Genomic DNA, 54,917 nt, shown 5'->3' with positions numbered 1-54,917 from the left:
CCTTGTCGCGATAAATTCAAAAACGGGTCGAGCTATAAAAATTTTGCCGAGCACGATGAAATTGATATTCATCAGTCACTTATCGTGCATCCTTAAGCCGAATTCCAGATTCTGCGCCTGAGTGTGATCGACACTTTACTGGGGGCCCATCTGGGCGAGCTGTTTTCCACGTAAAAATAATGGCTTATGCGCATTACTTCCAGTTGAATGGGAACTCTTTCTGATTTGCTGTTTTGCCTGATTCTCTTTTTTCTTCAAAGGCTTGCATGCCGATTTTCAACCTGAATGTCAGGCGCCCTGCCCGGCCGTCGCCAGCTGCCAGTGATCGAGGTAAATCTGCAATTCCTTGCGGTTCTGCCATTCGTTGGCGACGACCTGGTACACCGCCTCGATCTCGTCCGGCAGCCAATCGACCTGGTTGAAACGCATCGCGTCGAACTCCTGCCCGTCCTTGAGCAGCCGCAGCTTGAGGTGCTTGTCGCCGACGATACGCTGGCTCAGCACGCGGAAACGGTCGCAGAAGGTCGGCGGTGGGAAGCCCTGCCCCCATACCTGCGCGGCCAGTTCCTCGGCAAAGCCCAGGTGCAGTTCACGAGGGCTGAGGCTGCCGTCGGTCTCCAGCGTGCGTGTGAGCTGTTGCGCGCTCATCCACTCGCGCGCCACGGTTTCGAAGGCCTGGCAGAACGCGGCGAAATCGGCTTCCGCGATGGTCAGGCCGGCCGCCATGGCGTGGCCGCCGAACTTGCGTAGCAAGCCGGGATGTCGCTTGGACACCAGGTCGAGCGCGTCGCGCAGGTGGAAGCCGGGAATCGAGCGGCCGGAGCCCTTGATCTCGCCCTCGTCACCCGGCGCGAACACGATGGATGGCCGGTGGAAGCGTTCCTTCAGGCGCGAGGCGACGATGCCGACCACGCCCTGGTGCCAATCGTCACGGTACAGGGACAATGTGTAGCGCTCGGCCGGATCGATGCTGGAGAGCACCGCCAGCGCCTCGTCCTGCATGCCGTGCTCGATCTGGCGCCGTTCGCGGTTCAGCGCGTCGAGCTCCTGCGCCAGCTTCAGCGCCTGGCTCTCGGTGGTGGCCAGCAGACAGGCGATGCCGAGGCTCATGTCGTCGAGCCGGCCGGCGGCGTTCAGGCGCGGGCCGAGCGTGAAGCCGAGGTCGAAGGTGTTGGCCTTGTAGGCCATCCGTCCGGCAACGCGGAACAGTGCGGCGATGCCCGGCGCCATGCGCCCGGCACGCATGCGGCGCAGGCCGTTCTCGACCAGGATGCGGTTGTTCTGGTCGAGCCGTACCACATCGGCCACGGTGCCGAGCGCGACGTAATCGAGCAACTCGCCGAGGTTGGGCTCCGGCTTGTCGCTAAATACCCCGCGTGCACGCATCTCGGCACGCAGCGCCATCAGCACGTAGAACATCACGCCGACGCCGGCCAGGTTCTTGGACGGGAACGGGCAGCCGGGCTGGTTGGGGTTGACGATCAGCGCGTCCGGCAGCGTGTCGCCCGGCAGGTGGTGGTCGGTCACCAGAACCTCGATGCCGCGCGCTTTGGCGGCTTCCACCCCAGCCACGCTGGCGATGCCGTTGTCGACGGTGACGATGATGTCGGGTCGGTGTTGCGCCGCCAGTTCGACGATCTCCGGCGTCAGGCCGTAGCCGTACTCGAAGCGGTTGGGCACGATGAAGTCGACGATGGCGCCGTGCGCCGCCAGTCCCTTCATCGCCACGCTGCAGGCGGTGGCGCCGTCGGCGTCGTAGTCGGCCACGATCAGCAGGCGCTCGCTCCGGGCGATGGCATCGGCCAGCCGGCTCGCCATGGCGTCGATGTTCTTGAGCTGCTGGAACGGCAGCAGCGCCTTCAGGCTGCAGTCGAGTTCGGCGTGAGTGGTGATGCCGCGGGCGGCGAACAAGCGAGCCATCAGCGGGCTGATGCCTTGCGCCTGCAGCGCGGCGTGGTGGTCGGGCGGGACGGGGCGGGTCTGGATGCGAGTCATTCGGCGGGATAGAGCGAAGTGAGCGGACGCGCGCGGCGCCAGAATTTCCATAGGTCGGAGCGGGTCACGTTGGCCGAGAAACCAGCCGGGCCGTGCGTCAGCAAGGTCAGTTCGCTGATGCGGCCGGACTTGAGCGCGGCCAGTAGCGGCGAGAACCAGTCGGCTTCCAACTGGGTAATGGCGTCACGCCAGCCCCAGGCGTCGCGGTACTGTGCTGGCGCCAGCAGCCGGTCGAGGTGCACCAGCGTGGTACCGCCCCCTTCCAGCGCCTCGCTCAGCCCGGAGAAGGCAAACGGCACGTCGCTGGTCTCCTGCCCTGCCTGTCGCGCCAGCCCCTGCCAGGTGGCATCGTCGCTGAACAGCCGGTCGGCGCGCATGCGCGGCGTCACTGCGGTGTCGTCCTCGCCCCACAGCCAGACGCTGTTGACGCTGACCTCACCCTGCGCCTCGCGCTGGTCGTTGACCGGGTGGGTGTAGAGCAGCATCTGCATCTCGTTGAGCCAGCGGCTCCAGGTCAGCCCATTGGCGCCACCGGGCAGGTGCTCGTTGATGTTCTCACCGACCGCGTCCATCAGCGGGGTAAAGCTGGCGCCGCTGGCGTCACGCAGCCTGACGTACCAGCGCCCCGGCTGTGGCGCGAAGAAGGTCATGCCGTCCTCGGCAAAATGCCGGTTCAGGCTCTCGACCAGGGCGTCGGCCTCGTGCTGGGCCAGGTTCATCACACCGACGTCGGCCAGCAGCGCGCGGTCACGGTCGACGCGCACGTGCACCGGGTCGGCGATCAGCCAATGGCCGGCGGCGGCGTCGAGGCCATCGGCGAGCGCATCCTGGCGCGCCGGAGCGAGACGTGTGAGGCCAAAGCTCTGGGCGGTCAGTTCTGACAGCGTGGGAGGCGCGGTGCCGATGCAGGCGCGGCCGAGCAAGGTCGCCAGTGCCGGCAGCGACAGGCCCTTGAGCACCTCGGCGCCGTCGTGGGCGTCCAGCCAGCTCAGGCCGGGAACGATCAGGGTCAGTTTCATCGAGTGGAATCCGGGTGGGAACGACGACGCCGCGCGGAGGCGCGGCGTCGATGGTGGCGGGTTGGTCGAAACCTTCGTCCAGCCCGTTTACGTCACGCGGCTCAGGCCAGCGTCACGCGGGCAAACTTCCTCTTCCCCACCTGCAGCACCACGGTCACGCCGCGGTCCAGCTGCAGGGCCTTGTCTTCCACCTTTTCGCCGTCGATCTTGACCCCGCCTTGCTGGATCATGCGCAGCGCTTCCGAGGTGGAGGCCACCAGCTGGGCTTCCTTCAGCACGTTGCCGATCGCCATCGCCGTGCCGTCGATGGTCACAGTGATTTCCGGCAGGTCGTCCGGGATGGCGTTCTTCTGGAAGCGCGCCTCGAAATCGGCCAGCGCATCGATCGCCGCCTGCTCGCTATGGAAACGGGCTACCAGTTCCTGCGCCAGCAACACCTTGATGTCGCGCGGGTTGCGGCCCTCGGCCACTTCCTGCTTGAACTGGGCGATCTCGGCCAGCGGGCGGAACGAGACCAGCTCGTAGTAGCGCCACATCAGCGTGTCGGAAATCGACATCACCTTGCCGAAGATCTCGTTGGCCGGCTCGGCGATGCCGATGTAGTTGCCGAGCGACTTAGACATCTTGTTGACGCCGTCCAGGCCCTCCAGCAGCGGCATCATGATCACGCACTGCGGTTTCTGGCCGTGCTGTTGCTGCAGGGTGCGGCCCATCAGCAGGTTGAATTTCTGGTCGGTGCCGCCCAGCTCGATGTCGGCCTGCATCGCCACCGAGTCGTAGCCCTGCATCAGCGGGTACATGAACTCGTGGATGGCGATCGGCTGGTTGCCGTGGAAGCGCTTGTGGAAGTCGTCGCGCTCCAGCATGCGCGCCACGGTCGAGCCGGCCGCCAGGCGCAGCATGCCGGCGGCACCCAGCTCGGAGAGCCACTTGGAGTTGAAGCAGATCTCGGTCTTGGCCGGATCGAGGATCTTGTATACCTGCTCGGCGTAGGTCTTGGCGTTGATCTGTATCTGTTCCGGCGTCAGCGGAGGGCGGGTGGTGTTCTTTCCGGACGGGTCACCGATCATGCCGGTGAAGTCGCCGATCAGGAACATGATCTGGTGGCCCAGGTCCTGCAGCTGGCGCATCTTGGTCAGCACCACGGTGTGGCCCAGGTGCAGGTCGGGAGCGGTCGGATCGAAACCGGCCTTGACGCGAAGCGGGCGGTTCTCCTTCAGTTTCTCGATCAGTTCCGCTTCGATCAGCATCTCTTCAGCGCCGCGCTTGATGACGGCGAGTGCGTCTTCGATGGAAATGTCCGGACGTGCAACGGTGGTCATTCGGTGGTCCTTGTTACCTGTAAATTCCGTCGGTTTCTCCGTCGGGGAAGTGCGATATGTCCCTGTTTTATCTGGAGAATAGGGTTCACCCGACGGGTGGCATCTGTTAGTATGCGCGCTTTGCCCCGGAACTCATTGTGCTCGCCGGGGGACCAAGGCGAGGTCGGCCTGCACGGCCCTTCTCATTGGCATACCGATTTACGCAAGGCAGGAAGCGCTTCCTGCCCAGACTCTTAGAGAACAATGGATTATCGCAAACTGCTCAAATTACCGCAAAGCTGCGTGCGCCGCCTGATGAATCACCACCTGAGCTGGCTCGGCCTCGCCGCCTCGCTGCCCTTGTTCGGCGTGGTGACGGCGTTTGCCGTGGCGGGCAATGGCGATCAGCCCGAACCGCCGCGCATTGACGTCGAGACCGTCACCCAGCGGTTGGCCCTACCGGTCTACACCTCCAGCATTAGCACCACGCCGTACTGGCGCGACGAACAGGTCCAGCGCGGCGACACGCTGGGACGCCTGCTCAACCGCCTCGGCATCGGCGACGGGGAGGCGCAGCGCTTCCTCAACTCCAGTCCGCTGTCGAAGAACCTGCTCAAGCTCCAGGCTGGTCAGACTCTGTCGGTGCAAACCAACGATGCCGGGGAACTGTTCGGCCTGCGCTTCCTGAATGACGACGAGAACGGCGAGATGGTGATGGTGGCCATAGAGAAGGCCAATGGCGAATGGCGCGCCAGTGCCGACCCGCTGGAAACCCAGGCCATTCAGACCATGCGCTCGGTCAGCATCGACTCCGGCAGCGTCACGGCGGCGTTGTCGCGTGCCGGGGTGCCATCGGAGATACGCGCCCAGCTGAACGAGATCTTCGCCGACCGTTTCGAGCTCTCCAGCCTGAAACCGGGCGATCGCATCAACCTGGTGTTCGAAAGCCTGCTGTTCAACGGTTCGCCGATCGCCAACGGCAACCTGCTGGCGGCGGAGATCGAGCACGCCGGCCAGAACTATCGCGCCTACTACTTCGCTCACGATAGCGAATCCGGCGCCTACTACGACGAAAACGGCAACCCGATCAAGAAAGGCTTCAGCCAGCAGCCCGTCGCCGGCGCGCGCATCAGCTCCGGCTACGGCATGCGCTACCACCCGGTGCTGCACTCGCTGCGCATGCACAAGGGGGTGGACTACGCCGCCGTCACCGGCACGCCGATCATCGCCCCGGCCGATGGCGTGATCGCCACCGCCGAGATGCAGAGCGGCTACGGCAACGTCGTGGTTATCCGCCACAACGCGAAAATGTCCACGCTGTACGGCCACATGAGCCGCTTCGCGCCGGGCATGCGCGCCGGCAAGAGCGTCAAGGCCGGTGAACTGATCGGCTACGTCGGCAGCACCGGCCGCTCCACCGGCCCGCACCTGCATTTCGAGGTGCGCATCAACGACGAGGCCGTCGACCCCTCCACCGCGGCGCTGCCGACCCCTGGCCTGTCCGCCCAGCAGCGCTTGGCGTTCCGCCAAACCAGCGTTAAGCTTGCGGGCAACCTCAAGCTTCTGCGAGAGCTGCCGGTAACGGTGGCCCAACTGGACTGATGACTGAACGCTATATTGGCCTGATGTCGGGCACCAGCCTCGACGGCGTCGACGCGGTGCTCGCCACCTTCGACGATGACGGCCACTGCAACGTGACCGTCGATTTCTTCGTTCCCTACCCCGCTGTGGTGCGCGATGCGGTGCTGGCCTTGCAGCCGGCCGACGGCAACGAGCTGGATCGCGCGGCTCGGTTGGGCAATACCCTGACCGGGCTATACACCGAGGCGGTGCGTGGCGTGCTGGATACGGCCGGCCTGAGCCCCGCCGACATCACCGCCATCGGCTGCCACGGTCAGACCATTCGCCACGCCCCGCAAGCCGGTTACACGCTGCAGATCGGCAATCTGGCCGGTCTGGCCGAAGCCACCGGCATCGACGTCTGCGGTGATTTCCGCAGCCGCGACATTGCCGCTGGCGGGCACGGCGCTCCGCTGGTGCCGGCCTTCCACGAGGCCCTGTTCGCTCACCCGGAACAGGCGCACGCCATCGTCAATATCGGCGGCATCAGCAACCTGACCCGGCTCGACCCGGAACAACCCGTCATCGGTTTCGACTGCGGCCCCGGCAACATGCTGATGGATGCCTGGTGCCATCGCCATACCGGTGCCCGCTTCGATCAGAGCGGCAGCTGGGCCGCCTCCGGCAAGGTTGACCCTGCCTTGCTGGAGATTCTGCTGGCTGAGCCGTTCTTTGCCGAGGAGCCACCGAAGAGCACGGGCCGCGACCTGTTCGACCTTGCCTGGCTGGATGTCCGGCTGGCCAGCTTCACGCTGCCGCCGGCCGACGTCCAGGCCACTTTGCTCGAACTGACCGTCGCCAGCATTGCCGACGCCATCGAACGGTGGGCCACGTCAGCGCGCACGGTCTACGTCTGCGGCGGCGGGGCCATGAACGATCGCCTGATGGCACGGCTGGCCGAAGCCCTGCCTGATCGTCAGCTTGCCACCACCGACGTGCTCGGTCTGCCGGCGCACCAAGTCGAAGCCGCCGCCTTTGCCTGGCTGGCGCGTCAGCTGATCCATCGCGAACCGGGCAACCTCCCGGCCGTGACCGGTGCGCGCGGCCCGCGCGTACTGGGGGCGATCTATCCGCGTTGATGCCCGGCAAGCCCTGGTGAGCAGTGCGCCTCACCGGGGCCCGCCCTCTCCGCTCCTCTTCCTGGCTGTTCACCACAATACGAATCCGTGCCGGCTCGGGCTATAATCTTCGACTGTCATCGCCTTATCAGAGAAAAAATGCGACTTTTCAAACGAAAGGCCGTCGTCAAGAACAATCCGACCCCGCTTCCTCCCCGTCTCGTCAGCTTGCTGCGAGAGGCTTGGTGGCTGTTGATGGCGGTGGCTGCGGTCTACCTCGTTCTCATCCTCGCCAGCTACTCGCCCCTGGACCCTTCCTGGTCGCACAGTTCGCCTGACCCCTCGGTGCGCAACTACGGCGGGGCCTTTGGCGCCTGGGTTTCCGACCTGATGCTCTACCTGTTCGGCCTGTCTGCCTGGTGGGTGGTGGCCTTCTGCCTGGTAGCCATCAGCTGGGGTTACAAACGAATCGAAACGCTGGGGCTGCGCCTCAACCCGATGACGGTCGCCGCCATTGCCGGCTTCTTCCTGTTGCTGCTGGCCAGTGCCGGCCTGGAAGGCTTGTTTCTGGCCGATAAGGCGCTCAAGCTGCCACTGGCTGCCGGCGGCATGCTGGGCCATTTCCTCTCCAAGACCACGGCTCACGCCTTTGGTACCTCTGGCGCCACGCTGTTGCTGTCGGTGAGCGGAGCCATCGGCCTGTCCTTGTTTACCGGCCTCTCCTGGCTCGACCTGATGGAGCGGGTCGGCGGGGCCGTCGAAGATACCGCGCTCAAGGCTTGGCACGCCTGGCAGGCACGGCGAGATCGCGAAATCGGCCGAGAGGTGGCGCAACAGCGCGAAACCAAGGTCAACAGCGAAAAGAAAAAAGCCGAAGACAAACCGCCGGTGCGCATCGAGCCGCCGGTGCTGGAAGTGCCGGTCTCCCCCAAGGCGCAGAAACCGGTGCAGCAATCACTGTTCTCGGCTCCAGGCGACGACGAGTTGCCGGGGCTGGCCTTGTTGGAGCCGCCCAAGGAGCAGGCTGAGTCGGTGTCACAGGAAACCGTCGAGTACACCTCGCGCCTGATCGAGCGCAAGCTGGCCGACTTTGGCGTGGAGGTGAAGGTCATCGCCGCCTACCCCGGTCCGGTGATCACGCGCTACGAAATCGAGCCCGCCGTGGGGGTCAAGGGCGCGCAGATCGTCAACTTGATGAAGGACTTGGCGCGCGCCCTGTCGCTGGTGTCGATCCGCGTGGTGGAAACCATCCCCGGCAAGACCTATATGGGCTTGGAACTGCCCAATCCGAAACGCCAGATCGTGCGCCTGTCCGAGATCATCGGTTCGGAAACCTACCAGAACCTCACCTCGCGCCTGACCATGGCGCTGGGTAAGGATATCGCCGGTCAGCCGGTGTCGGCCGATCTCGCCAAGATGCCGCACGTACTGGTGGCCGGCACCACCGGCTCGGGCAAGTCGGTCGCCATCAACGCCATGATCCTGTCGCTGTTGTACAAGGCCACGCCGCGCGAGGTGCGCCTGATCATGGTCGACCCGAAGATGCTCGAACTGTCGATCTACGAGGGCATCCCCCATCTGTTGGCGCCGGTGGTGACCGACATGAAACAGGCGGCCAACGCGCTCAACTGGTGCGTGGCCGAAATGGAAAAGCGCTACAAGCTGATGTCCAAGCTCGGCGTGCGCAATCTCGCCGGCTACAACCAGAAGATCAAGGATGCCGACAAGGCCGGGCAGAAGATCCCGAACCCGTTCTCGCTGACGCCGGAAACCCCCGAGCCACTGGAGACGCTGCCGCTGATCGTCGTCGTCATCGACGAGTTGGCCGACCTGATGATGGTGGCCGGCAAGAAGATCGAAGAATTGATCGCTCGTCTCGCGCAGAAGGCGCGTGCCGCCGGCATCCACCTGATCCTGGCCACCCAGCGCCCGTCGGTGGACGTGATCACCGGCCTGATCAAGGCCAATATCCCGACTCGCATCGCCTTCCAGGTTTCGAGCAAGATCGACTCGCGCACCATCCTCGACCAAATGGGGGCCGAGGCGCTGCTGGGTCAGGGCGATATGCTGTACCTGCCGCCGGGCACCGGTTATCCGCTGCGGGTGCACGGCGCTTTCGTTGCCGACGACGAAGTGCATCAGGTGGTGGAATACCTCAAGACCACCGGTGAGCCCGATTACATCGAGGGCATCCTCAGCGGCCAGGCCGAAGGCGACGATGGTGGCGGGTTCGATGCGACCGGCGGCGGCGAAGGCGGCGAAGCCGATGCCCTCTACGACGAGGCCGTGGCCATCGTCCTGAAAACCCGCAAGGCGTCGATTTCCTCGGTGCAGCGCCACCTGCGTATCGGCTACAACCGTGCCGCGCGCCTCATCGAGCAGATGGAAAGCGCCGGGCTGGTCTCGCCGATGGAAACCAACGGCAACCGCTCCGTGCTGGCCCCTGCCCGAGACGATTGATCCGTCCCCTGCCCGATGGCAGCCGGTGAGGCCGACTGCCGTTTCCCGATCCAAGCGTTTTGCGGCCTCCCCCGCACCCCATTAAGGACGCCCCATGTCCCGTTACCTCAAAGAACCGGCCTTCCAGCACGACTACACCCCCAAGACGGGGGTCTTGCTGATCAATTTGGGCACACCCGACGCCCCCACCGGCAAAGCGTTGCGGCCGTATCTCAAGCAATTCTTGTCCGACCCGCGCGTGGTCGAAATACCCCGTGCCCTGTGGTGGCTGATCCTCAACGGCATCATCTTGAACACCCGCCCGCGCAAATCGGCGGAAAAATACGCCTCGATCTGGGGCAAGGACGGCTCCCCCCTCCTCACCCACACCCAGAAACAGGCCAAGCTGCTGCGCGGCTACCTGGGGGAGCGCGGACATCAGCATCTCGTTGTCGACTTTGCCATGCGTTACGGCTCGCCATCGGTGGAACAGGTGATCACCAACATGCGCAGTCAGGGTGTGGAGCGCCTGCTGGTCGTGCCGCTCTACCCCCAGTACGCGGCCTCGTCCAGCGCCACCGCCTTGGACGACGTGTTCCGTACCCTGATGAGGCTACGCAACATGCCCGAGCTGCGTACGGTGCGGCATTTTCACGACGATCCCGGCTATATCCTGGCGTTGGCCGAACAAGTCCGGACGCACTGGCAACAGCATGGCCGCGCCGACAAGCTGGTCATGAGCTTTCATGGTGTGCCCCGCTTCACCCTGGACAAGGGCGACCCTTACCACTGCGAATGCCAGAAAACCGGCCGCTTGCTGGCCGAAGCGCTGGACCTCTCCAAGGATCAGTACGTCGTGAGTTTTCAGAGCCGCTTCGGCCGGGCCGAATGGCTGAAGCCCTACACCGCCGAGGTGTTGGCCCAGTTGGGGAAAAGCCGTACCTCTCGAGTCGACGTGATCTGCCCCGGGTTCGTCGCCGACTGTCTGGAAACGCTGGAGGAAATGGCGATGGAGGGCAAGGAGACCTTCCTTACCCACGGCGGAGGCGAATATCGCTACATCGCCTGCCTTAACGACAGTCCGCTGTGGATCGCGGCGCTGGCCGATCTCGTCGAGAAAAACCTCGCCGGCTGGGCGCCACTTACCTCCGAATTGCCCGAACAACGGCTGCAGCGCGCCAGGAGTATTGGTGCAACAAGGTAACAGCCCGGAAGTCCTCTTTGAAAATTTGTGAATTTTGTGGCGGTCAGTTCGTTGACACGGTCAAGGGGCCTGCGCATAATCGTTCGCAACTGGGGGCTATTCCAAAAGAATAGCTACGCCAGTAGACATTAGATCGCTAAATCTACATAGATAAGATCAGGGGAAATCAAACATGAACAATTATGCTCGTCTGAGCCTCATCGCTGCTGCTGCCCTCACGCTGGTTGCCTGCGGCAAGCAAGAACAAGCAGCCGAAGGCGGCGCTTCCGCACCGCAAGCCGAAGCTGGCGGCGAAGCCGTCGTGAAAATCGGCCAGGTTTCTCCGATGACCGGCCCGATCTCGCATCTGGGCAAAGACAACGAATTTGGTGCGCTGCTGGCTGTCGAGGACCTCAACGCCGAAGGCGTCGAAATCGGTGGCAAGAAGGTCAAGTTCGAACTGGTTTCCGAGGATGACCAGGGCGATCCGAAAATCGGTACCCAGGTTGCTCAGCGCCTGGTTGACGCCGGTGTCGTCGGCGTCGTGGGCCACCTGAACTCCGGCACCACCATCCCGGCTTCCAAGATCTACTCCGATGCCGGCATCCCGCAGATTTCCCCGTCCGCCACCAACCCGGACTACACCAAGCAAGGCTTCAAGACCACCTTCCGCGTGATCGCCAACGACGTGCAGCAGGGTACCGCCCTGGGTCAATTCGCGGTTGAAGGCCTGAAAGCCAAGAAAGTTGCCATCATCGACGACCGTACCGCCTACGGCCAGGGTCTGGCCGACGAGTTCGAGAAAGCCGTCAAGGGCAAGGGCGCCAGCGTGGTGAAGCGCGAGTTCACCACCAACACCGCCACCGACTTCAACGCCATTCTGACCTCCATCAAGGCTACCCAGCCGGACGTGGTGTTCTACGGCGGCATGGACGCCCAAGCTGGCCCGCTGGCCAAGCAGATGAAGCGCCTGGGCATCAAGGCCAAGCTGATGGGCGGTGACGGCTGGCAGACTCCGGAATTCGTCAAGCTGGCTGGTGACGCCTCCGAAGGCCAGTATGCTTCCAGCTGCGGCGTGCCGCGCGACAAGATGCCGGGCTTCGCCGAGTTCGATAAGAAGTTCAAGGCCAAGTTCAACACCGAAGTGCAGATCTACGCTCCGTACGAGTACGATGCCGTTCGCGTGCTGGTCGACTCCATGAAGCGTGCCGGTTCGACCGATCCGAAGAAATACCTGGCTGAAGTCGGCAAGACCGACTACACCGGCGTGACCGGCAAGATCGCCTTCGACGACAAGGGCGACATCAAGAACGGTGCCGTGACCGTTTACCAGGTCAAGAACGGCAAGTGGGAAGTGGTTTCCACCGTTGGTGGCGAACCGGTTGCCGCCGCTGCTGCTCCGGCTGCCAGCGCTGCCCAGTAAGTCATCCCCTGCAAGCTAAAACGGCGCCTTTCGGCGCCGTTTTTCTTTTGAATACCCTCGAGTGGGAAATTCCGGTTGTGTCAGGGTTCCTGCCGCAGAAACTCCATGAAAAGGGGCCTTGCGGCCCCCTGTCGTGAGCTTGCCATGACATCACTTCGGCTGTGCCACGGTCCGTAAATAGGGTTTCAGCGTCTTGAAGCCCTGAGGGTATTTCTGCCGTGCTTCTTCGTCGGAGACCGATGTCGGGATGATGACGTCGTCGCCCGGCCGCCAGTTCACCGGTGTCGCGACGGTATGCTTGGCGTTCAGTTGCAGCGAATCGAGCAGGCGCAGCACTTCGTCGAAATTGCGGCCGGCGCTCATCGGATAGACCAGCATCGCCTTTACCTTCTTGTCCGGACCGATCATGAACACCGAACGCACCGTGGCATTGTCGACGGCGGTACGCGGACCAGGGCTGGCATTCGGGTGGATCATGTCATACAGCTTGGCGACGTGCAGGTCGGCGTCACCGATCAAGGGATAATTGACCGCGTGGCCCTGGGTTTCTGCGATGTCGCCGACCCAGGCCTTGTGGTCGCTGACCGGGTCGATGCTGAGGCCGATGATCTTGGTGTTGCGCTTGTCGAATTCCGGCTTGAGCTTGGCCATGTAGCCGAGTTCGGTGGTGCAGACCGGGGTGAAGTCCTTCGGATGCGAGAACAGGATGGCCCAACTGTCGCCTATCCACTCGTGAAAGCGGATGGTCCCTTCGGTCGTTTCGGCGGTGAAATCGGGTGCTTCATCGCCAATGCGGATTGCCATGTTCAACCTCCTTGCCTGTGTGGGCTGTTGCCAGCGTGATGGTGGTGGGTATGCGCAGCCCTGTCTTTCTCCGGAAGAGAGTGCAGTGGCTGTCCCAAGTGGAAGTACAGTATAGATAGTGCAGCGCGGCCTGCCGGGTCCTCTTTGCCCTCTGCGGGCTGTCTGGGCTCGACGCCAAGGAGTTGCCGTAAACCCGCGCCGTTACCAGGTTTGAGCAGGAGAACCCAAACCTGGCAACGACGGGGCTTACGAAGGATGTGGCCAGAATGGCCCTGGTTTAGGTGAGGACGGCTTGCATGCCGCCTTGGACGCTCAGTTGTCGAAGACGGGTGGCTGGCCGTTCATGCCGGCGATGGCGGCGCGCTGAATGTCGTCAGAGAGCAGCATGGCCGCGTTCCAGGTGGCGACATAGTTCAAGCCGTCGGCCACCGAGTGGTCGCGGCTGAAGTTCATCACTTCCTTGGTGCCGCGGATGGCCAATGGGGATTTCTCTGCGATCTGTCGAGCCAGGGCAAACGCTTCGTTCAGCAGAGCGGCCTGATCCGGCAAGACCCGATTGACCAGCCGGATATCCCGGGCCTCCTGGGCCTTCAGTTCCCGCCCCGTCATGGCCATTTCTCTTGCCATGCCCTCGCCCACTACGGTGGGCAGACGCTGCAGGGTGCCGACGTCCGCCACGATGCCGATGTCGACTTCCTTGACGCCGAACACGGCGTCGGCGGAGGCTAGGCGGATGTCGGCCGCCAAGGCAATATCCAGCCCGCCACCCAGGCAGGCGCCGTGAATCGCGGCGATGACCGGTTTGCGGCAGCGCTCGAGGCTCGTCACGGACGCTTGCAGGCGCAGGATCAACGTTCTGAGCTTCTCCCGTTTGCGGGCTTCGCAGCGGTCCTGTATCGCCTGCTGCACGCCCAGTAGCATGGTCAGATCGATGCCGGAGCAGAAATGCCGCCCTTCCCCGGAAAGGATGACGGCCCTGACGGCGGGCTCGGCATCGCACCATTCCATGGCGTCGGCGAGCTCCCGCCACATGGCTTCGTTCAGGGCATTGGCTTTGTCCGGGCGGTTGAAGCGGACGTGCGCGACGTGTCCGTCGACGGACACGGCCAAGGTGTCAAAATCCATGTCGCCTCTCCTCAGTCCCGTTTCTTGGGCACCCAGGCCCAGATCATTTCGCAGCGGATGGGGGATTCGCCGGATTCGTCCGTCACCACCACCTCGACCGCGACATCACCCTTGTCTTCCTCGTGCATGCGGCTGATCTGGTGCGGCGTGAGCGTGGCGGTGGCCTTCATGCTGCCCTGGGCGCGCTTGAGGTAGTCGACATGCATCGACTTGAGCAGCATCAGCTTGCTGTCCGGCACGTTCATGCCGACCACGAAACCGCTGGCCGTTTCGGCCAGCAGCGCCATTGCCGCCGCGTGCACTCCCTTGATGTGGTTCTGCACCTTGCGGCGATTCTGCAGCGAGACGGTCAGCCGTTCGTGACCGACCGCCTCGAAACACAGGCCGGCGGTTCCCAGGAACGGAACCAGCCGGCCGAACAGGCGGGTCAAGACGAAGCTGCGTAGCCCCTCGGGAAGCCGGGCCGCCTTGTCGGCGATCCGGCTCATGCTGTTTTTCTTGTAGTCCATCGTTTTCCTCGTGTTGGCGGCAGGGGTCTGCCGTTATGGTTTTTCGACCTTCAGGAGGTCGCGTATTTGTTGTTTGATGACGTCGAGTATGCCGGCGTCGATTCGAGCCAGCTGCAGTCCGCCTTGCAGCGCGGCGAACATGAGCTCGCCCATGGCGTCGGGAGAGCCCTGGTAGGCCATGACCCCCTCTTCCCGGCCGCGCCGGGCGATGGTTTTCGCCCAGTCACGCATCTCCGTGATGAAGGCGCTGGCCTCCTGCTGGATTTCCTCCGGCAGGGTGTGGAATTCGGTGGTGAGGATGCCGCTCGGGCAGATTTGCTCGTCCTGGTGGAAATAGGCGTCGGTCAGCTCGAAATAGCGCTCGAGTTGCTGCAACGGGTCGAGGGCGGAATGGGCTTCCATGAAGCGGCCGAAGCGGCGCCGGTAGCGCTGCACCAGAGCGACACCGAGGTCGGTCTTGCGCGGGAAGTGGTAATGGATGGCCGCGTTGCGTACGCCCAGGGCGCTGCTGATGTGCTGATAGCTAAAGGCGTTGAATCCGCGCGTCAGCAGCAGCTGTTCGGCGATGTCCAGGATACGTTTTTGGGTGTCTTTGGAGGTGTTGGATACAGGCTTCATGAAACCACTCTACTTACTGGTTAGTAAGGTGTCAATGCCGCATCCCGACAAGCCCGGGGATGCGGTATGATGCTTTTATTTCGGCAACCCGGACCACCGGACCTGTAACAATGAAACTGAAATTCAGCAAGATGCACGGCTTGGGCAATGACTTCATGGTGATCGATGGCGTGCGGCAACATGTCGACCTGACGCCGGAAAAAATCAGGGAGTTGGGGCATCGCCAGTTCGGCATCGGGTTCGATCAGCTGTTGCTGGTCGAGCCATCCAATTCCAGCGAAAACGACTTCCGCTACCGCATCTTCAACAGCGACGGTGGCGAGGTGGAACAGTGCGGCAACGGGGCGCGCTGCTTTGCCCGTTTCGTGGCCGACCAGGGGCTGAGCACCAAAGAGGCCATCCGGGTGGAAACCGCCAAAGGGGTGATCGTTCCCCATCTGCTGGCGGACGGCACGGTGACGGTAGACATGGGCGTGCCCCGCTTCCGCCCAGCCGAGATTCCCTTCGTCGCCGAGGAAGAGGCTTTGATTTATCCGCTGCTCGTGGGCGAGCGCCAGTGCGATATTTCGGTCGTGTCGATGGGCAACCCGCATGCCGTCCAGGTTGTCGATGATGTCGACAGCTTCCCGGTGGCGGAACTCGGGCCGACGATCGAGTCGCACCCGCGCTTTCCCGAGCGGATCAACGCCGGTTTCATGCAGATCGTGTCACGCGATGAAATCCGCCTGCGTGTCTACGAGCGCGGCGCGGGTGAAACCCTGGCGTGCGGCACTGGCGCTTGTGCGGCCGTGGTGGCAGGTATCCGGCGCGGCTTGCTCGATCATACCGTCAAGGTGCATACCCGCGGCGGCGACCTCAGCATCCACTGGGAAGGTCCGGGCCAGCCGGTGATGATGACCGGCCCGGCCGTTACGGTCTTTACCGGCGAAATCTCCCTTTAATTCCCGACTCCTGCCAGAAAAAAAAGAGGATGTGTCGATGCTGACGGATCAGGTGCTGAGTTTTCTCGATGACAACCCGGATTTCCTGCTGCAACACGCCAGCCGTTTCGGCCTTCAGCCCATCCAGCCGACGTCGATCGTGCCGCTGGCCGAGCGCCAGATCCTGGATCTGAGGGATAAGAACCGCCAGATGGAGAACCGTCTGAGTCAGCTGATTCAACATGCCGAAAACAATGATCTCATCATTCGTCGGACTCATCAGCTGGCGCTGGCGCTCTCCCGCGCGCACGATCTGCAAAGCTTGGCCGAGGGGCTGACGCAAAGCTTCCAGCAGGATTTCGGACTCGAGCGCTGTGCGTTACGGCTGTGGCATCCGGCTGCCGCCGCGCTGCCGCAAATCTACAACGGCCGGCAGGCGGTCAAACGGCTGGCCGGCAACCTGACCGGCCCGAGCTGTGGTCCGTATGCCAACGACCAAGTGCTGAGCTGGTTTCCGGCCGAGCCGACCCTGGAATCCTTTGCCATGATCCCGCTGAAAAACGGCACGGGTGAGGCATTCGGACTGGTGGTCCTGGCCAGCGACGACCCGCGGCGCTTTACCGCGGACATGCAGACGCATTATCTGGCCCAGATCGGGGAACTGATCAACGCCACGCTTGAACGCCTCCTGCCCGGCGCATGACGGACGGCCAGCTGGCGACGGCCCTCTTCCTCCCGCTGGGCAGTTATATCCTGCACGCCCTGTGGCGGGTAATTCGCAGCGGTAGCGTTTCTGCGTTGGCGGCAGTCTGCGCGGGCTATCTGATCATGGCGATTGTGAGCAAGGCAGCGCTGCCGACGCTGGAGAATGTGGCGCTATGGCTGCCGCTGTTGTACCCCTACGGCTGGATGGCGGTGTCGGGGCTGCTCTGGTCGGTCAGTACGGTGCGGCTGGGCCGGGTGCGATCCGATGCTCCGGACCGACAGGCCGTGCTGGCGGCCTACTTCCACGCCCAACTCGCCCTGCATGTCGGCGTCGTATTGCTGTTGCTGTCGATGCCGTGGCAGGCGTGGTGGCTCTATCTGTTCTTTCCGCCCGTGATGGCCGGCATCGGCTACCTGTGGTACCTGGCCATGCTGTGGCATCAGCGGCAGCGCGGGCAGGATGCCTTCCTCCGCCGGTGCTCGGCCGTGCTGGCCTGGCTGGTGCCGCTCTCTGTACTTGCCGTCACCGCGCGCTTGACCCCGCTGCTGTTGACCCTGTTTTGAATGGCGGGAAGAATCGCCCCCCGCCTGGCGACAGGGGCGGTGCTGTTTACGTCAGGGGGCGACCGTCGACATCCAGTACCCGTACCCGGATCGGAATGCCCCGGCCCACGCTCTGCGAGACTGTGCAGTATTCCTGAAAGATGCCAAGAATGCGGTCGAGGTGTTCGATGCCGCTGGCTGGGTGGCCCAGTTGCAGCGTGGCGTCGATCGACTGCACCCGCAGCCGCCCTGCTTCGTTGCGATCGATCAGGCAGGATGCTTCCGTTTGCAGAGGCTCGGCCTGCTGTTTGAACTTGCGCAGGGTGAACAGCAGGCTGTCGCTCAGGCAGTTGGCGACAGCCGCGAGCAGCAACTGTTCCGGTGACGGGCCATGACCCGCGCCGAGAGGTGCCGGCGCATCGGTGGTCAGATCCGGGACCGTTCCGCCGAAGCGGTTGCGGAACTGGAAGCCCTCGCCTTGCACGATTTGGATCGATATGGCCTCGCCGCTCATGTGAGCCTCGCTTTGTCAGGGGTTACAAATCTCGTCCCAATGCCTGGGCCAGCGGCCGCAACTCGCTCATCAGCGTCGTCAATTCGGCAGGCGTGAGCGCCTGGTCGGCATCGCACCAGGCCTCGCAGGGGTTGGGGTGCATTTCCACCAGCAGGCCGTCGGCGCCGGCGGCCAGCGCCGCCTTGGCCAGTGCCGGCACCAGCCAGGCCTTGCCGCCGGCGTGGCTCGGGTCGACGATGACCGGCAGATGGCTTTCCTTTTTCAGTACCGGAATCGCCGTCACGTCCAGCATGTTGCGGTAGGCGGTCTCGAAGCTGCGCACGCCGCGTTCACAGAAGATGATGTTGTGGTTGCCGCCGGCGGCGATGTACTCGGCCGCCATCAGCCATTCGCTGATCGTTGCCGCCAGACCTCGCTTGAGGATGACCGGCTTGTTGATGCGCCCGACCTCCTTGAGCAGATCGAAGTTCTGCATGTTGCGCGCGCCGATCTGGATGACGTCGACGTCGTATTCCAGGAAGGTATCGAGCATGCGTACGTCCATCAGTTCGGTCACCACCGGCAGGCCGTGCTGGCGGGCCGCCTGCTGCAGGTAGTCCAGCCCTTCCACGCCGAGGCCCTGGAAGCTGTAGGGGCTGCTGCGCGGCTTGAACGCGCCGCCACGCATCAGTCGACAGCCGGCATCGGCCACAGCGGCGGCGGCGAGCGCCATCTGTTCCGGCGTTTCGACCGAGCAGGGCCCGGCGATGACCTGGATGGTCTTGCCGCCGATCGGCACGCCGCGCACCTTGACCACGGTGTCCGTCGGCTGGGCCTCGCGCGAGACGATGCGGTATTCCTTCATGACCCGCATCGCCCGCTCCACGCCGGGCATCAGTTCGAACATGTCGGGTGTCAGCGCCCTTTCGTCGCCGATGGCGCCGATGATGGTGCGTTCCGTGCCGCATGACACGTGTTCGGCCAGGCCCGCGGCGCGAATCTTGGCGGTGACGGCGGCGACCTGTTCTGGCGAGGCCTTGCTGGCCATGACGATGATCATGAAACTTCCTGCTTATCTAAAGTTTGGCTGGCCGACGATCAGCTCAGCAGCGATTTGAGCGCGGTGACCGCCGCCTGGCACGAGGCGAATATTTCGGCCGGGCTGGCGGCACCGTACATGTAGGCGGGAGCGGAAACGAAGCGGCGCGCCTCGTCGACGCATGCCTGGTCTACCGGAGTCTCCACGTGGCGCTGGCCCCAGCTCGTCAGAGCATCGGCCATGGCCTGGCCTTCCGCGTAGCTGCCGAAGGTGATGCGCACGCCGGACAAGCCCTCGTCACGGGCGATCAGGCCTTGTACCAGCGGCGCCGCGCACAGCGCCACGACCGGTTTCCGTTGCTGGACGAAGGGCCGCACCGCCGCCTGGACGTCATCGTACAGCACGGCGTCGGCCCCATCCTTGATGAAGGTCGTCAGATTCTTGGCGGCACCGAAGCCGCCGGGGAAGACGATGGCGCTATGCTGGGCGGCGTCGAGTTCCGTCAGCGGACGGATGTTGCCGCGCGCGATACGCGCCGCTTCGCTGAGGATATTGCGGGTTTCGCTGCTCTCCTGCCCGCGTGCGTGATCGATGACGTGCATCTGGGCGCGGTCGGGGGCGTAGAAGGTATAGGGCAGTCCGGCCTGGGACAGGGCGATGATGATGCCGACGGCTTCGGTGATTTCGGCCCCGTCGTACACGCCGCACCCGGACAGGACAATGGCGACAGTCTGACTCATGAGCGGTTTCCTCGTTCAGGGCCGGTGAGTCCGGCCAGTCTGACGTTGGTTCCCCCCGGTAAGGGGGCGATCAAGTACGTGACAGCTCCAGCCACTTGTTGTCGGCCTGGCGTGGGCGATAAGCGCGCATCCCGGCTAGCAAATCGCCGATGTTGTCGGCGACGACGAACAGCGACAGGTTTTCTTCACGCATGAAGCCTTCCTGCACCGCGTGGCGCACCATCGCCAGCAGCGGGTCGAAGAAGCCGGCGACGTTCAACAGCCCTACCGGTTTGCTGTGGACCGACAATTGGCCCCAGGTCAGGATCTCGAACAGCTCGTCGAAGGTCCCCAGTCCGCCCGGCAGTGCGACGAAGCCGTCGGCGCGTTCGGCCATCATGGCCTTGCGTTCGTGCATGGTCCGGGTGATGTGGATTTCGTCGAGGCCGTGGTGGGCCACTTCCTTGGCCTGCAGGAATTCGGGGATGACGCCGACCACTCGGCCACCGGCCGCCAGGGCCGCGTCCGCCGCGACCCCCATCAGACCGATCTTGCCGGCACCGTAGACCAGGGTCAGCCCCTGTTCGGCCAGCGCAGCGCCAAACTGGCGCGCAGCCTCGACGTATTCGGGCCGGCTGCCACGATTGGAGCCGCAGAAAAGGCAGAGAGATTCCAGTTTCATTGCGAATGAGTCAGAAAGTGGCCGACATGTCGGCCACGATGTTCAGATAACGGCAACCGGATAGGAGCCGAGAACCTTGACGAAGGACGTGCGTTCGGCCAGCCCTTCCAATGCCTTGGCGACGTGTTCCTCGCTGCGATGGCCTTCCATGTCGATGAAGAACACGTAGTCCCACAGGCCGGCACGGGAGGGGCGCGACTCGAACTTGGTCATCGACACGCCGTTGTCGGCCACCGGTGCCAGCAGCGAATGCACCGCTCCGGGGCGGTTGGGGGCGGAGACGATGATCGAGGTCTTGTCCTTGCCGGACGGCGTCACGTCCTGGTGTCCCAGTACCAGGAAGCGGGTCGTGTTGTTGGGCTCGTCCTCGATGTTCTCGGCCACTTTGGTCAGGTTGTAGCGCTCGGCTGCCGCCTGCCCGGCGATGGCGACCGTGCCGGCGTCCTCGCTGGCGAGGCGGGCCGCTTCGGCGTTGCTCGCCACCGAGACGCGCTCGACATCGGCCGGCAGGTTCTTGTTGAGCCATTCGTGGCACTGCGCCAGCGCCTGGGCATGGGCGTAGACGCGGCGGATGCCGTCCATGCCCTCTTCCTTGCGCAGCAGATGATGATGGATGCGCAGCACCACTTCGCCGCAGATCTTCAACGGCGAGGAGATCATCAGGTCCAGTGTGCGCCCCACGGCGCCCTCGGTGGAGTTTTCGACCGGTGCGACGACGTAGTCGAGCGAGCGCGCTTCCACCAGGCGGAAGGCTTCGTCGATGGAACTGCAGGCCACGGTGTGGGCGGCGTGGCCGAAGTGCTTGATGGCGGCCAGTTGGGTGAAGGTGCCTTCCGGTCCGAGGTAGGCGATGGATAAGGGTTTTTCCAGCGCCAGGCATTCCGACATGATTTCGCGGAACAGCCGTGCCACCGACTCGCCCGGGAGCGGACCGGGGTTGTTTTCCTTGACGCGGCGCAGTACCTGCGCTTCGCGTTCGGGGCGATAGATGACGCCGCCGCCTTTGATCTCGCCGATCTCGCGGGCATGGCTGGCGCGCTCGTTGATCAGCTTGAGAATGGATTCGTCGATCGCGTCGATGGCGTCGCGGTGTTTCTTGAGAAGTTCTTCAGACACGATTACCCGTCTTTCAGTATGACAAACTGGCCTTTTCCAATCGTGTAAGTTTCCGCGAGATAGCCGTCCGTCGCAAGCACCTGCCCGACAAAATCCCGGCATTCGTCCTGATGGGACTGGGCATTGTCCATGACCAGCATCCCTCCGGGCCGCAGCACCCGTCCCTGGCCCGGCATGTCAGCCTCAAAAACACATGACAACCAGATTGGACAACCCTACCATGAAACCCGGCTCGAGATAAGCCAGCGTGACCAGCAGCAAGGCGGCGCCGAGCGCGGCGCCGGCAAGCCAGGTTCGCATCCTCAGGCCCCCTGCGGCGCGAACGCCTTGGCGGCGGTTTCGCGGATCGGAAGATTGACCAGCGCGGCGGCGATGCCCAGGGCGATGGCGAGTCCCCATACCAGGTTGTAGCTGCCGGTGGTGTCGTAGATCAGGCCTCCCAGCCAGACGCCGGCAAAACTGCCGATCTGATGCGAGAAGAACACGGCGCCGGACAGCAAGCCCAGGTGCGCCACGCCGAACTGGCTGGCGATGACGCCATTAGTCAATGGCACGGTCGACAGCCAGAGGAAACCGATGGCGGCGGCGAACAGGCCGACCGACAGCGGGCTGAGCGGCGCCCACAGGAAGGCCACGATGATCAGGCTGCGCGCCAGATAGATGCCGGCCAGCAAGTAAGGCTTGGGCAGGCGAGCGCCCAGTTCCCCGGCCAGCATGGTGCCGAAGATGTTGAACAGCCCGATCAGCGCCAGCGCCATGCTGGCCACGCCGCCTCCGAGACCATGATCACGCAGGTAGGCCGGCAAATGCACGCCGATGAACACCACCTGGAAGCCGCACACGAAATAGCCGGCCGTCAGCAGGCGAAAGCCCTTTTCCTGCCAGGCGCTCTGGAAGGTGCGCCACATATTGAGCAGCAGGCCATGGTGTGCGGGACCGGGGGTGTGCTGGTCCTGCTGTACCAGCAGGCGGGAGGCCGGCAGCATCAGCAAGGCCGAGGCGGACAGGATCAGTAGCGCCGGAATCCAGCCCAGGCCGTCGATCAGGCCGCGTTCGATCGGCACCATGGCGAACTGGCCGAACGATCCCGCCGCCGCCGCAATGCCCATGGCCCGCGAGCGCAGGTGGGCCGGCACGCACCGCCCCAGCACGCCGAAGATCACGCTGTAGGTCGTGCCGGACAAGGCCAGTCCGATGAGCAGGCCGGCGGACAGCGAGAACAGGCCGGGCGATGACGACATGGTCATCAACAGCAGGCCGGCGGCATACAGCAAGACTCCGCCCAGCAGCACCCGGCCTGGGCCATAACGGTCGGCCAGGGCGCCGGCAAAGGGTTGCGACGCGCCCCAGATCAGGTTCTGCAGGCCGAGCGCCAGGGCGAAGGCTTCACGGGTCCAGCCGAAAGCGGCGGTCATCGGCGGCATGAAGAAGCCGAAGCCGTGGCGGATGCCCATGCTGAGGGAAACGATCAGGCCTCCGGCGATCAGGAGTCGGCGAATGGAAGGGTTCATGGCGTCTTGTTGTGGGAGGTGTACGGCTTGTCATCATATAGCGCCCACCGGCAACAAAAAACCCGCGCCGGGGGCGCGGGTCGAGAACTCAGAGTTGCGGGACGGAGAACAATCAGCTGCTGTGCTGGCGGGCGAAATCCATCATGAAGCTCACCAGGGCCTTGACGCCCTCGATCGGCATGGCGTTGTAGATCGAGGCGCGCATGCCGCCGACCGCGCGGTGGCCCTTGAGCTGCACCAGGCCGTTCTTCTTGGCTTCGCTGAGGAAGGTGTCTTCCAGCGATTCGTCCTTGAGGCGGAACACCACGTTCATCTTCGAGCGGAACGGCTCCTCCACCGTCGAATAGTAGAAGCCGTTGCTGGCTTCGATGGCGTGGTACAGCAGGCCGGCCTTCTCGTCGTTGCGCGCCGCCATGCCCTTGATCCCGCCCAGTTCCTTCAGCCACTTGAACACCAGGCCGGCGATGTAGATCGGATAGGTGGCCGGCGTGTTGTACATCGAGTCGGCGTCGGCATGGATCTGGTAGTTCAGCATGGTCGGCGTGCTGGGCAGCGCCTTGCCCAGCAGGTCTTCGCGCACGATCACCACGGTCAGGCCGGAGGGGCCGATGTTCTTCTGCGCGCCGGCGTAGATCAGGCCGAACCGGCTGACGTCCACTTCGCGCGACAGGAAGTCGGAGGACATGTCGCAAACCAACGGCACGTCGTTGACCGTGGCCGGCACGAACGGGAACTGCAGGCCGCCGATGGTTTCGTTCGAGGTGTAGTGCAGGTAGGCCGCGTCCGGGTCGCGCTGCCAGGTCTCTTCCGCCGGCACGTAGGTGAAGTTGCGGTCTTCGCTGGAGGCCACGACATTCACGTTGGCGTAGCGCCGGGCTTCCTTGATGGCCAGCTTGGACCAGTGGCCGGTGTTGACCACGTCGATGGATTGCTTGTCGCCCAGCAGGTTGAGCGGAATCATGGAAAACTGCAACGATGCCCCGCCCTGCAGGAACAGCACCTTGTAGTTCTTCGGAATCCGCATCAGTTCGCGCAGGTCGTGCTCGGCATCATGGATGATTTCCATGAATTCCTTGCCACGATGGCTCATTTCCATCACGCACATGCCGGAGCCGTGCCAGTCGAGCATCTCGCTCTGGGCTTCGGCCAATACGGCGTGCGGCAAAACGGCGGGTCCGGCGGAAAAGTTGTATACCTTGGCCATGTCTGTCCTTGATCTCGGTTCAGTCAGCTGGTGGTCAGCAGGAAGTGCGCCCGGGCGACGGCAATTGGCTTGCTGCGATCTTCCTGCCAGGCTTCGATCAATACATGCGCGACGCGCTTGCCCTGCTTGGTGATCTCGCAGCGCGCATAAAGCGTTTTGGGGCGGCCGCTGCGCAGATAGTCGAGGGAAAAGTCGACGATCTTCGGCGCCTCCAGCGATTCGCGGTTCCATATCAGGTGGATCAGGGCGGCGTTCTCGAGGAAACCGCCGATCAGGCCGCCGTGCAGGGCGGGCAACACGGTGTTGCCCACGTTGCGCTCATGGAATGGCAGGCTGAACAGCAGTTCGCCCGATTCGTCCTCCCCCAGCTCCACGCCCATCAGGCGGGCATAGGGAATGGCGTTGACGACGTCCTGAAAACGCTTCTGGTCGCGCAGCTCGGCGAACCGCTCCATGAAGTCGCTCATGCCTGGCCCTCCTGTAGCATCGGCAAGGGGCTCGATTCGCGCATGAAGGTGGCGACGCCATGGGCGATCGGGTCGTCCGGCGTGTCGTGGTAGCACACCGCCCGGGTGAAGGCGACCTGGCTCGCCAGTCGGTAGCATTCGGCCTGGCAGTAGATGGCCTTGCCCGGCGTGGCCGCTTTCAGGTAGTCGATGCGCAGGTCGAGCGTGGCGATGGTTTCGAAGCGTTCGAGGTGGGCGGTGACCGACACGGCGCTGGTGGTGTCCACCAGCGAGGTGATGACGCCGCCGTGCAAGACGCCGGTGGCCGGATTGCCGACCAGGTCCTCGCGCCAGTCGACCTTCAGTACCGGCTTGCGTCCGTCCGCTCCCAGAAATTGGAAGCCGAGCGTCACGCAATGCGGCAGCGACACGAACAGCTGCCCCATCGGCTCGAACACCTTGGGGTTGACCGGGGTGGCGATCATGCCTCGCCGCCCTCGCCTGCGGTGTCTTCCGATTCGTCGTCTTCGCTTTCGGCGACCTTGACCAGGCTGATCAGCTTCTCACCTTCGTCGAGGTTGATCAGGCGCACGCCCTGGGCCGAGCGACCGGTTTCGCGCACTTCGGAAACCTTGGTGCGGATCAGCACGCCGCCGGTGGTGATCAGCATCACGTCGTCGGTTTCCTCGACCAGGCTCGCCGCCACCAGCTTGAGGCCGGTCTTGTCGGTCAGGTCCATGGCGATCACGCCCTGGGTGCCGCGGCTGGTGTGGCGGAACTCGCCGGCGCGGGTGCGCTTGCCGTAGCCGCCGTCGCTGGCGGTGAGCACCATCTGGTCTTCGGAGCAGGTCACCAGCAGTGAGATCACCTGCTGGCCTTCGCCCAGCAGCATGCCGCGCACGCCGGTGGCGTTGCGGCCCATGGCGCGCACGTCGGTCTCGCTGAAGCGCACGGCCTTGCCGGCGTCGGAGAACAGCATGATCTGGTCGTCGCCATGGGTCAGCGCCACGCCGATCAGGTTGTCGCCTTCGTCCAGGTTGACCGCGATGATGCCGGCGGTGCGCGGGCGGGAGAAGTCGACTAGCGGGGTTTTCTTCACCGTGCCGTTGGCGGTGCACATGAAGACGTACTGGTCGTCCCGGAATTCCTTGACCGGCAGCATGGCGTTGATCTTCTCGCCTTCGGCCAGCGGCAGCACGTTGACGATGGGCTTGCCGCGGCTGTTGCGGCCACCCTGTGGCAGATCGTATACCTTGATCCAGTAGCAGCGGCCGAACGACGAGAAGCACAGCACGTAATCGTGGGTATTGGCCACGAACAGCGTCTCGATGAAGTCGTCGTCCTTGGTGGCGGCCGCCTGTTTGCCGCGTCCGCCGCGGCGCTGCGAGCGGTAGTCGTCCACCGGCTGGGTCTTGATGTAGCCGCTGTGCGAAACGGTCACCACCATTTCCTGCGGCGTGATCAGGTCTTCGATGTTGATGTCGCCGCCGAACGGCTCGATCTCGGAGCGACGGGCGTCACCGAACTGGGTCTTGATGGCGTTCAGTTCGTCGGAAATGATCTGGTTGATGCGCTCCGGGCGGGCCAGGATGTCGATCAGGTCGAGGATGACCTCCATGATCTCGCGGTATTCGCCGACGATCTTGTCCTGCTCCAGGCCGGTCAGGCGCTGCAGGCGCAGTTCCAGAATGGCCTGGGCCTGGGCTTCCGACAGCTTGTAGCCCTGCTCCTTGAGGCCGAATTCGGGCGACAGTCCTTCCGGACGGGCCTTGTCCTGGTCCACGCGGGACAGCATTTCCTCGACCAACGGGGAACGCCATTCGCGCGCCATGAGGGCGGCCTTGGCGACCGGCGGGGTTTCGGAGGCCTTGATCAGGGCGATGATTTCGTCGACGTTGGACAGCGCGACGGCCAGGCCTTCGAGGATGTGGCCACGTTCGCGCGCCTTGCGCAGTTCGTAGATGGTGCGGCGGGTCACCACCTCGCGGCGGTGGCGCAGGAATTCTTCCAGGATTTGCTTCAGGTTCAGGAGGCGCGGCTGGCCGTCGACCAGCGCCACCATGTTGATGCCGAAGCTGTCCTGCAGTTGGGTGAGCTTGTAGAGGTGGTTGAGCACCACTTCCGGCATTTCGCCGCGCTTGAGTTCGATCACCACGCGCATGCCGGACTTGTCCGACTCGTCGCGCAGATCGGAGATACCCTCGATCTGCTTATCGCGCACCAGCTCGCCGATGCGCTCGAGCAGGCGGGCCTTGTTCACCTGGTACGGCAGCTCGTCGACGATGATGGCCTGGCGGTCGCCTTTGCCGATATCCTCGAAGTGGGTACGGGCGCGCATGATCACGCGGCCACGCCCGGTGCGGTAGCCTTCCTTGACCCCGGCAGTGCCGTAGATGATGCCGGCGGTCGGGAAGTCCGGCGCCGGGATGATGTCGATCAGCTCGTCGATGGTGATGTCGCTGTTGGCCAGTACCGCCAGGCAGCCGTCCACCACTTCGTTGAGGTTGTGCGGCGGGATGTTGGTGGCCATGCCCACGGCGATGCCCGAACTGCCGTTGATCAGCAGGTTGGGAATCTTGGCTGGCAGGATCAGCGGTTCCTGTTCCGAACCGTCGTAGTTGGGGCCGAAGTCGACAGTTTCTTTCTCGATGTCCGCCAGCAGCTCATGGGCGATGCGCGCCATGCGGATCTCGGTGTATCGCATGGCCGCGGCGTTGTCGCCATCCACCGAGCCGAAGTTACCCTGACCGTCGATCAACGGATAGCGCAGGCTGAAATCCTGTGCCATACGGACGATGGTGTCGTACACGGCCGAATCGCCGTGCGGGTGATATTTACCGATCACGTCGCCCACGATACGGGCCGATTTCTTGTAGGCCCGGTTCCAGTCGTTGGACAGCTCGTGCATGGCGAACAGCACGCGGCGGTGTACTGGTTTCAGACCATCACGCACATCAGGAAGGGCTCGTCCGACGATGACGCTCATGGCGTAATCGAGATAGGAACGACGCATCTCCTCTTCAAGGCTGATCGGAATCGTTTCCTTGGCGAAAAACTGATCTGTCATGGGTAAATGCTTATCTTCTTCTGATGGCAAATACTTCAGATTCTACCACGAGGGAGGCTCTGACGCATGGCGGCAAGAAGGGGGCGAGTGCAAAAATGGCCGGGAATCCCGGCCATTGGCAGAAAACGTTTTTTGCTTTTCAGCGGCTCGCGATCTGGAAGCGTTTCTCCATCCGCGCAATCCCCCAGGCCATCAGCATGGTCAGGCCGAGATACAGGAAGGAAATGGTCAGGTAAGGCTCCCAGTAGCGGGAATACACGCCGGCTACCGTCCGGGCGGCGAAGGCCAGTTCGGCCAGGCCGATGGCGGAAACCAGTGAGCTGTCCTTGAGCAGCATGATGGCTTCGTTGCCCAGCGGCGGCAGCATACGGCGGAAGGCCTGCGGCACGATGACGGCCTTCATCGCCTGTCCGTAGCTCAGGCCGAGAGAGCGGGCTGCCTCCATCTGGCCCTTGTCGATGGACTGGATGCCGGCACGGAAAATCTCGGTGATGTAGGCACCGGCGTTCAGAGTGAGCGCCATCAGGCCGGAAATGAACGCACCGTAGTTTTGCCGGATTTCGCGTGCGACGTCCCCGTTCAGGATGATGCCGTCGGCCGGATGGATGAGCATCGGCATCAGGGCAAAATGCACCAGCAATATCTGCACGAACAAGGGGGTGCCACGGAAGAACGTGACGTATGCTGTGGCCGGCAGGCGCACAAAGTAGCGCAGGAAGAATTTGGCAAAACCGTGTTTGGCTTCGGCCAAGCGCGCCACCCCCATGAACAACCCGATCAGCGTGCCAAAAACAACGGCCACGACCGTGATCAGCAAGGTCATCTTCACGCCATCGACAAACAGCGGAAGATATTCAGTGATCATTTCCCAGCGGAAATCCATAATTCAGCCCCATAAAACACCTGGCCGGCGCGGGCCGGCCAGGCTTGCTGCACCAACTCGATTATTTCGTGGCGAAATATTTCTTGTAGATCGTGTCGTAGGTGCCATCTTCCTTGATGGCTTTCAGGCCGGCGTTGATCTTGGCCAGGGCTTCGGCATTCCCTTTCTTGACGGCAAAACCGTAGTACTCCGGCGCGAAGCTCTTGGTGTCTTCGACGGTGGTGATGCCGTTCTGCGGGTTGTTGGTCACGTAGTTGCTGACCACGCCGTTATCGCCCACGGCAGCGTCCACGCCGCCATTCTCGAGCTCTTTCAGTGCCAGGGGCATGCTCTCGAAACGCTTGATGTTGGGGCTGGTCTTGCCCAGCAGCTTCTGCACCACCTCGTCACCGGTCGTGCCAGTCTGCACGGCTACCTTCTTGTTCTTCAGGTCCTGGAAGGTCTTGACGTCAGTGACGTTTTTGCCGATGGCGATCAACTGGCGAGCCTCGAAGTAAGGATCGGAGAAGTCCATGCTCTTCTTGCGCTCGTCGGTGATGGTGATGGCGGAGGCCAGCACGTCGCGATCACCCTGGTCGAGAGTGGCGAACAGTCCTTCCCACGGCGTGTTGACGAATTTCACCTTGAAGCCGCCCTTTTCTGCCGCGGCAGTCAGAACGTCGATGTCGAAGCCTTGGACTTCCTTCTTGTCGTTCAGGAATTCGAACGGTGCATAGCTGGCGTCGCTGCCCACCAGGAATTCTTTGACTTCTGCCGTGGCTTGAGCCGGTGCACTGCTGGCGGCCTGTTCGGCCGGGGCTTCGGCTTTCTTGCCGCATGCCGTCAGGGCAAAAGCCGACAAAAGCAGGCCTGCCAGCACGGTTCTTCTCGTTTGTTTCATTGGTATAGCTCCCTTTTGTAGTAAGCCACTCGTTGTACAAGCAGCCGCATGGTAATATAAAAATTTATAATTGACCGCATAATCCGCGTACTTGGCGTGTGACGGACTTACATTCGGCATAAAAGCAGTTACCACATGAAATGTAAACACTTTGCCTTGCTGCTGGTGGCAAGCAGTTTCTTGCTGACCTCCGTTCCGGCTCAGGCCGAGCTCGAAGATGCGCCTCTGCCCGGCGATTTTCAGGCCGCCCCCCCCGCTAGGCAGCCCAAACCGGTGGCGCCGGCACCGCTGCCCGCGCGCGTGGAAAAGCCACAGGCCAGTGCTGCTCCCGCCAGCGATCGCCCTGCCGCTGCCGCGCGCGCAGAGCCGTCGCGTAAAAAACAGCTGGCAAGCCGCAGCAAAGCCTCCCGCAAGGCGGCTATATCGCTCAAGAGTCGGCGCACGGCTTCCAAGACCAAACAACACATGTTTGTCGCTCGCAAAGGGGTGACATCCGTCAAGGCTGGCAAGAAGTCATATCTGGCCGTCAGGAAGCATGGGCAGACAAAGCGCCTCAAGAAGGCGGCTGCCACTCCGTCCAAAAAAGTGGCGTCGGCCAAGAAAGTGACATCAACCAAGAAGGCGACGTCAGTCAAAAAGGCGGCATCGGCCAGGAAGGTGACATCGACCAAGAAGGCGCGGCAAATCAGTAAAAAGCCGTTGAAAACGATAAAGAAAAAGGCCTCTAGCCGGCAAAGCAATAAATAAACCAGCCGGCCGGGCTTGCCAAAAGCGGTGATTTTCATCACAATTCATTGCTCGCCGGTGTAGCTCAGTTGGTAGAGCAGCTGACTTGTAATCAGAAGGTCGAGGGTTCGACTCCTTTCACCGGCACCAATCAAATCAATGGGTTGCAGCGGTTTCGCTGCAACCCATTTTCATATCCGGGGCACTCAGGTACAAATTAGGTGTAACGCTGTAACGTTGCGCGATTTTTGTCATCGCCGTGCGTATGTAACGTTGCGCGAGTTTTGGCACTATTTTGCGCAGCTTTTGGCACACTACACGGCAGCTTTTCGGTGCCAATTTGCGCGCTAAATGACACTCTCAACCTTACACGTTGGGAAGCATTTCCTCATCACCTGAGCTTCTCGTATTCAACTGAGACTTTGAACAGGCTCTCACCGACCTCCTCCACGTAGGTCTGCGTAGTGGTGGTCACCCCCTCCTCGTCAACAAACGTCTCCGCCAGCCAGAGCCGGCCCGCCTCGTCGCGGTAATAGCTTTCACCCGCTTTCATCAGTCGCTCCCTTTCACATACACATAGCCCAGCGTCGCGCCTACACCGGCTGTTCGCACAACGGCCCGCACAAACTTCACCGAGATATCCGGCACGGTGAGCTGCACCGTATTGTTACCGGCTACGCGACAAACGACGGAGCGGCCTGCTGCAGAAGGCGGCGGCCGAACCGATTACATCAACTAGTTGATTAACCCTGGGGGTCAATTCCAGATGTCGCCAGGGGGTCAAATCCTCGTGTCGCTTGACAGAGAGCAAATGGAACTCGCGGCTACCGGTCTTCATCGCAATAGACGCTCACTCTTCCTGAGTGCGTGAAGCTGATTTCGCCATTTTTCTAAAGAGCGAGTAACGCCACGCGAGACTTGGCGCACCATCGCACGGCTTTCGTCTCCGTCTCTCCCCTCTCCCTGCCCATGGCTCGATGTCTGTTCCGGACCGGAGGCTTTCACCATCGCCCGCACGAACTACTCCGTGACTGTCGCTCGAACCGGCTACTCCAGGCGAGCTACCACGGGCATGCTACCGCTGTCGGGGTAGCGCGACCGGATTACCCGGACTCGGTTACCTCGGGCGGATTACCCGTATCGTGTGACTTGAGACCGCCAATCTAGCGTCATAAGGTGACAATGTCATCGCCCTGCGGTGCGGGGCAGACGATGCGAAGGAGAGCGCCATGAGCGAACAACTGGGTTCGTATGGACTGGATGGGTTGTCGGACGAGCGTCCGCTTGGCGCTGACGCGGCCGAGGACGAATGGGACGAGGGTGACGTCGCGGAGGCGTTGGAAGACGGTTTCGAGTCGATGGAGGAAGGCTTCGAGGCGGTCGACGCGATGGGTGCGGTCGACGGCTTGGACGAGAGGGCATTCGACGACGACGCTTTCGCCGAGGCGGCTTTCAGCGACGAGTTCGACAGCGACGCGGGAGACGACTACGCCATGGAAGCCTGGAGCGCGTTCGAGGAAGAGCTGGCCGATGGGCTCGACGCCGCGGACAACGACGAGTTCCTCGGCCGCATTCTGGGTGGGCTCGGGCGTGCGGCCAGCCGGCTGGCGCGCAACCCCGGCTTGCAGCGTGCCGTTGGGCAGGTGCGCGGCGCGGCTCGCGCTGCCGGTCAGGCAGCCGGTGGCATCGGCTCGATGGCCAATGCGGCGGCCTGGGCTGCCAATGCCCTGGGCGCACCACAGGCGGCAGGCACTTTGCGTCAGGTCGGGGGCTATGCACGGCGCGCGCAGTCGGTGGCCGGTGGGGTCGGACGGATGGCGGGCCGGGTGCAGCGCCGTGCGCCGCGTGCGCTGGCGCAAGCTGGACAAACACTCCAGCAAGGCGCGGCCAACCCGATGGGTTTTCTGATGGCACAGCTGTCGCAGCTTCTGGGCCAGCAGGCGGACGAGCTGGATGCGTTCGACGAGTTTGCTGATCTGTATGTCGAGGACGGCATCGACGAGGCGTTGCCGCTGGCGGTGGGGCTGGCCGCCCGCGCCGCAGCCAGCGCTCTCGGGCGTGGTGCGGTGGCGCGCATGGCGCAGCCGGCACGGCGTGCCTTGGTGCGCGGCGTGGCCAACACCGCTCGCCAGCTGTTAAGCCGGCATGGGCCGCGTGCCTTACGTGCCCTGCCGCGCGTGGCGCGCGGTGCGGTGCGGGTAGCGCGCCAGCGCCAGGTGCCGGTTGCGCAGGTGCCGGCACTGATGCAGCGTGTCGGACGCCAGGTGGCGGCACAGCCGCAGCTGGTGCGGCGGCTGGCACAGCAGCCGGCCGGTAGCGGTATGGGCAGTCTAGCGGCGGCTCCTACGGGCAATGCACGCCGTTTCCGGATAAACGGTCCGGTGGAAATCAGCATCGTTAGCCGTTGACGCCGCCAGCGGGCACACCCGCGCGGCATTCGTGATTGAAAGGAGAACACCATGAGCCAGTATGCGGAAGACCTGATGGACGATTTGTTCGACGCCGCCGAAGGGCCGGCTCGTGCATTCGACGCGGGCGACGAATTCGATGAATGGGACGGTGCAGACGAAGGCGACGACGAGTTTCTGGGCCGCCTGATCGGAGCGGGTGCGCAGGCGCTAGGTGGGCTGCTCGGAGCCGACGAGTTTGACGAGGATGGCTTCGACGAGTACGACGAGTTCGATACCGGTGACGGCTTCGACGTGGACAGCTTTGAGGATTTGGTGGCCGATGCACTGGACGCCGGCGACTCGGACGAATTCCTGCGACGTATCCGCAACATCGCCAGCCGGGTCGGGCGCGCCGCGCGCGGAGTCGGCCGTGCGGTTGGCAGCGCCGCCCGCGTGGTCGGTCCGATCGCCAGCATGATTCCACTGCCGCAGGCACAACTGATCGGGCGTGTTGCCAACGTTGCCGGCCGCCTGCTGGCGGACGGCGCGGACGAATTTGAGGCCATCGACGAACTGCTGGATTCGTTTGACGACGACGCGATCGACGCCGCCGCGCCGGTGATTGCAGGCCTGACCATCCGTCGCACCATGCCGAATCTGGCCGGGGCGCCGCGCCAAGTGCGCCGCCAGGCCGTGCGTAACGTCACCCAGGCCACCCGTACCTTGGTGCGCCGCCAGGGCGCTCCGGCAGCACGTGCGGTACCGCGTATTGCTCGAGCCGCACAACGGCGCCGCGTGCCGACGCGTCGTATTGGCCAGACAGTGCGAGCTACCGCGCAACGCGTGGCACGCAGCCCGCGCCAGGCGCAGCAACTGGCTCGGCCGTTGACGCCCACCGGTGCTCGTCGGGCCGGGCCGGTAGCCGCCGGGCATCGCCATACCAGCGGCGCCTGCCCTCACTGCGGTGCCGGTAGTCGGCGTATCCGGTTGCAGGGCCCGGTTACTATCACCATCCAGAGCCGCTGAGGCGGGCCGGACGGGAAACGGGGGACGTCACCATGCTCACGCGAGCCTTCCTGAGAGCCAAGGTGCTGGGGCTGGGCGCCCGGCTGCGCCGGCTGGCGCGGATCGACAACGCTTTCGTCGGTTTGCGTCCGCAGGACATGCCGTACGCACCGTCGCGCGCCCACTTCAAGGCGGCCAACGCGAGGCTGGCGACGATCGAGGAGAACGTCGAGCGGCGCTATCGTGACCTGCAGGACAGCTGGGCGTCCGCGCCGTATGAGCGGGTGCTGGTCGATGCGGCGCTGGTGGAGCGCGAACTGGACCGGGCACGGCGAGCCTTCGGCATGTTCTTCGAGGTGTTTGCCCAACGCGGCACCAGCTTCGGCCCCGCGTTGGCAGCGCACGATGCGATCGCCGCCGATTGCTACACGGCGGTACGTGAGGCGGCTCCGCGCATCTTCGACGGGCCGCTACTCAAGCCTGTGTGCTACATGGAGCATGGCTATTCGCCTGCCACCATGCGGCGCGGCGTGCAGTTGTCGCGACTGCTCGGGGAGCCCAACCCGTTTCCGCTGATCCGCATTCCGTGGGACCGCGATCAGCCTTGGCAGGCGGTGTTCCTGCACGAGGTAGCGCACAATCTGCAGGCGGACCTCGGCATCTGGCAGGAAAATCGCCAGGCGGTAGTACGGCGCATGTTCGGCACTCATCGCGATCCGATGCTGGCGCGCATCTATGGGGCCTGGCACAAGGAGATCTTCGCGGATCTCGCGGCGATCCTGCTCGGTGGGCCGGCAGCGGCCTGGGGCATGGCCGAATTTCTGGCCCACCCCTCCCCGCGCACGCTGGCCTTCCGGCCGGGCGGAGCGCATCCGACTGCCTATGTGCGGGTGTTCATCCTGTGCGAAATGCTGCGTCGGCTCGGCTTTGGTCGCGATGCCAACCGACTGTCGCGCTTGTGGGGCACGCTGTATCGGCCGAACGGCCGCCACCGACTGCCGGCCAGGCTGCTCGTCAGCATGGACCGCACCATTCCGGACGTGGTGGACGAAATCGCGTTCCAGACCCGACGCAACCTGGCGCAACGCGCGCTGGTGGACGTGATGCCGTTTGGCCGAAACGACCAGGCGGCGATTCGTCGAGGAGCACGCTTGATGATGGACGGTCGCTTCGAGCAGCTGGCGTTGCCGCCGCGCTTCACGGTCAGTGCCGCCACCTACGCGCTGGCTTCCGGCCGGGTCGAGCCCGGCAGGCTGTCGCGCCAAGTCACGGAACTATTGGTCGAGGCTGCGCCAACGCAGCGGAGTTCCCGGGCTTCACCGGTTGCAGCAAGCATGGCGGCTTGACGTTCAATTCGCACTACTTTCGGCAAAGCGAGGTAGATCATGGCAATCCAACCCTTACCTTTTACCGGCCGCCAGGACGGCGCAACGCCCAACCAGAGGATGGCGCTCGACAACCTGATCCGACGCGAGCTGAAGGTCGGCGACCCGAGCGATCCGGAGCAAGTCGCCCGTGCCTTGCTCGAACGTTATCAGGGCGAACCGCGTGCTCGCGGCCTTGCGCAGGAAGCGGCCGGGCTGCCGTTCTTGCAGGTGCAGCTGAGCACGCCGGCCGCGCTGCCGACGCCGACCGCTACCAGCGTCGATCTTCAGCAGGCGGTCCAGGACGTTCATCAAGACCTCGAACATCTCACGCACAGCAATTTGCTGAAGGATGTGCAGCCGGAGCTCGCCGGTTGGGCGCAGTCAATCCGCAGCGCTGTGGCCGAGGGGACCCAGGCGGCGCGCTATGGGATGGACACGCAGCAGCGCGACAAGGCGTTTGCGATTCGCCGCCAGCTGTCGGACTACGCACGGATGGCGCGGTTGATCGGCGCGCTGACACCAGCGGTGAACTACGACTATCGTAACCTCGCGCAAAGTCTGGACGAAGTGTCGGCGGTGATCCTGGTACTGATGGGCGAGGCGCTGGCCAATACCGGGCTTGCCGGCGGTCGCTTCATGCTGCAGGCGCCTTACAGCGAGCTGCAGGTGCGGCGCGATGCGGTGCTGCACGCCCTGCGCAATCTGGTCGGCGCCACACAGGAAACGTATGGGCCGAACGATTGGCCGCGAGGACTGGACGCCTACCGGCGCCTGTACGACACCCTGGAGGTGCAGGGGCAGGGTGACTTGCGCTCGCTGCTGACCGAGAACGAACTGATGCGTGTGATGGACGAGGTGATCGAACGCACCGGCCAAGGTGCAGCCGAGGGGTTGCGCGCGGCCGGTTCGACCGCGCAGATCGACCTGCACCGCTTCAGCCGGCTGGTGGCGATCGGCAGCGGGCTGGTGAAGCCGGAGTCACCGCCGCTGGCCAGTTTCCTGCAAGCCTTGAGCTTGTTCGCCGACGCCTTCAAGCCGGCTGGCGGATTCCGGCTGCTGCGCGTGGCCAGGCCGTCGATCCTGTTCTACGGGCTGTACGGCGCTGGCGAGGAGCACAAAGCCGAGCGGCGGCTCACTCAGCTGGTATTGCAGCGAGGCGTTCTGGCAAGCCAGCTCGATTGCCTGATGCGCTGTAACTGCGATAAGCCGGACGTGCTGATGCAGATCGCGCTCGACAAGGTGCTGTACGTGGTGGATCGCGCCATCGACCTGTACTCGGTCGGCAATCGAGACTTTGCCCTGCCGGAGGCCCGCGCCGCCGCCTACAGCTACGTTGTCGATGCGATTCTCAACCACACTCAATTGCTGCTTCCGCCGCCTGAAGTCGGCGAGAGGGTGTGGACGCTGCCCGGCGAGATCAACGAATCGATGCAGGCGCTGCGTCAGCTGCTGCGCCCCTTCGACCGCACCACCGGCGGCAAGAAGGTGATGCTCTGGGACACCACGGAGAATGAGTACAAAGCCTACTTGGACGAGAGGAAATTGCTGCCCGGCAAGATTTATCTGCGCGTATTGATGGAGAACGAGTTGCGCCTCCAGCACGACGTCGACACTCGCTGGCGTAGCTTGGTGGATGGCATGGCGTCAGGCTGTGTGCCGAGCGACGAAATCTTCGGACCGAGTGGTGTCCTGACCCGGGTCACTCAGGTGGCGATCAACTTGGTGAATGACGAGGATCCGATGAGGAAGCTGGACGAGACCCCCAGTCTGCAGCCACACATCCCAGCGCACTTCGAAACCTCGCTCTCCGCGCTACTGTTTAACCACGGCCCCGATGGCGAAGGCCGCGACTGGGGATCGAATGGAGATTGAGCTATGAACACCTTTAAGCCGTACAACAACTTCTACGCAATGCGCGAGAGGCAGCAAGAACTGGTGTCTGAGCAGGTGGCGCAGGTGGTCGAACTCACCAAGGGTGTGTGTGGTGTGGCGGACGGCATCGCCACAGTCGCGCGCTCGGTCTCGTCGGTTGCCACCAGCGTAGATCAGGTTGCTGCCAACGTGAAGGTGCAGCCGACCTCCTCTACGTCGGCGCCGGCTCTCGATTGGCCGTCGGCGATCGACGCGGCGGCGCTCTATGTCATGCGTTTGACCGCCCATCTTCGCCTGCGTGTGCTCGATGCCCGCGCCGACCATGCGACCAGTACCGGCAAACTGCGCAGTGAGATCGACAGCAACCTCGCCAAAGTGCCGGATGATCCCGCGCTCCACTCGCTGTTCACACGTGCGACGACCCTGCTGGAGAAGGCCGATCAGTCGCTCGCCGGCCAGTTGCGGCAGTTGTGTTGGCCGCTGAGCCAAGAATTGGAAATACGCGACGCGGTTGTCGCACGGATGCGTGAACTGGTGTGCTTCGAACGCACAGTGGCTGAGAAGGTGCGGGGCGGTTGGCCCGAAGAGCCCCACCCGTACGCCAGCACCCTGGCCACGCTGACCGCGGCCAAGGCCAACAAGAAGTAACCGCTGCCCGCCTCAAGGAGACGCGTCATGAGCTACCAAACCACGGAAACAATCCAGCGCCTCTGGGAGACGTTTCTGCGTGACCAGTTGGCCAACCTGCCGCCCGGACAGCGTGAGGGCTTCGAGCAGCAGTTCGAACAACGCTTCACCGATCTGCTCAAGGATGCCGCCAACGGCACCGGGCGCGACGGCTTCCTCGACCTGATCGGCTTCGGCGAGAAGGGGCCGGTTGCATTCGACCAAGTCGCCTATCCCTACCTGCAGCCGGACTTCGACGACTCGGTCGTGCCCAGCCAGCTGCACGCCGCCGCCGAGCTGTACTACATCTACCAGCACGAGCGGATGAAGGTGTTCCAGGTGGTGGAAGTGCTGCTGCGCCTGTTTCGCCTCGGCAAGATGCGCATCCAGCGCGGCCCCGGCGCGCGCGGCCTGTACCTGCTCGAAAAATGGAAGCCGCTGCGCTACACGTTGCAGGACCGCATGGTCGCCTACCGGCGCGCCTTCAACTACGGCAACGCCCAGGCGCCGGCCGGCGCGGTGGTCAACCGCAACTTCCACCGCCAACTGGTCGGTTTCATGGCGGCGGTCGGCCAGTATTTCCGCGACCTGATGATCGGCGAGGTGATCCGCGGCGGCCCGCTGATCGAGCAACGGCCGTTCGGGTCGATCGGCACCATCCAGCGGATTGGCCTCGACTTGCGCTATGCGCTCGACCGCAGCACCTACGGTAACATCTTCTCGCTGGCGATGGAGACCGGGCATTACCTGACCTCCGTGCTGCAGTTGCTGGATGCACCGGACATCAAGAAGGCGTTCGATGCCAACACCAAGTGGGATGTGGTCGAGATCGTGTCCCAGCGCTACCTGGGTGGTGTGGCCGAGCCGTCGCAGCGGGCCAAGATGGCGGAAAGCGGCCGACGCATGTTGCAGTTCATCGCCGACAACGACTTCAAGACCGCCACCGACCCGATCCTGTTCCAGTCGGTGATCCGGCCGATGGGGCCGCATGCCGAAGCCTGGATCGCCGCCTACCGGATGACGCCCGACGGGCGTGGCTTCCAGGGCGTGACGCCGGCGCTCAAGAGCGTACTCGGGCAGCCGACGGCGGCGTGAGGACGGAGGTGATGCGCCATGTGGTGGCCTGGCCTGTCATTGACCGTCCAGCAGCGGCTGGCAGCGTGCGTGGTCGATCCGGCGCTGGCACTCACTCCGTTCGGCCCGATCCTGGTGGCGCGGCTCGGGCGCTGGCTGGAGCTATGGCTGCCGCGCGAGGTGTGGACCTTGCTCGACAGCAGCGACTGCCTCCGCAGCCAGCCCGGGCTGTGGGGCGAGATGCTGATCACAGCGCCCCCGGCGGCGGCCGAGCTGGACGTCGCTCTGGCCGGCTGGCAGCGGCTGCGGCTGGGCCACGAGCGCGGCGAGCTGCCCTGCTACTGGCTGGGAGAGCGTCCGAGCGAGGCATCGCTTCCCAACGGCACGCCTACTGGGCTGGCCGAGCGCCACGACACACTGGCGCGCAGCCTGGCTGAGCGGGTGCCCGAGTCGACGCCACTGACCGCGCTCGACACGCTGGCGCTGTGCGCCACACTCGGTCCGCTGCCGCTCTTGACCTTGCTGGACGCGGAGCATTGGCAGGACGGGCCGGCGCTCGGCAAGGTGCTGTGCGAGGCCAATGTGCCTTGCGAACCGTGGCCGGCCGGCTCCGTGCAGACGCTGGCGGTGCTGGAGCGGCAGGGGCTGCGGCGCCTGATGTCGCAACTGGGGCTTGCGGTATGGCCGGCCTGTGGCCTGACGCTGGCGGTGCTGCACTTGTGGGCGCCGGCTGCGGCGCTGGCCGATCGGCCGTCGCCGGGCGAGGTGCCGGGGGCATTGCCGGAGGTCGACTATCCCGCGCATGGCCTCGACTACGCCGAGCTCGGGCTCGACGTCGAGCGTGCCCTCCCCGCCTTGTGGGACGACGCGCGCGCCTACTGGTATGCGCTGTAGCCGCCGGTTGCCCGTTCATCTCGTGTCGCTCCAAGGTCAAAAACGGCCCTCAAGGTATTCGGATACCGATCTCCAAGGAGACAACACCATGCGCTGGGACTTCCTGCTCGACGAAGCGATCGACATGCTGTGGGACGAGGCGGCTCCGCCGCCAAGCGCCAATTGCGGGGTCGTCACCCCGGCCACGCAGGCACGCGAGGCACAATGCCGCGCCTTGCTGGCGCAGGCGGCGCAAAGACCGGGCAGCGTGCCGCGCATCCGCATCAATCAATGCCAGGGCTGGCTCGCTGAAGAACGCTTGTGCCAGCGGCTGCGGGCGCGCGGCCACCAAATTCGCGGACAGGTCACGCTACGCGGCGGCAGCGGCGGCTCGCGGGCGGACGTGGCACCGGCTCACCCCGGTGCGCGCGGCATCACCAACCTGCTGGAAAGCAAACATCTCGATCTCGACCGCTACCGCCAGCCCGGCGGCGCGCTCGACAGCACTCGCCTGACCCGGGCCATCCTCTCCCACATGGCACAGGTGCAGAGACACCAGCGTGCCGCCCAGGCGCACGGTGACGTACCGACCCGCGAGAGCATCGTCTACCAGTTGTCGCATGCCCGACCCGGCGAGCACGCGACCTTCCTGCAGCTATTCCGCCAGCTCGCCCAGCCACGCGGTATGCGCGGCGGCGTGCTGCGCATGGTCTGAACGAGCCATAACAGGTTCCAGTGGAGCACCGTCATGAGCGAGTCCGTCCTTGCCCCCCCTCGCCTCAGCCGACATCACCAGGCACTGAATCAGCCGGTGGCGCGGCAGCGGCCACGTCTCAACCTCGACGAGCTGGTGCTGGTGGCTATCGGCGGCCAAATCGCCCACCCTATTGCGCGCGGCAACCCGTATCGTATCGGCTACGATGGCGTGCCGCGGGTGCTGCCTGGCACCGGCGGCATCGTCATCAACCGCCGCATCGGCGACCGCTGTGTCGGGCTGGCCGGCGACCACATCGAACCGGGGGTGGCGCTGCACAACAATGGACGCGAAGTGGTCGGGCCGCGCAACGGCCCCAACACCGCGCTGATGACCTACGCCTGCGTGGGAAACCGGGCGCGCGTGGTTACCGGGCCGATGGCCGGCCAGACCGGCCTCGTCACCGGCAAGCACGGCGGCATCAACCACGTGCTGGTCGACTTTCCCGCCCAGGTGCTGGCGCGCTTGCGCATCGGCGATCGCATCCAGTTGTACAGTCACGGCCTGGGCGCACGGCTGCTGGATTATCCGGAAATCACCTTGTTGAACTGTGCCCCGGCCCTGTTATGGCGCTGGGGCATCCGCGAGCGTGACGGGGCGTTGTGGATACCGGTGACTCACCGTTTCCCGTCGGTGCTGATGGGCTCGGGGCTCGGCAAGAACACTGCCTGGCGCGGCGATTACGACATCCAGCTGGCCGATCCGCGTCTGCGGCAGCGCTACCGGCTGGGCAGTTTGCGCTTTGGCGATCTGGTGGCGATCTGCGATGCCGACAACCGCTACGGGCCGCTGGTGCGAAGCGGCCGCGTCACCATCGGTGTGATCGTGCACGGCGACAGCACCGTCAGCGGCCACGGCCCCGGCGTCACCCCGCTTTTGACCGGCCCGGCCGCGCTGTTGCGTTCCCTCATCGACGAGCGCGCCAACCTCGCCGCGCTGTTCGATGTACGTGAGCCGGTGCCGCCGCGCGATTACCCGCCGCTGGCCGGCCGAACGCTCGGACGAGGCCCTGCGCCCCGGCTCATCGTGAGCGCTTGATGCGGCCCCGGTAGCCAGGGAAAAACTCTTGGCTACCCAAATGAAATTGTTATTTTCGATTAGACATAACGCATGTCAATGTCAATAATTTGCAGCGACAACCTGATCGTGCTGGCACCCCACCCCTCTGAGCCGGCTGGGCACCGTTGGCCGCGCCGCACCTGCAATAGGCGGTGGGCCAGCAGGATGGTGCCGTACAGCCTGCCGAAGTAGCCTAAGCGAAAGGGCAAGCGATGCAATCTCCGTTGGATCATGCTCAAACCCTGGCAGCGCCGTTGACGATGCTGGCAGAGTTTGCTGTTGGCGATCAGCAGTTCCAGATCGTGGCCGTCGACGAAGGCCCAGACGGATCGGGTGCCGATGCTCTGTTCGGCGAACTGATCTGCTTTACCTGTGGCGGTTGTCGCTGCGCCATCGTGCCCAAACGCTGCGCCTTATCCACCGATCTGGCCGAACTGGCGACGCTGCTAACCGAGCGGGAGCTGCAGATCACCGCGCTGGTGTCACAGGGCAAGCTCAACAAGCAGATCGCCGACCAACTACATATCAGTGAATGGACCGTCGCCACCCACCTGCGGCGCGTGTTCAGCAAGCTGGGCGTCAAAAGCCGCGCCGCGATGGTCTATCGCTGCGCGCCGCTGTTGGAGCGGCTGCGTAAGGCGATGCAAACCGTCAACCCTCAACTCCCTCCAGAACACCACGGTTCCTAGCCGCAGCAGGGTCTCTGCCAACCCGGAGACGCTCACAGTCATATTGTATTGGCGGTATGGTGTTCGGCTGTGCTTGTGGGCTGGAGAGTGTCGAGTCCACGAGGTTTCGCACAGTTCTTAACAGACGTTTGCAATTTGATTACAGCGGGATCGGTGTTTCTACATTTATCATGGAGGAACCCCACAAGCAGGAGCCCACCCATGACAACTCCCGAAACCTTTCCCCATCCTCGTGAAGTCCGCCACAAGCAAGGACTGAATCAAATCGAATTCTGGAGCAAGATCGGTGTCACGCAATCCGGCGGGTCGCGTTATGAATCCGGCCGCAACATGCCGCGACCGGTGCGTGAATTGTTCCGCCTGGTGCATATCGAACAAGTCGACCTTGCCAAGATCAATCGTGATGATATCGAGGTGATCGCCCTCCTCAAGGCTCAATATCCTGACCTTTATGAGACCCTGAGAAAGGCCATCTCCGTCAGTCACGGCTAACCGACCCCGCAAGGGGTTTTGTTGGTGCGGCATTTATGTCGATTGGATAAAAATGACGTTGGGCGGCCCGAAAAGCAGCATGTGACATTGCGCGGGCTGTGGCAGTACGCAGGTGCTGTCTTTGTCCCGGTGCGGGCTCCTTGGTGCGTCCGATAGCGTGCTCAAACAGCCCGTCAAACCTCACCGCTGTATCCCCTCTCGCACCGGCACTCCCTGTCTTCTCAGGCAAGTTCCGCTGACATGGCCACTTCTGGCCGATGACCCCAGTTCGCAGGAAAGGCATTGATCGGGGCCGTACCGCCAATGCCACCCATCAATGGTTCGGCATGGGCGCAGGCAGGCCATCGCGTCTGTGCAGCTGGCAAAACCGTAAAGAAGGCGCTATGGAACACAATACGAAATAATGTGGTCCTGTACCGGGCAGCCGCCCCATCGGGCAGCGGCGCTCCAGCTTTTCAGGTGCGTGACCCAGTACCGATTTCGTATCACAAAAAAGGAGGCAGTCAATGGATTTCAACAACCATACCATCATCATTACCGGAGCCGCCGGCAATCTCGGCCAGGCCGTAGCCAAGGCTTTCGCCGAGCGTGGCGCCAACCTGGTGTTGCTGGCGCGCCGGCGCGAACAGCTGGAAAAGGTCTTCGGGGCGGAAAGTCCGCAACGTCTATTCGCCACCGCCGACCTGCTCGATCAGGATCAGGTCAACGCCGCCGTACAAAAGGCCATCGACCAGTTTGGCCGGATCGACGTGCTATGCAATGCCGCGGGCGGGTTCCGCATGGGGCCGTCGGTGCATGAAACTCCGGATCAGGACTGGGATTTTCTGTTCGACATCAACACGCGCAGCATGCTGCACGCGGTGCGCGCCGTGGTGCCGCGGATGATCGAAGGGGGCGGCGGGAAAATCATCAACGTCGGGGCCAATGCCGCCCAGAAGGGTGTTGCTCAAATGGGTACCTACTGCGCCGCCAAGGCCGCGGTGGCCCGCCTGACCGAAGCGATGGCGGCGGAGCTGCGCGAACATAGCATCAACGTCAACTGCGTCCTGCCCAGCATCATCGACACGCCGGAAAACCGCGCCGCCATGCCGGCGGCCGACCCGTCGCGCTGGGTCGCCCCCGACGCGCTCGCCGACGCCATCCTGTTCCTGGCTTCGAACGGCGCCCGTGCCATTCACGGCGCCAGTCTGCCGGTGATCGGGTTGAGTTGACGGGATTGGGTCAAAGCCCGGCTCATCCCCCCGAGTTGGCGTCGACACTGGTGCGTTACCGTTGTGCTCCTGTATGGCGGTAACGCGCCGTTGACTCCCTTATCGAGCAGGTTTGTTTGCTCGAGTGAGAGCCCCCCCTCCTCTACCGACAGTCTCAAGCCCAGTAACCCGGTTCGTCGTAACAGGCTTTCAGGTGATCGATGAAGTGGCGTACCCGCAACGGCAGGAACTTGCGCTGTGGCACCACGGCGTAGACCGGGTAATCCGGCGACGAGAAATAATCCAGCACCGTGACGAGCCGTCCCGCGGCCAAGTCCTCCTTGACCTCCCACAGCGAGCGCCATGCCAGGCCGTAGCCCTTCAGCGCCCACTCGTGTAGAACGGCGCCGTCGTTGCACTCCAGGTCGCCGGACACCTTGAGGTTGACCAATTGATCGCCATCGGTGAAGGCCCAGCCGCGCCCCTGGCTCTCCCCCAGCGACAGGCAATTGTGTTTGGCCAGATCGTCCAGCGTGCGGGGCGTCCCCATGCGTGCTAGGTACGCCGGTGCCGCCACCACGACGCGGCGGTTTTCTGCCAGCTTGATGGCCACCAGGCTGGAGTCGGAAAGGTCCGATATGCGGATGGCGCAATCCACCCGGTCGCGCACCAGATCGACCAGCCGGTCCGACAGGTCCAGGGTTACTTTCACGTCTGGGTGCTGCTGCTGGTAGCTCGCCACATGCGGCGCCACATGGCGGCGGCCGAAGCCGGCCGGCGCGCTGACCCGCAGATGGCCGCGCGCGCGCGCGCTGCCGGAGGCCACCGCCGCCTCGGCTTCGGCCAGTTCGGTCAGGATGCGCAGGCTTTCCTCGTAAAAGGCGCTGCCTTCTTGTGTTAGTGTGACACTGCGGGTGGTGCGAACCAAAAGCTTGGCCCCGAGACGCTCCTCCAGTGCGTCCAGTCGGCGGCCGATCACCGCCGGCACCACCCCTTCCTGGCGGGCCGCCGCCGACAGGCTCCCGTGCGCCACCACGGCGACCAGGGTTTCAAGCTGTTTGAAGGTGTCCATTAGTTAACAAAAAGTAAAAGAAGCTGTGGCATTTTAGTTCTTTCTTTGTCACATTAACATCACTAAACTTGGTTTGCTGCTTTGCAATACGCTGATGCCAAAGAAGAAGCGAGATAGACCCGAACTGGAGCCAGAGAGAGAAGCGTCATGACCCAACGAACCCCTTGCCACCGCTTGCAGATTGCCACTGCCCTTCATGCCTTCATCGAGCAGGAAGCCCTGCCCGGTACCGGCCTCGATTCCGCCGCGTTCTGGCGTGGTTTCGACGAACTGGTGCATGAGCTGGCTCCGAAGAACCGTGCGCTGCTGGCCGAACGCGATCGCCTGCAGAGCGAAATCGACAACTGGCACCGCCAGCAACCCGGCCCGATCGCCGACATGGCCGCCTACAAGGCCTTCCTGACGTCCATCGGCTACCTGAAACCGGTGCCGGCCGACGCCAGGATCGACACCAGCAATATCGATACCGAGATCGCCGAGCAGGCCGGCCCGCAGCTGGTCGTCCCGGTCAGGATCGACACCAGCAATATCGATACCGAGATCGCCGAGCAGGCCGGCCCGCAGCTGGTCGTCCCGGTGATGAACGCGCGCTACGCGCTGAACGCCGCCAACGCGCGCTGGGGCAGCCTGTACGACGCGCTGTACGGCACCGACGCCATTTCCGAAGACGACGGTGCCACCCGCAGCGGCGGCTACAACCCGGTGCGCGGCGCCAAGGTCATCGCCTTCGGCCGCGATTTCCTCGACGCTACCGCGCCGCTGGAAGCCGGCTCCCACCACCACGCCGTCGCCTATCGTGTGACGGGCGGGCAACTGCAGGTCGAACTGCAGGACGGCGTCACCACCACGCTGAAGCAGCCCGGCCTGTTTGTCGGCTACAACGGCGACACCGCCGCCCCGAGCTCGGTGCTGCTCAAGCAGAATGGCCTGCACTTCGAGATCCAGGTCGACAAGAGCCACCCGATCGGTGCGCAAGACAGCGCCGGCGTGAAAGACATCGTGATGGAAGCGGCCGTCAGCACCATCATGGACTGCGAGGACTCGGTGGCCGCGGTCGATGCCGAAGACAAGGTCGTGGTGTATCGCAACTGGCTCGGCCTGATGCAGGGTACGCTGACCGAGGAAGTGAGCAAGGGCGGCAAGACCTTCACCCGCGCCCTGAACCCGGACCGCAGCTACACCGCCGCCGACGGCAGCGCCCTGACGCTGCACGGCCGCAGCCTGATGTTCGTGCGCAATGTCGGCCACCTGATGACCAACCCGGCCATCCTCGACGGCGACGGCCACGAGGTGCCGGAGGGCATCATGGATGCCGTGGTGACCACCTTGATCGCGCTGCATGACCAGCAGCGCAAGGGCAACTCCCGCGCTGGCTCCATCTACATCGTCAAACCCAAGATGCACGGCCCGGACGAAGTCGCCTTCGCCGACGAGCTGTTCGGCAAGGTGGAGCAACTGCTCGGCCTGCCGCAGTACACCGTGAAGCTCGGCATCATGGACGAAGAGCGCCGCACCAGTGTCAACCTGAAAGCGTGCATCGCCGCCGCCGCCCACCGCGTCGCCTTCATCAACACCGGCTTCCTCGACCGCACCGGCGACGAGATGCACACCTCGATGGAAGCCGGCCCGATGATCCGCAAGGGCGACATGAAGACCTCGAAGTGGATCACCGCCTACGAGCGCAGCAACGTTCAGGTCGGCCTGGAGTGCGGCCTGCGCGGCCATGCCCAGATCGGCAAGGGCATGTGGGCCATGCCGGACCTGATGGCCGAGATGCTGAAGCAGAAGATCGGCCACCCGAAAGCCGGCGCCAACACCGCCTGGGTGCCCTCTCCCACCGCCGCCGTGCTGCATGCGCTGCACTACCATCAGGTGGACGTGCAGGAGGTGCAGAAGGCGCTGGAAGCCCAGCCGGCAGTCGACCTGCTGGATGACCTGCTCACCATCCCGGTCGCCGCCGATCCGAACTGGAGCGCCGAGGAAATCCAGCAGGAACTGGACAACAACGCCCAAGGCATCCTGGGCTACGTGGTGCGCTGGATCGACCAAGGCGTGGGTTGCTCGAAAGTGCCGGACATCCACAACGTCGGCCTGATGGAAGACCGCGCCACGCTGCGCATTTCCAGCCAGCACATCGCCAACTGGCTGCGCCATGGCATCGTGACCGAGGCCCAGGTGAAGGAAACCCTGCAGCGCATGGCGGCGGTGGTGGACAAGCAGAACGCCGGCGATCCGGCCTACCAGCCGATGGCCCCCGCCTTCGACACCTCGATCGCCTTCAAGGCGGCCTGCGACCTGGTGTTCAAGGGCTGCGCGCAGCCTTCCGGCTACACCGAGCCGCTGCTGCACCACTGGCGTCAGGTGGTCAAGGCGCACGAGCTTTGATCCTTCCCTGAGGTATTGACCCAAGCGGCCCGGAAAAGGGCCGCTTTTTTTATGCTCTCAGCAATATCCGCGGCAGATCTCGCGTACCTGTATATGCTCAAGTACAGGAAGGAAACTGAATGGCATCCATGGAACACGGCGTGTTTTCGCGCGGCGGTCTGGAAACACGCGCAACACACGCGACGGATTGGCGGTAAATGAGCATGAAGCGGGGACTGGCGTTGGTACGTCGCCATTACGGTTGGCTGATCGTGCTGGGGCTGCTGCCACTGTTGGCGCTGCTCGCAGCCGTGGCCGTCGCTTATGCGCAGGGGCTGCGGGTGCAGGGCCTCAGCTGGCAGAACGGCCTGGAACTGGCTCAGTGGCAAAGGCTGCACAAAGGCTGCGTGCAAGCCCTTGGCGGGCAACTGCGGGTCACCGGCTGGCGTCCGCTGACGATCAGCATGCGCAGCCTGAATCTGCCCAAGTGCGAGACCGGCACCGAAGAACTTACCCCACCCCCCTGGACGCCGCCCTTCGATCTCACCATCGATTCCCTCACCGTTCCCGGCTTGCCACCCGTGACCGCTGTTGTCCGCCAGCGCGAGCAGCGCTGGCACATCCAGGCAAAATATCGTCACAGCGCCGGGACGGCTGTCTATGACCGCCTGTCCGGGCGTTGGAGCGCACAGGGGCTGATCCAGCCGGCGGACATCGCGCCCAAGCTGCTCGGTGCGCTGACCTTCTCCGGTCAGGGCATATGGCAGGACAAGCGCCTGGACGGTGTCTTCCTGGCGCAGGGTCATCAGCTGGGGTATGCGGGCCAGCCGCAACGGGCCGATGCGGCGATCACGGCCAGCTTCGCTGCCAAACGGTGGCAACTGGAGGCCATGTTGGACGCCCCGGTGACCCTGGGGCACGGCTGGAGTCTGGAGGCCCGGCAAGGGTTGCGTGCGAGCGGCAATCTGGCTGGAGTGGAGTCCTTGCGGCTGGGGCTGCTGGCGGCTGGACCGCAAGGACTGGCGCGGCTGACCGTGGATACCGAAGGCGGCGGTGTGGCGCGCGGACAAGGCCGGTTGGTGCTGGACGGCCCCTCGCTCTCTGGTACGGTGCCCTTGCGCTGGAACCGGCAGGCGCTGGAGCTGCTACCGGCGGCGATACGGCTGCCCGAGGGCGTACGCCTGAGCTGGCCCCGCCCCCTGCTGCTGCCGCTGGCTACGTCCGGCCAGAGCCGCCTCTCGGCCGAGCTCCAGTATCAGGGCCTCAGGCTGAAAACCGTCGACAGCCAGTTGTCCTGGCAACAGGCCCTGTGGGACTGGCAAGGGCGGCTGGAGCTGACGGGCAAGGCAGCCGGCTTCGATCTGACGGGCGTATGGCGTGGCCGTGCCGATGCCGCCGGCCCCGCCGGCGATCCGGCCAGCCTGACGGTCAAGGGGCCAGACTTGCAAATGGTCTTGAAGGTGCCGGTGACCGGTCTCCAGAGAGCTGACAAGAGCACCCGGGTCGAGTTCAACGGACGCTATGGCCGCATCCCCGTGGCGGGCACGCTCGAGGCCGGCTACCGGCAAGGCCGCTGGGAAGGGGCCGTGGAAGGCCGCGCCCAACCGCCATTCTATGCCCGCGGCGGCGGCGTGCAGATGGCGGCCACCTGGTATGGCAAGGAGGGTCGATGGCTCCTGGGGCCGGATAGCCGCATCACGCTGGCCGAGGGGCTGATCGGCACCACCGTGATCAAGCCGATCACCATGATCACTTCCACGCCATTGGAAATCGGCCCCCAAGGCGCATTTGGGAGCCTGCAGGTCAAGGCGGATGGTGCCGTGGTGACACGCGGGGCCTTGCCAGCCCTCAGCGGACAGCTAGACCTTGCCGGGCGACAAGGCCGGGCCAGACTGCAGGTGCCGGCGTGGAAGTCCGAACTGGGCTTGACTGCCGCCCTTGCGCGCCATGGCAAGTCGACTGGCGCGACCGGCACGGTGGAGCTGACAACGCCGCTTTCCGCCGCCATGAGCCGCAGCCTGGGCGTGACCTTGCAGAAAGGCATACTCACGGGGCGGGGTCAATGGCAGTGGCAGGATCGCTGGCAGTTGAAAGGCGATGTCACCGTGTCGGATCTGGCGCTGGACTGGGGTGGCATTCTGGCCTCGGGTGGCAAGGGCACCGTGCATGTCGAGTTGCAGCCAGATGGCTTGGCGCTGGCCAGCGTCGGGCCGGTCACGCTGGGGGAACTGGCTTTAGGCACCCCCTTGCGCGATATTCGCATGACGGTGCAGTCCGACCTGAGCACCTGGCGTCTGGCCGATGTCTACGCGGAAGTGCTGGGCGGGCAGATGCGCGCCGATACCCTGCAATGGCCTTCTGCGCAGTACCAGGCGATCACGGTCGGCCGCCTCGATCTTACCGAGGTGGCCGCCTTGCAAAACGATCCGAACCCGACCGTGCAACTGGCCGGCCGCGTGGGCGGGACGCTGCCGGTGCAGTTGGCGAAGGATTCCCTGGCCTTGCAGGGCGGGCTGCTGCGCAATGAAGGCCCCCTGTCGCTCAAGGTCTTGCCTTCGGCTGGCGTCAGCGCCATGGGTCAATCCAACCGTGCGATGCAACTGACGCTGGATACGCTGAGCAGTTTGAATATCCATGATTTTCAGGCGCGGCTGGACATGGCGCCGGACGGCTGGATGGATGCGGCGGTGACCATCAAGGGACAGAATCCGGAACGAAACGGACTTCCGGTCGTCCTAAACTACACTCACCGGGAGAATGTGCTGGAATTATTACGCAGCTTGCGTATTGCCGACGAAATTTCCCGGAAGGTATTGGAGCGGGAGCCGGAAAATGGCCCACGCTGACAGAATGCGGAGGAGTCACCATGAAACCCGTTTGGCTCATAGCCTTACTGCCCTTGATGGCTTGCACCCCACGGGTTGCGCTCGAGGCTCCCAAAGAACCGATCACCATCAATCTGAACGTGAAAATCGACCATGAGATCCGCCTCAAGGTGGAAAAGGACGTCGATAAACTCACGGAAGACAGCGCGTTGTTCTAGGAGGCTGCATGAAACTCATGAAAACGAAGATACGATGGCTGGCAGCGCTGCTGCTTGTCTGCAGTACGCTGGCCATGGCGCTCGATCTGGACGGGGCCAAGTCGCAAGGGCTGGTAGGCGAACAGCCCGATGGCTACCTGGGAGTGGTCAAGTCCACGCCGGAGGCAGTGGAGCTGGCGGCCGACATCAACGCCAAGCGCCGTAGCGCTTACGAGGCCATCGCCAAGAAAAACGGCGCCACGCTGGACCAAGTGGCTGCCCTGGCCGGGCAGAAAGCCATAGAAAAGGCCGCACCGGGCACCTACGTGAAGTCTTCCACTGGCCAGTGGGTCAAGAAGTAGTTCGCAGCATAGGTTGCGGCGGGGTTCGTCACCGGAGGAAACCCGCCGCGACGGTTTGACTTATTTGGGCTTATTCAGGCAGCACAATCCACTCCGGCTCCTCGAATTCCCCGATGACGGTAATGTCACAATTTGCCGCGTGCTTCTCGAGGATGGCGCGCACGGTTTCGTCCCGCCGGTCGTCCTTCGCATCCCGATGCGCCTTCGATTCCCAGGTCGCGATGGCCAGCAAGGTATTGGGCTCGCCGATCTTCCGATGCAGATAGGTGCCCTTGGCTCCCGGCGTACGCTGAATGATCTCGCTGGCCCGAATCCAGGCTTCGGCGTACTCCTCCACCGTGTAACCGGGTCTCATGCGTACCTCGAAGATGAATTTCATGGCGCTGCCTCCTTGCGATTGAGGGGGGCGATTGTCTGTCCCCCTATCCTGCTTCGCCCCTGCCTTTTGACCTGATCCAGGTGTGCTCCGACCCGCGGGGAGATCCCAGCCAACCCGTTTTTGTCATGAATCGACCTGGCCCTTGGAAACATATAGGACTAAATTGATTCTATATAAAGAACAAGGACTTGGTGATGTTGAGACTGAGCAAGCTGACCGACTACGGCACCGTGATCATGACGCACATGGCGCGTGAGCCTGCCCGGGTTTACAGCGCCGCCGAAGTGGCCGGCGCGGTGGGCGTATCGGTGGCCACGGCGAGCAAGATACTGAAGGCTCTGGCACGCAAAGAGCTGCTGCAGTCGCTGCGTGGCGCCCACGGCGGCTACCTGTTGGCGCGGCCGCCTGCGGAGATTTCCATCGCCCAGGTCATCGACGCCCTGGAAGGACCGCTCGGGGTGACCGAGTGCAGCGTGGGCGCCGGCCAGTGCATGCAGGAAGGCTCGTGTGCCGTGCGCGGCAACTGGCAGCGCATCAACCAGGTCATTCACCGCACGCTGAGCAATCTCACGCTGGAGGACATGGCGCAACCGGGGTTCCAGCCGGTGGTGGACGATAGCGGGATTCGGTCCGGAAGCGAGGCCTACCGCTAGGGACATGGGCGCTACCCGATAGCAATGGGAGAGGTAGATGGCAAGCACGACCGCCAAACTCGACGAATTGATCAGCCAGGAATACCGGCACGGCTTCTACACCGAGCTGGAAACGGACACCGTGCCGCGTGGGCTCTCCGAGGACGTGATCCGCCTGATCTCGGCCAAGAAGGGCGAGCCCGGCTTCATGCTGGAATGGCGTTTGCAGGCTTACCGCCACTGGCTGACGATGACCGAGCCGCACTGGTCCACGGTGTACCACCCGCCCATCGACTACCAGGACATCGCCTATTACGCCGCGCCGAAGTCGCGCAAGGACGGGCCGCAAAGCCTGGACGAGGTCGACCCGGAGCTGCTGCGCACCTACGAGAAGCTGGGCGTGCCGCTCGAGGAGCGCGCCCTGCTCGCCGGCGTGGCGGTGGACGCGGTGTTCGACAGCGTGTCGGTGGCAACCACCTTCAAGGAAAAACTGGCCGGGCTCGGCATCATCTTCTGCTCGTTCTCCGAGGCGGTGCGAGAGCACCCTGAACTGGTGCGGCAGTACCTGGGCTCGGTGGTGCCTTACACTGACAACTTCTTCGCTTCGCTCAACTCGGCGGTGTTCAGCGACGGCTCGTTCTGCTACATCCCTCCCGGGGTACGCTGCCCGATGGAGCTGTCGACCTACTTCCGCATCAACGCGAAGAATACCGGCCAGTTCGAGCGCACGCTGATCATCGCCGACAAGGGTGCCTACGTGAGCTACCTGGAGGGCTGCACCGCGCCGATGCGCGACGAGAACCAGTTGCACGCCGCCGTGGTCGAGCTGATCGCGCTGGAAGACGCGCAGATCAAGTACGCCACGGTGCAGAACTGGTATCCCGGCGACAAAGAGGGGCGCGGCGGTATCTACAATTTCGTCACCAAGCGCGGCGACTGCCGTGGCGCCAACTCGAAGATTTCCTGGACCCAGGTGGAGACCGGCTCGGCCATCACCTGGAAGTACCCGAGCGTGATCCTGCAGGGCGACAACGCCGTCGGCGAGTTCTACTCGGTGGCGTTGACCAACCACTACCAGCAGGCCGATACCGGCACCAAGATGATCCACCTCGGCAAGAACACGCGCAGCACCATCCTCTCCAAGGGCATTTCGGCCGGGCATGGCAGCAATGCCTACCGCGGCCTAGTGAAGGTGGCGAAAAGCGCCGCCGGCGCGCGCAACTACACGCAGTGCGATTCGCTGCTGCTGGGCGACCGCTGCGCCGCCCACACCTTCCCCTACATCGAGGTGAAGAACCCGACCGCCCGCGTCGAGCACGAGGCATCGACCTCGCGCATCGGCGAGGACCAGTTGTTCTATTGCCAGAGCCGCGGCATCGCGCCGGAAGACGCGGTGTCGATGATCGTCAACGGCTTCTGCAAGGAGGTGTTCAAGGAGCTGCCGATGGAGTTCGCGGTAGAGGCCCAGAAGCTGCTGGGGGTGAGCCTGGAGGGCAGTATCGGCTAAGGGGGTGAGATGATGCTCGAGATCCGCAATCTGCACGTCAGCGTGGACGGCAAGCCCATCCTGCGCGGCATCGACCTGACGGTCCGCGCCGGGGAGGTGCACGCGATCATGGGGCCGAACGGCTCGGGCAAGAGCACGCTGGCCCATGTGCTGGCCGGGCGCGAGGGCTACACGGTGACGGACGGCGAAATACGCTACCAAGGCCGCAACCTGCTGGACCTGTCTCCCGAGGAGCGGGCGCGTGAGGGCGTCTTTCTCGCCTTCCAGTATCCGGTGGAGATTCCCGGCGTGGCCAACATCTATCTCTTGAAGGCGGCGGTCAATGCGCAGCGCAAGCACCGCGGCGAGCCGGAACTGGATGCGGTCGATTTCCTCGCGCTGGTCAAGGACAAGCTCGCTCTGATGGGCATGGACTCCGCCCTGCTCTACCGCTCGGTGAACGAGGGCTTCTCCGGGGGCGAGAAGAAGCGTAACGAGATCCTGCAGATGGCGGTGCTGGAGCCGAAACTCGCCATTCTCGACGAGACCGACTCGGGCCTCGACATCGACGCGCTGAAGGTCGTCGCCGGTGGCGTCAACGCCATGCGCAGCCCGGAGCGCGCCATCATCCTGGTGACCCACTATCAGCGCCTGCTGAACTACGTGGTGCCGGACCGGGTGCATGTGCTGGCGCAAGGCCGCATCGCGCTGTCCGGCGGGCGCGAGCTGGCGCTGGAGCTGGAAAACCGCGGCTACGGCTGGGTCGAGGCCGCCGCCGGCACGGGAACCACGCCATGAGCGCCGCCACCGACTTCTACCGCAACGAGTTTGCCTGCGTGGCCGCCGCCTTGCCCGGCTGGCGTCTGCCGTGGCTGCGGCGCATGCGCGAGGCGGGTATGGCCTCCTTTGTCGAGACCGGCTTTCCGACGCTGAGGCAGGAGGACTGGAAGTACACTCGCGTGGCGGCCATCGAACAGGGCCGTTTCGAACTGGCGCCGCCAGTGTCGGCCTGCCTCGAGGTCGAACAGATCGAGGCGTGGAGCCTGCCGGGGGCGCGGCGGATGGTGTTCGTGAACGGGCACTACCAGCCGCGCTGGTCACGCCTCGATCCGCTGCCGCCGGGGGCCACGCTGACCAGCCTGGCCGAGCTGCTGGAGCGTGAACCGGAGCGGCTGGAGGCCGTGCTGGGCGCCTTGCCCGATGGTTACCCGTCCGGTTTCGCGGCGCTGAATGCGGCGTTCATGACCGACGGCGCCTATGTACATCTTGCCGACGGGGTGGTGCTCGACACGCCGCTGCAATTGCTGTTCATCACCACCGACCCCGGGCTGGCGGTGCAGACGCGCAATCTGGTCCAGGCCGATGCCGGCAGCCGCGCCTGCCTGATCGAGCACCATGTCGCCGTGGATGATGGCGCCTACTTCACCAACACCATCACCGATCTCGTCGTCGGGCGCGATGCCGAGGTCGAGCATCACAAGCTGCAGCAGGAGAGCCTGAAGGCCTTCCATATCGCCGCGGTGAATGCGGATCAAGGGCACGGTAGCCGTTTCACCTCGCGTTCGTTTGCCTTGGGCGGCGGGCTGGCGCGGCTCGATATCCGGGTCGGGCTCAATGCCGAGCATGCCGCGTGCACGCTCGATGGCTTGTACATGGCCGACGGCCGGCAGCATGTCGACCACCACACCCGCATCGACCATGCTCAGCCCTACGGTACCAGCCGCGAGTTCTACAAGGGCGTGCTGGCCGGGGCTTCGCGTGCGGTGTTCAACGGCCGGGTCGTGGTGCATCCCGATGCGCAACATACCGACGCGCACCAGGCCAATCGCAACCTGCTGCTGTCGGACAACGCCGAGATCGACACCAAGCCACAGCTGGAGATCTACGCCGACGACGTGAAATGCAGCCACGGTGCCACCGTGGGCCAGCTCGACCCCGAGCAGGTGTTCTATCTGCGCTCGCGTGGCGTGGACGATGCCGAGGCGCGCGCGCTGCTCACCTTCGCCTTCGCCGCCGAGATGATCGGCCGGGTGGAAGCGATGCCGCTGCGCGCCCGGCTGGAGCTACTGTTGCTGGGACGCCTGCCCGAGCGGGTGAAGGAGCTGCTATGAACGCACCGGTGAACGAACGGAATGCCCACC

The 54,917-nt window shown here is 64.0% G+C and carries 53 protein-coding genes and 1 tRNA gene (1 of these 54 cut by a window edge); 31 read left to right on the top strand and 23 right to left on the bottom strand.

Annotation, left to right across the window (positions count from 1 at the left end):
* Positions 1 to 288: 288 nt before the first annotated feature.
* The 3 genes from recJ to tyrS form a co-directional block, all read right to left on the bottom strand.
* Entirely contained in the window at positions 289 to 1,995 is a 1,707-nt protein-coding gene (gene recJ / locus PSEMAI1_RS0110130; RefSeq protein ID WP_024302764.1) for a single-stranded-DNA-specific exonuclease RecJ, read from the bottom strand.
* Positions 1,992 to 3,014 carry a hypothetical protein gene (locus PSEMAI1_RS0110125; protein WP_024302763.1) on the bottom strand — a complete coding sequence of 341 codons (1,023 nt, stop codon included), beginning with the start codon at positions 3,012 to 3,014 and terminating at the stop codon, positions 1,992 to 1,994. Before PSEMAI1_RS0110125 ends, recJ begins: the two co-directional genes overlap by 4 nt.
* Before the next feature lie 101 nt (positions 3,015 to 3,115).
* Positions 3,116 to 4,336 (bottom strand): tyrosine--tRNA ligase, encoded by a 1,221-nt coding sequence (gene tyrS / locus PSEMAI1_RS0110120; RefSeq protein WP_024302762.1) that lies wholly within the window; start codon positions 4,334 to 4,336, stop codon positions 3,116 to 3,118.
* Between the two features lie 243 nt (positions 4,337 to 4,579).
* On the opposite strand from tyrS, the gene PSEMAI1_RS0110115 reads away from it, so the two are divergent.
* The 5 genes from PSEMAI1_RS0110115 to PSEMAI1_RS0110095 all read left to right on the top strand — a co-directional run bounded on the left by PSEMAI1_RS0110115 (position 4,580) and on the right by PSEMAI1_RS0110095 (position 12,038).
* Positions 4,580 to 5,917, top strand: a complete 1,338-nt coding sequence (locus PSEMAI1_RS0110115; protein WP_024302761.1) for a peptidoglycan DD-metalloendopeptidase family protein — start codon at positions 4,580 to 4,582, stop codon at positions 5,915 to 5,917.
* Complete coding sequence (locus PSEMAI1_RS0110110; protein WP_024302760.1) at positions 5,917 to 7,014, top strand: anhydro-N-acetylmuramic acid kinase; 1,098 nt, start codon at positions 5,917 to 5,919, stop codon at positions 7,012 to 7,014. The genes PSEMAI1_RS0110115 and PSEMAI1_RS0110110 overlap by 1 nt, the downstream gene beginning before the upstream one ends.
* 138 nt (positions 7,015 to 7,152) lie before the next feature.
* The gene (locus PSEMAI1_RS0110105; RefSeq protein ID WP_024302759.1) at positions 7,153 to 9,453 is read left to right on the top strand and encodes a DNA translocase FtsK; all 2,301 of its coding nucleotides are present in this window, start codon (positions 7,153 to 7,155) and stop codon (positions 9,451 to 9,453) included.
* 94 nt (positions 9,454 to 9,547) lie between these two features.
* Positions 9,548 to 10,636 (top strand): ferrochelatase, encoded by a 1,089-nt coding sequence (gene hemH, locus PSEMAI1_RS0110100; protein WP_024302758.1) that lies wholly within the window; start codon positions 9,548 to 9,550, stop codon positions 10,634 to 10,636.
* 172 nt (positions 10,637 to 10,808) lie between these two features.
* A complete protein-coding gene (locus tag PSEMAI1_RS0110095; RefSeq protein ID WP_024302757.1) occupies positions 10,809 to 12,038 on the top strand; it encodes a branched-chain amino acid ABC transporter substrate-binding protein in 1,230 nt (409 codons plus the stop codon).
* A 150-nt stretch (positions 12,039 to 12,188) separates the two neighbouring features.
* Here PSEMAI1_RS0110095 and PSEMAI1_RS0110090 read toward each other — a convergent pair whose 3' ends face one another.
* The 4 genes from PSEMAI1_RS0110090 to PSEMAI1_RS0110075 form a co-directional block, all read right to left on the bottom strand.
* Positions 12,189 to 12,842 carry a peroxiredoxin gene (locus PSEMAI1_RS0110090; protein WP_024302756.1) on the bottom strand — a complete coding sequence of 218 codons (654 nt, stop codon included), beginning with the start codon at positions 12,840 to 12,842 and terminating at the stop codon, positions 12,189 to 12,191.
* A 312-nt stretch (positions 12,843 to 13,154) separates the two neighbouring features.
* Complete coding sequence (locus tag PSEMAI1_RS0110085; protein ID WP_024302755.1) at positions 13,155 to 13,967, bottom strand: crotonase/enoyl-CoA hydratase family protein; 813 nt, start codon at positions 13,965 to 13,967, stop codon at positions 13,155 to 13,157.
* A gap of 11 nt (positions 13,968 to 13,978) precedes the next feature.
* Complete coding sequence (locus PSEMAI1_RS0110080; RefSeq protein WP_024302754.1) at positions 13,979 to 14,476, bottom strand: DUF4442 domain-containing protein; 498 nt, start codon at positions 14,474 to 14,476, stop codon at positions 13,979 to 13,981.
* A 33-nt stretch (positions 14,477 to 14,509) separates the two neighbouring features.
* A complete protein-coding gene (locus PSEMAI1_RS0110075) occupies positions 14,510 to 15,094 on the bottom strand; it encodes a TetR/AcrR family transcriptional regulator (protein ID WP_024302753.1) in 585 nt (194 codons plus the stop codon).
* A 110-nt stretch (positions 15,095 to 15,204) separates the two neighbouring features.
* Between PSEMAI1_RS0110075 and dapF the strand changes: the two genes are divergently transcribed.
* From dapF to PSEMAI1_RS0110060, 3 genes are all read left to right on the top strand, one after another.
* Positions 15,205 to 16,035 carry a diaminopimelate epimerase gene (dapF, locus tag PSEMAI1_RS0110070; protein WP_024302752.1) on the top strand — a complete coding sequence of 277 codons (831 nt, stop codon included), beginning with the start codon at positions 15,205 to 15,207 and terminating at the stop codon, positions 16,033 to 16,035.
* Positions 16,036 to 16,072: 37 nt separating this feature from the next.
* A complete protein-coding gene (locus PSEMAI1_RS0110065; RefSeq protein ID WP_024302751.1) occupies positions 16,073 to 16,717 on the top strand; it encodes a DUF484 family protein in 645 nt (214 codons plus the stop codon).
* 125 nt (positions 16,718 to 16,842) lie between these two features.
* The gene (locus tag PSEMAI1_RS0110060) at positions 16,843 to 17,283 is read left to right on the top strand and encodes a hypothetical protein (RefSeq protein ID WP_232219883.1); all 441 of its coding nucleotides are present in this window, start codon (positions 16,843 to 16,845) and stop codon (positions 17,281 to 17,283) included.
* 46 nt (positions 17,284 to 17,329) lie between these two features.
* On the opposite strand, the gene PSEMAI1_RS0110055 is transcribed toward PSEMAI1_RS0110060, so the two are convergent.
* The 13 genes from PSEMAI1_RS0110055 to PSEMAI1_RS0109990 all read right to left on the bottom strand — a co-directional run bounded on the left by PSEMAI1_RS0110055 (position 17,330) and on the right by PSEMAI1_RS0109990 (position 29,302).
* The gene (locus PSEMAI1_RS0110055; protein WP_024302749.1) at positions 17,330 to 17,776 is read right to left on the bottom strand and encodes an OsmC family protein; all 447 of its coding nucleotides are present in this window, start codon (positions 17,774 to 17,776) and stop codon (positions 17,330 to 17,332) included.
* Between the two features lie 22 nt (positions 17,777 to 17,798).
* Entirely contained in the window at positions 17,799 to 18,815 is a 1,017-nt protein-coding gene (aroF, locus tag PSEMAI1_RS0110050; RefSeq protein ID WP_024302748.1) for a 3-deoxy-7-phosphoheptulonate synthase, read from the bottom strand.
* Between the two features lie 38 nt (positions 18,816 to 18,853).
* Positions 18,854 to 19,534, bottom strand: a complete 681-nt coding sequence (elbB, locus tag PSEMAI1_RS0110045) for an isoprenoid biosynthesis glyoxalase ElbB (RefSeq protein ID WP_024302747.1) — start codon at positions 19,532 to 19,534, stop codon at positions 18,854 to 18,856.
* A gap of 70 nt (positions 19,535 to 19,604) precedes the next feature.
* Positions 19,605 to 20,195, bottom strand: coding sequence for a TIGR00730 family Rossman fold protein (locus PSEMAI1_RS0110040; RefSeq protein WP_029770615.1), 591 nt, complete (start codon positions 20,193 to 20,195; stop codon positions 19,605 to 19,607).
* Between the two features lie 42 nt (positions 20,196 to 20,237).
* Complete coding sequence (gene pheA, locus PSEMAI1_RS0110035; RefSeq protein WP_024302745.1) at positions 20,238 to 21,311, bottom strand: prephenate dehydratase; 1,074 nt, start codon at positions 21,309 to 21,311, stop codon at positions 20,238 to 20,240.
* Positions 21,312 to 21,313: 2 nt separating this feature from the next.
* The gene (locus PSEMAI1_RS22310; RefSeq protein WP_255327049.1) at positions 21,314 to 21,442 is read right to left on the bottom strand and encodes a hypothetical protein; all 129 of its coding nucleotides are present in this window, start codon (positions 21,440 to 21,442) and stop codon (positions 21,314 to 21,316) included.
* A gap of 171 nt (positions 21,443 to 21,613) precedes the next feature.
* Complete coding sequence (locus PSEMAI1_RS0110020) at positions 21,614 to 22,822, bottom strand: MFS transporter (RefSeq protein ID WP_024302744.1); 1,209 nt, start codon at positions 22,820 to 22,822, stop codon at positions 21,614 to 21,616.
* Positions 22,823 to 22,934: 112 nt separating this feature from the next.
* On the bottom strand, positions 22,935 to 24,026 hold the full coding sequence (gene serC, locus PSEMAI1_RS0110015; protein ID WP_024302743.1) for a 3-phosphoserine/phosphohydroxythreonine transaminase: 1,092 nt from the start codon (positions 24,024 to 24,026) through the stop codon (positions 22,935 to 22,937).
* 23 nt (positions 24,027 to 24,049) lie between these two features.
* Positions 24,050 to 24,493, bottom strand: coding sequence for a PaaI family thioesterase (locus PSEMAI1_RS0110010; protein ID WP_024302742.1), 444 nt, complete (start codon positions 24,491 to 24,493; stop codon positions 24,050 to 24,052).
* A complete protein-coding gene (locus PSEMAI1_RS0110005) occupies positions 24,490 to 24,957 on the bottom strand; it encodes a PaaI family thioesterase (protein WP_024302741.1) in 468 nt (155 codons plus the stop codon). The genes PSEMAI1_RS0110010 and PSEMAI1_RS0110005 overlap by 4 nt, the downstream gene beginning before the upstream one ends.
* Positions 24,954 to 27,539: a DNA gyrase subunit A gene (gyrA, locus tag PSEMAI1_RS0110000; protein ID WP_024302740.1), complete on the bottom strand. Its 2,586-nt coding sequence runs from the start codon at positions 27,537 to 27,539 to the stop codon at positions 24,954 to 24,956. Before gyrA ends, PSEMAI1_RS0110005 begins: the two co-directional genes overlap by 4 nt.
* A 139-nt stretch (positions 27,540 to 27,678) precedes the next feature.
* Entirely contained in the window at positions 27,679 to 28,422 is a 744-nt protein-coding gene (locus PSEMAI1_RS0109995) for an amino acid ABC transporter permease (protein ID WP_024302739.1), read from the bottom strand.
* A gap of 61 nt (positions 28,423 to 28,483) precedes the next feature.
* The gene (locus tag PSEMAI1_RS0109990; protein WP_024302738.1) at positions 28,484 to 29,302 is read right to left on the bottom strand and encodes a basic amino acid ABC transporter substrate-binding protein; all 819 of its coding nucleotides are present in this window, start codon (positions 29,300 to 29,302) and stop codon (positions 28,484 to 28,486) included.
* Between the two features lie 135 nt (positions 29,303 to 29,437).
* On the opposite strand from PSEMAI1_RS0109990, the gene PSEMAI1_RS21750 reads away from it, so the two are divergent.
* Positions 29,438 to 30,049: a hypothetical protein gene (locus PSEMAI1_RS21750; protein ID WP_156943114.1), complete on the top strand. Its 612-nt coding sequence runs from the start codon at positions 29,438 to 29,440 to the stop codon at positions 30,047 to 30,049.
* A gap of 53 nt (positions 30,050 to 30,102) precedes the next feature.
* A tRNA-Thr gene (locus tag PSEMAI1_RS0109980) sits at positions 30,103 to 30,178 on the top strand.
* Positions 30,179 to 30,419: 241 nt separating this feature from the next.
* Here PSEMAI1_RS0109980 and PSEMAI1_RS21745 read toward each other — a convergent pair.
* The gene (locus tag PSEMAI1_RS21745; RefSeq protein ID WP_156943113.1) at positions 30,420 to 30,581 is read right to left on the bottom strand and encodes a hypothetical protein; all 162 of its coding nucleotides are present in this window, start codon (positions 30,579 to 30,581) and stop codon (positions 30,420 to 30,422) included.
* 676 nt (positions 30,582 to 31,257) lie between these two features.
* On the opposite strand from PSEMAI1_RS21745, the gene PSEMAI1_RS0109970 reads away from it, so the two are divergent.
* The 12 genes from PSEMAI1_RS0109970 to PSEMAI1_RS0109910 all read left to right on the top strand — a co-directional run bounded on the left by PSEMAI1_RS0109970 (position 31,258) and on the right by PSEMAI1_RS0109910 (position 43,480).
* The gene (locus PSEMAI1_RS0109970) at positions 31,258 to 32,436 is read left to right on the top strand and encodes a hypothetical protein (protein WP_024302736.1); all 1,179 of its coding nucleotides are present in this window, start codon (positions 31,258 to 31,260) and stop codon (positions 32,434 to 32,436) included.
* A gap of 51 nt (positions 32,437 to 32,487) precedes the next feature.
* Positions 32,488 to 33,444 (top strand): hypothetical protein, encoded by a 957-nt coding sequence (locus tag PSEMAI1_RS0109965; RefSeq protein ID WP_024302735.1) that lies wholly within the window; start codon positions 32,488 to 32,490, stop codon positions 33,442 to 33,444.
* 32 nt (positions 33,445 to 33,476) lie between these two features.
* Positions 33,477 to 34,769, top strand: coding sequence for a hypothetical protein (locus PSEMAI1_RS0109960; protein WP_024302734.1), 1,293 nt, complete (start codon positions 33,477 to 33,479; stop codon positions 34,767 to 34,769).
* Positions 34,770 to 34,808: 39 nt separating this feature from the next.
* Positions 34,809 to 36,662 carry a hypothetical protein gene (locus PSEMAI1_RS0109955; RefSeq protein WP_024302733.1) on the top strand — a complete coding sequence of 618 codons (1,854 nt, stop codon included), beginning with the start codon at positions 34,809 to 34,811 and terminating at the stop codon, positions 36,660 to 36,662.
* A 3-nt stretch (positions 36,663 to 36,665) separates the two neighbouring features.
* Positions 36,666 to 37,310: a hypothetical protein gene (locus PSEMAI1_RS0109950; protein WP_024302732.1), complete on the top strand. Its 645-nt coding sequence runs from the start codon at positions 36,666 to 36,668 to the stop codon at positions 37,308 to 37,310.
* 27 nt (positions 37,311 to 37,337) lie between these two features.
* Complete coding sequence (locus PSEMAI1_RS0109945; protein ID WP_024302731.1) at positions 37,338 to 38,423, top strand: hypothetical protein; 1,086 nt, start codon at positions 37,338 to 37,340, stop codon at positions 38,421 to 38,423.
* 18 nt (positions 38,424 to 38,441) lie between these two features.
* Positions 38,442 to 39,296, top strand: coding sequence for a hypothetical protein (locus tag PSEMAI1_RS0109940; protein ID WP_156943112.1), 855 nt, complete (start codon positions 38,442 to 38,444; stop codon positions 39,294 to 39,296).
* Positions 39,297 to 39,384: 88 nt separating this feature from the next.
* On the top strand, positions 39,385 to 39,990 hold the full coding sequence (locus PSEMAI1_RS0109935) for a hypothetical protein (protein WP_024302729.1): 606 nt from the start codon (positions 39,385 to 39,387) through the stop codon (positions 39,988 to 39,990).
* Positions 39,991 to 40,023: 33 nt separating this feature from the next.
* The gene (locus PSEMAI1_RS0109930) at positions 40,024 to 41,067 is read left to right on the top strand and encodes a DUF4438 domain-containing protein (RefSeq protein ID WP_051460210.1); all 1,044 of its coding nucleotides are present in this window, start codon (positions 40,024 to 40,026) and stop codon (positions 41,065 to 41,067) included.
* Between the two features lie 233 nt (positions 41,068 to 41,300).
* Positions 41,301 to 41,777 carry a response regulator transcription factor gene (locus tag PSEMAI1_RS20885; protein WP_084612659.1) on the top strand — a complete coding sequence of 159 codons (477 nt, stop codon included), beginning with the start codon at positions 41,301 to 41,303 and terminating at the stop codon, positions 41,775 to 41,777.
* 201 nt (positions 41,778 to 41,978) lie between these two features.
* Entirely contained in the window at positions 41,979 to 42,269 is a 291-nt protein-coding gene (locus PSEMAI1_RS0109915; protein ID WP_024302726.1) for a DNA-binding transcriptional regulator, read from the top strand.
* Between the two features lie 506 nt (positions 42,270 to 42,775).
* Positions 42,776 to 43,480, top strand: a complete 705-nt coding sequence (locus PSEMAI1_RS0109910) for an SDR family NAD(P)-dependent oxidoreductase (RefSeq protein ID WP_024302725.1) — start codon at positions 42,776 to 42,778, stop codon at positions 43,478 to 43,480.
* 154 nt (positions 43,481 to 43,634) lie between these two features.
* On the opposite strand, the gene PSEMAI1_RS0109905 is transcribed toward PSEMAI1_RS0109910, so the two are convergent.
* Positions 43,635 to 44,531: a LysR family transcriptional regulator gene (locus PSEMAI1_RS0109905; protein WP_024302724.1), complete on the bottom strand. Its 897-nt coding sequence runs from the start codon at positions 44,529 to 44,531 to the stop codon at positions 43,635 to 43,637.
* 147 nt (positions 44,532 to 44,678) lie between these two features.
* Between PSEMAI1_RS0109905 and PSEMAI1_RS0109900 the strand changes: the two genes are divergently transcribed.
* The 4 genes from PSEMAI1_RS0109900 (at position 44,679) to PSEMAI1_RS0109885 (ending at position 50,279) form a co-directional block, all read left to right on the top strand.
* On the top strand, positions 44,679 to 46,916 hold the full coding sequence (locus PSEMAI1_RS0109900) for a malate synthase G (RefSeq protein WP_024302723.1): 2,238 nt from the start codon (positions 44,679 to 44,681) through the stop codon (positions 46,914 to 46,916).
* A gap of 197 nt (positions 46,917 to 47,113) precedes the next feature.
* Complete coding sequence (locus PSEMAI1_RS0109895) at positions 47,114 to 49,741, top strand: YdbH domain-containing protein (protein ID WP_024302722.1); 2,628 nt, start codon at positions 47,114 to 47,116, stop codon at positions 49,739 to 49,741.
* A gap of 20 nt (positions 49,742 to 49,761) precedes the next feature.
* Positions 49,762 to 49,938 (top strand): YnbE family lipoprotein, encoded by a 177-nt coding sequence (locus PSEMAI1_RS21225; protein ID WP_024302721.1) that lies wholly within the window; start codon positions 49,762 to 49,764, stop codon positions 49,936 to 49,938.
* An 8-nt stretch (positions 49,939 to 49,946) separates the two neighbouring features.
* Positions 49,947 to 50,279, top strand: coding sequence for a YdbL family protein (locus PSEMAI1_RS0109885; protein WP_232219882.1), 333 nt, complete (start codon positions 49,947 to 49,949; stop codon positions 50,277 to 50,279).
* A gap of 70 nt (positions 50,280 to 50,349) precedes the next feature.
* Here PSEMAI1_RS0109885 and PSEMAI1_RS0109880 read toward each other — a convergent pair whose 3' ends face one another.
* Positions 50,350 to 50,658 carry an antibiotic biosynthesis monooxygenase gene (locus PSEMAI1_RS0109880; RefSeq protein ID WP_024302719.1) on the bottom strand — a complete coding sequence of 103 codons (309 nt, stop codon included), beginning with the start codon at positions 50,656 to 50,658 and terminating at the stop codon, positions 50,350 to 50,352.
* A gap of 194 nt (positions 50,659 to 50,852) precedes the next feature.
* On the opposite strand from PSEMAI1_RS0109880, the gene PSEMAI1_RS0109875 reads away from it, so the two are divergent.
* The 5 genes in view from PSEMAI1_RS0109875 to PSEMAI1_RS0109855 are tightly spaced (at most 37 nt apart) and all read left to right on the top strand, a layout consistent with a single transcriptional unit that may run on beyond the window.
* Positions 50,853 to 51,311, top strand: a complete 459-nt coding sequence (locus PSEMAI1_RS0109875) for an SUF system Fe-S cluster assembly regulator (RefSeq protein ID WP_024302718.1) — start codon at positions 50,853 to 50,855, stop codon at positions 51,309 to 51,311.
* Between the two features lie 37 nt (positions 51,312 to 51,348).
* Complete coding sequence (gene sufB, locus PSEMAI1_RS0109870) at positions 51,349 to 52,797, top strand: Fe-S cluster assembly protein SufB (RefSeq protein WP_024302717.1); 1,449 nt, start codon at positions 51,349 to 51,351, stop codon at positions 52,795 to 52,797.
* A 12-nt stretch (positions 52,798 to 52,809) separates the two neighbouring features.
* Positions 52,810 to 53,574 (top strand): Fe-S cluster assembly ATPase SufC, encoded by a 765-nt coding sequence (gene sufC / locus PSEMAI1_RS0109865; RefSeq protein ID WP_024302716.1) that lies wholly within the window; start codon positions 52,810 to 52,812, stop codon positions 53,572 to 53,574.
* Positions 53,571 to 54,887: a Fe-S cluster assembly protein SufD gene (sufD, locus tag PSEMAI1_RS0109860; protein WP_024302715.1), complete on the top strand. Its 1,317-nt coding sequence runs from the start codon at positions 53,571 to 53,573 to the stop codon at positions 54,885 to 54,887. The genes sufC and sufD overlap by 4 nt, the downstream gene beginning before the upstream one ends.
* Positions 54,884 to 54,917, top strand: the 5' portion of a protein-coding gene (locus PSEMAI1_RS0109855) for a cysteine desulfurase (protein ID WP_024302714.1). It continues 1,232 nt past the right edge of the window; the window shows 34 of its 1,266 coding nt (coding positions 1-34); the start codon lies at positions 54,884 to 54,886; the stop codon falls past the right edge of the window. Before sufD ends, PSEMAI1_RS0109855 begins: the two co-directional genes overlap by 4 nt.

Origin of the sequence: Pseudogulbenkiania sp. MAI-1 (assembly GCF_000527175.1) — a bacterium.
Taxonomy (GTDB): Bacteria; Pseudomonadota; Gammaproteobacteria; order Burkholderiales; family Chromobacteriaceae; genus Pseudogulbenkiania.
The sequence above is the reverse complement of the archived record's forward strand: the minus strand, read 5'-3'. Positions and strand labels throughout refer to the sequence as shown.

What these genes read in the sequence shown, in the direction of transcription:
- PSEMAI1_RS0109930 (WP_051460210.1), top strand. Translation starts at nt 40,024, where the DNA reads ATGAGCGAGTCCGTCCTTGCCCCCCCTCGCCTCAGCCGACATCACCAG.
- PSEMAI1_RS0109950 (WP_024302732.1), top strand. Translation starts at nt 36,666, where the DNA reads ATGAACACCTTTAAGCCGTACAACAACTTCTACGCAATGCGCGAGAGG.
- PSEMAI1_RS0109945 (WP_024302731.1), top strand. Translation starts at nt 37,338, where the DNA reads ATGAGCTACCAAACCACGGAAACAATCCAGCGCCTCTGGGAGACGTTT.
- tyrS (WP_024302762.1), bottom strand. Translation starts at nt 4,336, where the DNA reads ATGACCACCGTTGCACGTCCGGACATTTCCATCGAAGACGCACTCGCC.
- PSEMAI1_RS0110105 (WP_024302759.1), top strand. Translation starts at nt 7,153, where the DNA reads ATGCGACTTTTCAAACGAAAGGCCGTCGTCAAGAACAATCCGACCCCG.
- PSEMAI1_RS0110115 (WP_024302761.1), top strand. Translation starts at nt 4,580, where the DNA reads ATGGATTATCGCAAACTGCTCAAATTACCGCAAAGCTGCGTGCGCCGC.
- sufC (WP_024302716.1), top strand. Translation starts at nt 52,810, where the DNA reads ATGCTCGAGATCCGCAATCTGCACGTCAGCGTGGACGGCAAGCCCATC.
- PSEMAI1_RS0110040 (WP_029770615.1), bottom strand. Translation starts at nt 20,195, where the DNA reads ATGAAACTGGAATCTCTCTGCCTTTTCTGCGGCTCCAATCGTGGCAGC.
- PSEMAI1_RS21750 (WP_156943114.1), top strand. Translation starts at nt 29,438, where the DNA reads ATGAAATGTAAACACTTTGCCTTGCTGCTGGTGGCAAGCAGTTTCTTG.
- PSEMAI1_RS21745 (WP_156943113.1), bottom strand. Translation starts at nt 30,581, where the DNA reads ATGAAAGCGGGTGAAAGCTATTACCGCGACGAGGCGGGCCGGCTCTGG.
- PSEMAI1_RS0110005 (WP_024302741.1), bottom strand. Translation starts at nt 24,957, where the DNA reads ATGATCGCCACCCCGGTCAACCCCAAGGTGTTCGAGCCGATGGGGCAG.
- PSEMAI1_RS0109875 (WP_024302718.1), top strand. Translation starts at nt 50,853, where the DNA reads ATGTTGAGACTGAGCAAGCTGACCGACTACGGCACCGTGATCATGACG.
- PSEMAI1_RS0109885 (WP_232219882.1), top strand. Translation starts at nt 49,947, where the DNA reads ATGAAACTCATGAAAACGAAGATACGATGGCTGGCAGCGCTGCTGCTT.
- PSEMAI1_RS0109900 (WP_024302723.1), top strand. Translation starts at nt 44,679, where the DNA reads ATGACCCAACGAACCCCTTGCCACCGCTTGCAGATTGCCACTGCCCTT.
- PSEMAI1_RS0109955 (WP_024302733.1), top strand. Translation starts at nt 34,809, where the DNA reads ATGGCAATCCAACCCTTACCTTTTACCGGCCGCCAGGACGGCGCAACG.
- PSEMAI1_RS20885 (WP_084612659.1), top strand. Translation starts at nt 41,301, where the DNA reads ATGCAATCTCCGTTGGATCATGCTCAAACCCTGGCAGCGCCGTTGACG.
- gyrA (WP_024302740.1), bottom strand. Translation starts at nt 27,539, where the DNA reads ATGACAGATCAGTTTTTCGCCAAGGAAACGATTCCGATCAGCCTTGAA.
- dapF (WP_024302752.1), top strand. Translation starts at nt 15,205, where the DNA reads ATGAAACTGAAATTCAGCAAGATGCACGGCTTGGGCAATGACTTCATG.
- PSEMAI1_RS0110055 (WP_024302749.1), bottom strand. Translation starts at nt 17,776, where the DNA reads ATGAGCGGCGAGGCCATATCGATCCAAATCGTGCAAGGCGAGGGCTTC.
- PSEMAI1_RS0109940 (WP_156943112.1), top strand. Translation starts at nt 38,442, where the DNA reads ATGTGGTGGCCTGGCCTGTCATTGACCGTCCAGCAGCGGCTGGCAGCG.
- PSEMAI1_RS0109995 (WP_024302739.1), bottom strand. Translation starts at nt 28,422, where the DNA reads ATGGATTTCCGCTGGGAAATGATCACTGAATATCTTCCGCTGTTTGTC.
- PSEMAI1_RS0109970 (WP_024302736.1), top strand. Translation starts at nt 31,258, where the DNA reads ATGAGCGAACAACTGGGTTCGTATGGACTGGATGGGTTGTCGGACGAG.
- PSEMAI1_RS0110080 (WP_024302754.1), bottom strand. Translation starts at nt 14,476, where the DNA reads ATGGACTACAAGAAAAACAGCATGAGCCGGATCGCCGACAAGGCGGCC.
- PSEMAI1_RS0110010 (WP_024302742.1), bottom strand. Translation starts at nt 24,493, where the DNA reads ATGAGCGACTTCATGGAGCGGTTCGCCGAGCTGCGCGACCAGAAGCGT.
- PSEMAI1_RS0109990 (WP_024302738.1), bottom strand. Translation starts at nt 29,302, where the DNA reads ATGAAACAAACGAGAAGAACCGTGCTGGCAGGCCTGCTTTTGTCGGCT.
- PSEMAI1_RS0109935 (WP_024302729.1), top strand. Translation starts at nt 39,385, where the DNA reads ATGCGCTGGGACTTCCTGCTCGACGAAGCGATCGACATGCTGTGGGAC.
- PSEMAI1_RS0110095 (WP_024302757.1), top strand. Translation starts at nt 10,809, where the DNA reads ATGAACAATTATGCTCGTCTGAGCCTCATCGCTGCTGCTGCCCTCACG.
- PSEMAI1_RS0110125 (WP_024302763.1), bottom strand. Translation starts at nt 3,014, where the DNA reads ATGAAACTGACCCTGATCGTTCCCGGCCTGAGCTGGCTGGACGCCCAC.
- PSEMAI1_RS0109960 (WP_024302734.1), top strand. Translation starts at nt 33,477, where the DNA reads ATGCTCACGCGAGCCTTCCTGAGAGCCAAGGTGCTGGGGCTGGGCGCC.
- sufB (WP_024302717.1), top strand. Translation starts at nt 51,349, where the DNA reads ATGGCAAGCACGACCGCCAAACTCGACGAATTGATCAGCCAGGAATAC.
- PSEMAI1_RS0109965 (WP_024302735.1), top strand. Translation starts at nt 32,488, where the DNA reads ATGAGCCAGTATGCGGAAGACCTGATGGACGATTTGTTCGACGCCGCC.
- hemH (WP_024302758.1), top strand. Translation starts at nt 9,548, where the DNA reads ATGTCCCGTTACCTCAAAGAACCGGCCTTCCAGCACGACTACACCCCC.
- PSEMAI1_RS0110020 (WP_024302744.1), bottom strand. Translation starts at nt 22,822, where the DNA reads ATGAACCCTTCCATTCGCCGACTCCTGATCGCCGGAGGCCTGATCGTT.
- PSEMAI1_RS0110110 (WP_024302760.1), top strand. Translation starts at nt 5,917, where the DNA reads ATGACTGAACGCTATATTGGCCTGATGTCGGGCACCAGCCTCGACGGC.
- PSEMAI1_RS0110065 (WP_024302751.1), top strand. Translation starts at nt 16,073, where the DNA reads ATGCTGACGGATCAGGTGCTGAGTTTTCTCGATGACAACCCGGATTTC.
- sufD (WP_024302715.1), top strand. Translation starts at nt 53,571, where the DNA reads ATGAGCGCCGCCACCGACTTCTACCGCAACGAGTTTGCCTGCGTGGCC.
- PSEMAI1_RS0109895 (WP_024302722.1), top strand. Translation starts at nt 47,114, where the DNA reads ATGAGCATGAAGCGGGGACTGGCGTTGGTACGTCGCCATTACGGTTGG.
- PSEMAI1_RS21225 (WP_024302721.1), top strand. Translation starts at nt 49,762, where the DNA reads ATGAAACCCGTTTGGCTCATAGCCTTACTGCCCTTGATGGCTTGCACC.
- aroF (WP_024302748.1), bottom strand. Translation starts at nt 18,815, where the DNA reads ATGATCATCGTCATGGCCAGCAAGGCCTCGCCAGAACAGGTCGCCGCC.
- recJ (WP_024302764.1), bottom strand. Translation starts at nt 1,995, where the DNA reads ATGACTCGCATCCAGACCCGCCCCGTCCCGCCCGACCACCACGCCGCG.
- PSEMAI1_RS0110075 (WP_024302753.1), bottom strand. Translation starts at nt 15,094, where the DNA reads ATGAAGCCTGTATCCAACACCTCCAAAGACACCCAAAAACGTATCCTG.
- PSEMAI1_RS0109905 (WP_024302724.1), bottom strand. Translation starts at nt 44,531, where the DNA reads ATGGACACCTTCAAACAGCTTGAAACCCTGGTCGCCGTGGTGGCGCAC.
- PSEMAI1_RS0109915 (WP_024302726.1), top strand. Translation starts at nt 41,979, where the DNA reads ATGACAACTCCCGAAACCTTTCCCCATCCTCGTGAAGTCCGCCACAAG.
- PSEMAI1_RS22310 (WP_255327049.1), bottom strand. Translation starts at nt 21,442, where the DNA reads ATGGACAATGCCCAGTCCCATCAGGACGAATGCCGGGATTTTGTCGGG.
- PSEMAI1_RS0109910 (WP_024302725.1), top strand. Translation starts at nt 42,776, where the DNA reads ATGGATTTCAACAACCATACCATCATCATTACCGGAGCCGCCGGCAAT.
- PSEMAI1_RS0110090 (WP_024302756.1), bottom strand. Translation starts at nt 12,842, where the DNA reads ATGGCAATCCGCATTGGCGATGAAGCACCCGATTTCACCGCCGAAACG.
- PSEMAI1_RS0110060 (WP_232219883.1), top strand. Translation starts at nt 16,843, where the DNA reads ATGGCGATTGTGAGCAAGGCAGCGCTGCCGACGCTGGAGAATGTGGCG.
- serC (WP_024302743.1), bottom strand. Translation starts at nt 24,026, where the DNA reads ATGGCCAAGGTATACAACTTTTCCGCCGGACCCGCCGTTTTGCCGCAC.
- PSEMAI1_RS0110085 (WP_024302755.1), bottom strand. Translation starts at nt 13,967, where the DNA reads ATGGATTTTGACACCTTGGCCGTGTCCGTCGACGGACACGTCGCGCAC.
- elbB (WP_024302747.1), bottom strand. Translation starts at nt 19,534, where the DNA reads ATGAGTCAGACTGTCGCCATTGTCCTGTCCGGGTGCGGCGTGTACGAC.
- PSEMAI1_RS0109880 (WP_024302719.1), bottom strand. Translation starts at nt 50,658, where the DNA reads ATGAAATTCATCTTCGAGGTACGCATGAGACCCGGTTACACGGTGGAG.